Consider the following 53,121-nt stretch of genomic DNA (forward strand, 5'->3'; position numbering starts at 1 on the left):
CTCCCCCTTGTGTGGAGGGGTTGGGGAGGGGCCTTCAACCAGTATGAAAACCCCGCCCGCCTGCCGGCCACCCTCCCCTCCATAAGGAGAAAAACTCAGGCCTTCCCGCTGCGCTCTTCGAAGGCTTTTCGCGCCGCCTCGATATCGGCGTGGTGGGTCGCTGCCCATTCCCAGACCGCGCAGAAGGCGGCGCTGAGGCTTCGGCCGAGTTCCGTGAGGTTGTATTCGACTTTCGGCGGGATGACCGGATAGACCTTGCGCGACACAAAACCGTCGCGTTCCATCTGCCGCAGCGTCTGGGTCAGCATCTTCTGGCTGATGCCGCCGGTCAGCTTTCCGATCCGGGTGAAGCGCAGCGTGCCGTGTTCTTCCAGGACCTCGAGGATCAGCATGGTCCACTTGTCGGCCACCTGGCCGATGATGCCGCGTACCAGTTCTTCCAATACCGGGTCGATCTCGTCGGGGATTTCACGACCTGAGGGCGACCGCATCGACGGGCGAATTTCTTGATCCACAGTCACTCTCCTTTTGGTGCGTATACATCTTTTGGGTGCCTTCTTCCGAGAAGAGATTGATAGCCGTATTTTCCGGCCACGCAAAACGGAAAGGCGGCGACCATGAAAATGAACGGCAATACGATCCTCATCACCGGCGGCAATTCGGGCATCGGCCGGGCGCTCGCCGAGGCGTTCCATGCGCTCGGCAACCAGATGATCATCACCGGGCGGCGCCAGGCAACACTCGACGCGGTGACCGCCGCCAATCCCGGCATGAAAGGCATGGTGCTCGATCTTTCCGATGCCGACGCAATCAAGACATTTTCGGCCGAGCTCGCGGCCGCCTATCCATCGCTGAACGCCGTCATCAACAATGCCGGCATCATGGTGCCGGAACATATCGGCGCCGGCTCGGATTATCTTTCGACCGCCGAAGAGACGATCACCGCCAACCTGCTCGGCCCGATCCGGCTGATCGCGGCGCTGCTGCCGCAGTTGCGCACCCGGAAAGATGCTGCGATCCTGACCGTATCTTCGGGCCTCGCCTTCGTGCCGATGGCGCTGACGCCGACCTATTCCGCCACCAAAGCCGCCATTCATTCCTATTCGATGGCGATCCGCGAGCAGCTCAAAGAGGCGGGGCCGCAGGTGATCGAGATCGTGCCGCCCTATGTGCAGACATCCCTGATGGGCGAACGCCAGGCCAGCGACCCGAACGCGATGCCGCTTGCCGATTTCATCTCGGAGGTCATGGACATCCTGACGCGGCAGCCGGACGTCGAGGAAGTGGTCGTCGAACGCTGCAAGCCGCTGCGCTACGCGATCGAGAACGGCAATTTCGACGCGATGTTCAACGGCATCAATTCGATGAGCCACTGATTACCGACGCATCGACGCTCGGTCTGGCGAGGAAGGGATTTAAGCAGGCACGTATGTCAGCCTGATCACCTCCTCGCCAACGCGATCGGTGGAAACAAGGCGAAGCGGTGGCCGCGGGCCGGCGAAGAACGGCTTGCCGCGGCCGAGCACGACGGGGTGGAGGTAGAGCCGGTATTCGTCGATAAGGCCAAGGTCGGTCAGGCTGCCCGCGAGGTCCGGTCCGGACACCGAAATCTCCCCGGCGAGCCGAGCCTTCAGGTCACGGATCGCCGCCTCGACGTCACCTTCGACGAGCGTGGCGTTGGGGCCGACAGACTTCAGCGAGCGCGACACGACCCACTTCGGCAGGCGCCGCCAGGCCGCGGCGAACTCGTGGCGCTCGGCATCCCATTCGGGGCGGTCTTCGTCCCAATACCGCATGGTCTCGTACATGTGGCGACCATACACACTGCCGGTCAGATCACGTACGTGCTCTATCCAGTGACGAAAGAGCGCGGGGCCTGTCTCCATTTTCTCGTGGTCGACATAACCGTCGAGGGACAGGTTCATTCCAAAGATGAGCTTCGCCATGTCGCAAGATCTCCACCGCAGGATATTCAGGCCGCCTCGATCAGCAGTGCCGTCAGTTCGTCCGGCAAGTCGATCGGGATGTCGTGGCCGCAGGCAAGCTCCCGCACGGTCCAGCCAGGGGCGCCGCGGTATTTCTCCGACATCTGGCCGAACGGCCCGTCCCAGCCGGTCGCGACGATGAAGGTCTTTTTGGGCACGCGCTCGTAGGCGCCGGTGACTTTCAGCTTCTGCCGCAGCGTGCCGGAAGGTTGGGGCGTCGCCTTCGGTGCGGCCCACAGCTCGTCCTCTTCGCGCAGATAGCCGCCTGGTCCTTCCGGTACAGGGATCATCGGCGCGGAATAATCTCCCTCCGGATCGTAGTCCGTGAAGCTCATGCCGTCCTCGGGAATGAAGGCCTCAACATAAACGATCGAGCGGATGCGCTCGGGCATGCGCTCGACCACGCCGGTGGCGACGATGCCGCCATAGGAATGGCCGACCAGCACAAGATCCGTCAGGTCCTTGTAGATCGCCTCGTTGACGATGTCGTCGATATGGGTATCGAGGTCCACGGACGGGCCTGCCAGGTGCTTGCGTTCGCAAAGCCCGGTCAGCGTCGGCGCATAGGCGCGGTGGCCCCCGGCATGCAGGCGGTTCAGCACCCTCTCCCAGGACCATCCGCCGGTCCAGGCTCCGTGAACGATCAGGAATGTCAGTTTTCGATCCGCCATGGGTCTCCCCCTTCAACTAGTTGCGATTTGCAATTGGTCGAAGTTTACCAATCCAATTTCATTTTGCAACCGGTTTTTATCGAGGCATAAAAGGGGAAGGCCCTCACCCTTTGGCGACATGCGGGCGTCTCCTTCAACGCCTCGCATGCCCCTCAGGATGAGGGCCAACACCTGCCAAAACAGACTGTGCCGCTTACTTCTTCGCGGAAGTCAGCGCGAAGAAAGCGCCCTGCGGATCGAGCGCCTGGACGATCCAGGAGCCGCCGGGGACTTCCATCGGACCGTGGACGACCTTGCCGCCGCCTGCCGTCAACCGTGTGATCGCGGCGTCGATCGAGTCGACGATGAAATAGTAGCACCAGCAGGCCATCGGCACTTCCGCCGGCTTGGTCATCATGCCGCCGATCTGACGACCGTTGTGGGAGAAGATGTGGTAGACGCCCATCGGCCCCATGTCGAAGTCGTGGTCGAGCGTCCAGCCGAACATCTTGCCGTAGAAGTCCATGGCTTCCTTGCCGTTGCCGGCATAAAGTTCCCGCCAGCCGACATTGCCGACGGCGTCCGCGGCGAGTTCCTGCGGCGGATTCTCCATCGGCAGCGGCGTCATGATGCAGATGACTGCGCCGTGCGGATCGGCAACGACCGCGAAACGGCCGATGCCCGGAATATCCTCGGGCTCGCGCTGCACGCGGCCGCCATTGGCGACGAAATCCCTGGCCATCTGGTCGACGTCGTCGACCGAGACATAACCCGTCCAGTTCGGCGGGATCTTGCCCTCGAGTTCGGGCGGAAAGTTCATCATGCCGCCGATGCCCGGGCAATTGTCGCCCTCGCCCATCTCGAACAGGTAGTAGGCGGGCATGTCGGGCATCGACATTTCCTTGACTTTCCAGCCGACCACCGACGAATAGAATTTTCCGCCGGCATCGGTATCGGGCGTCATCAGCTCGACCCAGATGAATTTGCCATGGGTCTCCGATCTGGTCCCGGTAACGGTCTGCAACATGGTCGTCTCCTCTCCGAATGACTGCGCCGTTCGACGCGTTGGCCGTTCGACGCGTTGATTGAGCACCCGCAAGGCTCAGCGCTTGCGGGCGTAATGCGCTTCCATGAACTGCTGCCAGGTGCCGTCCGGCTGTTTGGCGCTGGAATTGAAGGTGCGGTGATCGTCGTCGGTGAAGATGATCTGCTCGCGGTAGTCGCCGGTCTTGCCGGGATTGGCGAAATCCGGGCCGCTCGTGTAGAGATTGAGCGTCGATCCGTCGTCCGACACCTCCCCCTCGTAGACCCAGAGATGGTTCATCATCGTGCCGAGCCAGGTGCCGACATATTTGCCCTTGCCCGGATCGTAGCCGAGGGTGAGAATGGTGGTGGCCGGGCCACCGCCCCCCGGCATCTCGCCGCTGCCTTCGGCAACGAACCAGATGCCGTTCAGCGACCGGCAGACCTCGACCCATTTTTCGTCATGGCCCATGCTGGTGGAGGTCACCTCCCAGAGGCCGACCATTCTTTCCAGAAAGCCGTGTTCGGCCTGGGGTTTGGGCATTTCCATCGCGCTCATCTTTTCCTCCTCCTCTTTTCGAAGCTCCAGAATGAACCCGTTCAATGGCAGCAGGATGAAGCCGTCCCTTGTGGTTTCTGTTCGTATTCGTCGTGACGCTTGACGAAGTTCATCGTCGAGTCCTCGTTGCGACCAAGCGGCGCCCGGTCGAGGATCATCAGCGTGCCGATCAGCTCTTCGCCGCCTCGGGCGTAGCTGGAATAGGTATGAAAGACCTCGCCCGCCTCGTTCCTGTAGAAGGCTGAAAGACCCGGCAGTTCATCATGCGCCTCGGACGGCGGCACTTCACGGAAGTTATAATACACCTTCTCCTTGGCAAGGTCTTCCTTGGAAAAGGAAACGTGATAGTCGAAATTGAAATCGCTGCCGAAGGACGAGACCCAGGGAAACTTCCAGCCCATGCGCTTCTTGTAGGCCTCGATCTTGTCGAGCGGCGCTCGCGCGACTGCGATGAAGGTGACGTCGTGGTTGTTGAGATGCGGCAGCGTGCCGTCGATATGGTCCGACAGGAACGAGCAGCCCGGGCAGCCGGCATCCCAATCCGGACCGAGCATGAAGTGATAGACGATCAACTGGCTGCGGCCATCGAAAAGATCGGCGAGCGAGTTTCTGCCGTTCGCGGTGTCGAACACATAATCCTTGTCGACCTTTACCCAGGGCATGGCCTGGCGTTCGGCGCGCACCTTGTCGCGCAGATGGGTCTCTTCCTTTTCCAGAGCCAGTAGCTTGCGCCGGGCTTCGAGCCACTCCTCGCGGCTGACGACAGGGTTTTTCGGGGACATGGTGACATCCATGACAGGCCTCCTCCAATGCTTGACAGAATAAGTTGATATCAACATACTCTTTCCATGCTGTCAAACATCCCGACTATCGAAGTGATTCCCTTTTCGACGACGCTGCTGGTACGCGACACGTGCCTCTGCCTGCATGTGCAGCGGGCGGCGCGGGCGCTGGCCCGACGTTTCGACAATGCGATGAAGCCGATCGGGCTCACCAACGGGCAGTTTTCGCTGATGATGTCGCTGAACCGGCCGCAGCCGGCGCCGATGGGCCAGGTCGCCAGCCTGCTCGCGATGGACCGCACGACGCTGACGGCGGCACTGAAAGTACTGGAACGGCGCGGCCTGGTGGAAACCACCGTCGACCCGAAGGACCGGCGCGGTCGGCTTCTGCGCCTGACGGACGACGGAATGACCATGCTTTCCGCCGCACTGCCTATCTGGATACGGGTGCATGCGGAGGTCGACGCCGAGCTTGGCGAGGGCGGCCCGGAAGAGCTGCGGGCGACGCTGAGCGTGATCAAGTAAGGCGGCGGCTTGACCGGAGGCGGGTGCCGGAGAGATAACCAGAAACCGCCGAACCCGAATTCCGAGAACCCATGTCCCTTTCGATCTCACGCCAGATGGCTTTAGACATTGCGGATCGGCTGACGTCGGTCGAGCCTGCCACGGTGACCCGCTATTTTGCCGGCGCCGCGATACGCATCGGCGGTGCACAAATCGGCTTCGTGATGAAGAACTCGCTGTATTTTCGCGTAGACGATGAAAGTCGGCCGCAGTTCGAAGCGCTGGAGTCACGCCCCTTTTCCTACAAGACATCCGCCCGGAATGTCCTTGTTGCGAGCTACTACGAGGTGCCGGCCGATGTGCTCGACGATGACGACCGGCTCAACGATTGGGCAACGGCCGCCTATCGCGCGGCACGGTCGTCGCCGGACAGCAAACAAAAGAAAGCGGCCGGAGCCGCTTCCTGAAAGAGGCCTGCCTCAGGCGACCGTGACCGGCACTTCGGTCGAGGTGCGCATCGCGTGGCTATAGGGGCAGACGATGTGGGCCTTGGCGGCGAGGTCTTCGGCAACCGACCGTTCGACGCCCGGGATGCTGACCAGAAGCGATACTTCGATGCCGAAACCGCCGCCGTCTTCGCGCGGGCCGATGCCGACAGTGGCCGTCACCTTGGCGTCATCCGGGATCTTTACCTTTTCCTTGCCGGCTACGAATTTCAGCGCACCGAGGAAGCAGGCGGAATAACCGGTGGCAAAAAGCTGCTCCGGGTTGGTGCCGCGGGCACCGTCGCCGCCGAGTTCCTTCGGAACCGTCAGCGTGACGTCGAGAACGCCGTCTTCCGAGGCGCCATGGCCGGCGCGGCCGCCGGTGGCGGAAGCCTTGGTGGTGTAGAGAATGGGCATGGGTCTAACTCCCTTGGTTCTAGTCCTGGGTGATAAATATTGTCCGCAATTCAATTGCGCACAATCTAATTACGCGCATTGCATTTTCCCGTCAAGCCTGCGAAAATGCGTTTGCGGAAAAAGATAGAGCACAGGCACGTGAAGACAGGACCGGCCATGCAGAAAAAAGCGGGCAATGCGGATAATTTCGAGATCGAGCTCGATGCGCAGCTGTGCTTTGCGATCTACGGCGCGGCGCATGCCTTCACGCGCACCTACAAGCCGCTGCTCGAGCCGCTCGGGCTCACCTATCCGCAATACCTGGTGATGATCACGCTGTGGGAGGAGGACGACCAGCCGGTAAAGGCGATCGGCGACCGGCTTGGACTGGATTCCGGCACGCTCTCCCCTCTCCTCAAGCGGCTCGAACAATCCGGCCTCGTCGCCCGCAAACGCGACCGCGACGACGAGCGGCAGGTGAGGATCTCGCTGACGAAAAGGGGAACGGAGCTGAAAACCCAGGCGGCCGGCGTCGCCGGTGCGATCGGCAAGGCTGTCGGCTGCAGTTTCGAAGAGGCGGTGGCGCTGCGCGACGAACTGATCGCGCTGAAGCAGAGGCTGACCAAGGCGGGAAGCGAAAAAGACCCATTGCCCTCTGCTTGACAGACCTCCATGACCGGCCGAGGCCGGTCGTCACCAGATTGCAATGAAGCCGTCGGGCTCACGGCTTGTGGGCTTCAGGTTCGTCGGTATGGCGGCCCGAATATTGCTCGTCCAGGTCCCGGATCACACCTTCGCCATCGACGGGATCCACCTTGCGGAGGATGACGTCGATCTTCGCCTCCAGCCGGTCGGACCCTTCCTTCGATTGCGGCGAGCCCAGGAACAGGAAGAAGGCCAGGCCCCCGACCTGCCAGAGCAGCTGCAAAAATTCCGACTGCCAGTTTTCAAAAGTGTCGCGCAGCATTTCCGTCAGATAGGGGGAAAATTCGACCGGCTGTCCGTGCTCGGCCTGTTCCTGTACGAAGGCAAACCAGCCGAACAGCCAATGCCCGACAAGACTGAAAACGAAAAATGCCAAGGTTATCCAGGCGTAGCTATACGCACGCCATAGTGAATGCTGCTGCATGGCTTCCTCCAGAACGCCCCGCGCAAAGTAACGGTGAAGTTCCAAGGTGGTTCCCGCGGATCAAGTTCGGCTTAGGTGATCCGCGGCGATCCGGTCGATCCAGCGGCGATGCTGTTCCTTGACCAGCGGGTTCGTTCCGGGTTCGCCGGCAACCGTAATCAGCGCCTTCCACAGGCACCAGCCACGCGCCCTTTCCCAGGTCTCGGCATCGAGCCCCACCCGGTTGCGGAAAGCGCGGGCCGCCGGTTCGTCGAACAGGGTCCAGGCGATGACGAGGTCGCAGGCCGGGTCGCCGGTGCCGGAACTGCCGAAATCGATAACGGCCGCAAGCCGTCCGTCGCGCGCCAGGAGATTGCCCTCGGCGACGTCGCCATGCACCCAGACCGGTGTATTCTTCCAGGTTGAGGCGAGCGCCCGCTCCCAGATTTCGGTGATCAGCGGCACATCGATTTCGCCGGAGAGGATGTCGATCGAGCGGCGCGTCTCCGCGTCATAGACTTCCAACGCGCCGCCGCGGAAAAAGTTATGGGTGCCGGCCAACGGGCCGTCGGATGCGTCGATCTTCCACAGCGCCAGGAGGAAATCCGCGACGTCCTCCGCAAAAACGGTCAGGTCGGCGATCGTCTGGAGGCTGGATCGGTCACCCGCGATCCAGGCATAGACCGACCAGGGCCAGGGATAATCCTCGCCCGGCTTTCCGAGCCCGAGGGGCACGGGAACGGGAAGCGGCAATCGGGGACCCAGCATCGGCAGGAAGCGATGCTCCTTCTCCACCTGCGCGACATAACGTTCGGCGCTCGGCAGACGCACCAGCATGGTGTCGCCGAGGTGGAAGGTACGATTGCACCATCCACCGATCGCGACCGGGCGCATGTCCAGGCCCGCCCATTCGGGGAACTGTTCGGCGATCAGTCCCCTGACGAGAGGGACATCGATTTCAACCATGTAAACCTCCCGGCACGGCGGATCAGGCCGGGTTGATAGCAGCCCTCTGTGACAGAAAAGCCTACTGCCACACCACGATGCGCGCTTTTTCCGGCACGCGGTCGTAGAGGTCGATGATATCCTGGTTCATCAGCCGCACGCAGCCGGACGACGCGGCGGTGCCGATCGAATTCCATTCCGGCGAGCCATGCAGGCGGTAGAGCGTATCCTTGCCGTTCTGGAAGATGTAGAGCGCGCGGGCACCGAGGGGATTCAAAAGGCCGGGCGGCATGCCGCCGTTCTTCGCCGAATATTTGGTGAGTTCCGGCTGGCGCGCGACCATCTCGTCCGGCGGCGTCCATTTCGGCCATCTCTGTCGCCACTGGATGACGCCCTCGCCCTGCCAGGCAAAACCCTCGCGGCCGATGCCGACGCCGTAGCGCATGGCGGTGCCGCCCGGCTCGACGAGGTAGAGGAAGCGCGAGGCCGTATCGACGACCACCGTGCCGGGGCGTTCGCCGGTCGGATCGACGACCTGCTGGCGATAATAGCGTGGGTTGATCTGTCGATAGGGGATCGCCGGGATGACGAAACCGCCATCGACCACGGTGCCGTACATGACATCCAGTTCCGACGAGGGGCCTTCAATGGGCTCCGGACGGAAGGCAACCGTCGTCGCCAGCGGGCGCGGCACGGACGAGGCGCAGCCGGCAAGCGTGGAGGCGGCGCCCGCGCCGAGGAGAGACAAAAAACTCCGGCGGGAAAAGGAAGGGTTCAGGATCATCTGAGGCAGGACCGCTCGATAGGTAAAACGCAGGGAACAGCAAAATCGCTCTTTAACGGCAGGGCGGTCGAAAGGTTCCGACTCGCTCCCTGAGCTGGAAGATAGGTCCACGGTCCTTAATCAACTATTCACGAGATTTACACGGCGGTTCAAACCCTTGAGATGACGAATAAAAAAGAGCGGCAATGCCGCTCTTTCCGTCCATTGGAGGAGGTGTTTCCGTGGTCAGATGACCACGATCGGCGTGCCCGAAGGAATGCGGTCGAAGAGGTCGATGACATCCTGGTTGAGCATGCGCACGCAGCCCGACGAGGTCTGCTTGCCGACGGACTGCCAGTCCGGCGTGCCGTGCACGCGGTAGAGCGTGTCCTGGCCATCCTTGAAGATATAGAGCGCGCGGGCGCCGAGCGGATTGTTGAGGCCCGGATTGGCACCGCCCTCGGCGGCCGAAAATTTGCGCAGGTCGGGCTGGCGGGCGACCATCTCGTCCGGCGGCGTCCAGCGCGGCCATTCCGCCTTGCGCTGGATCACGCCGCGGCCCTGCCACGAGAAACCGGCCTTGCCGAGGCCGACGCCGTAGCGGATCGCCTTGCCGCCCGGCTGCACGAGATAGAGGTAACGTTCCCTGGTATCGACGACGATCGTGCCCGGCGCTTCGTTGGTGCGGTAATCGACGTCCTGGCGCAGATACCGGGCATCGATGCGCGAATAGGGGATGGCCGGGAGCGTGTGGCCGTCGTCGCGGATGACGCCGTACATGGCCCGGTGGACCGGATTGGAAACCGGCAGTCCATAGGTCTGGTGGAAAGTCGACGGATAGAGCTGGCGCTTGTGCGGGATGGCGCCAGGCATCGGAGGCGGCTGGTTCGACGGCGGATCGGCATAGGGTGCGACGTTGAAGACCGGCGCCGTCTGCTGCACGAAGACGTCCGGGTTCATGCGGCTGGTATCGGTGACCAAGGGAATCTGGCAGCCACTGAGCGCCACGGACGCGGCGAGCATGACGGAAAGGCCAAGGGGTCGGCGGAAAGGTCGAAAGGAGAATGGCATGGGAACCCGCTTCCAGCAGATGAAGTCCAGCCGACAATGGCAGATGCGGCTGGCGCGAAGCTGGTGGAACCGTTCACGCGTGCCAGCCGGCACCGGCATGGGCCGCCAATGCCGGATAGCGTGCCATGCGGGCATCGAAGTCGCGGGCGATATCTGCCAGCGTCACCTGGCCGAAGCGGCTGAGAAGCAGCTTTTCGGCCTCCTCGAAAGCTTCGGAAAGGGCCGCATTGACCGCCTGCTCCACCAGGCATGCCGGCTGGTCGCAGGCAGGGCCGACCGCAAAGACCGCAGGTTCGCCAACCGCTTCGTAAATGTCGAGCAACGTCATTTCCGATAGCGGGCGACCCAGTCTCCAGCCGCCGCCATGGCCCTTTTCCGAGCTCACATAGCCCTTTTCCCGGAGCCCCGCCATGGTGCGGCGGACCACGACCGGATTGGTGTTGAGCATCGCGGCAATGGTTTCCGACGTGGCCGCGCCTTCATGGCGATCCATATGGATCAGCACATGCAGCATGCGGGACAGGCGGCTGTCATGTCTCATCGCGGCGCTCCCTACGCGTTTTCGGCCGTGCATTCCTAACACGCGCATTCATTCGCAACAACATAAGTTACGAATCTATTGACCGCGTGCCATCATGTAACTTATGTTGTTCCAAGACTCATGAGGAGGATTTCGCATGGATTACGAAGCAATCGTCATCGGTGGCAGCTATGCCGGCCTCTCCGCCGCCCTGCAGCTCGCCCGCGCCCGGCGGCGCGTCCTCGTCATCGACGACGGCCGCCGCAGAAACCGTTTTGCCGAGACTTCTCATGGGTTTCTCACCCGCGACGGGGAACGGCCCGAGATCATCGCCGGCGAGGCCCGCTCGCAGCTGATGGCCTATCCGACCGTCGAATGGCTGGATGCACGGGCCGACGATGCCCGGAAAAGCGACACCGGTTTCTCGGTGACATCAGGCGGCAGAGAGCTTGCGGCGAAACGGCTGGTGCTCGCCGTGGGCGTCAAGGATCACCTGCCCGAGATTCCCGGCCTGACCGACCGGTGGGGCAAAAGCGTCTTTCATTGCCCCTATTGCCACGGCTACGAATTGAACCGGGGACAGATAGGCGTGATCGGCGTCTCCGCCATGTCGATGCATCACGCGCTGATGCTGCCCGACTGGGGACCGACCACCCTGTTGCTCAACGATGCGTTCCGACCTGACGAGGAACAGGCCGGCCACCTGGCGGCGCGTGGTGTCACCGTCGAGGAAACCCCGATCTCGTCGATCGGCGGCCATGCCGAAGTCCTTCTGCAAGATGGCCGGGGCTTGAGTTTCGCCGGACTTTTCGTGCTGTCGCGAACGGAACTGGCAAGTCCCATTGCCGAACAGCTCGGCTGCGCCCTGGAGGACGGCCCGGTGGGCAAATTCATCCGCACCGACATGACCCAGCAGACCAGCATTCCCGGCGTTTTCGCCTGCGGCGATGCAGCCCGCGCGGCAGGCTCGGTGGCAATCTCCGTCGGTGACGGCGCCATGGCGGGCGCGGGGACGCACCGGTCGCTGATGTTCGGGTAATTCCTACTGCACCCTCTTCACAGGATGCGGCTTCACAGGATGCGGCGGGCCTGCTCCGGTGACGGAAGCCAGCAGGACTCTCGCCGTCCAAAGATGCGATAGCGATTTCTGGCGATCAGGCGGTAAAGCGGATCGCGAATGAACCGCGGCACCAGCCTGACGATCGACAGCGCCTTCCAGGGCCATCCGAGCCCTTCATAGATTACCAGAACCGCGTCGCTGTCGCGCAGGACGCTCTGCCCATCCACGACGATCATGGTTTCGGGGTTTTCGGGGTCGATCCCGCACCGCCGGTAAAGCGCTGTGCCGACCTCGCCCTGCATCGACGCCAGGCGGAACCTTGCGGCGCGATCGTGCCGAAGCACGAACTGGGCGTTGGCCGAACACAGGACGCACATCGCATCGAAGACGATGATCGGCCCGCCCCAATCCATTGCGTTGCTACCGCTCATACATGCGCTCCGGCGAAGGCTCGGCCTTAACCCGTGACCTGGTTGAAGAAGCGGATGCTTTCGGCGACCGCGCCCGGCACGACGCCGTTGTGGTTGCCGGGCAGGAGCTTGGCCTCGATCTCAACGCCGGCTGATTTCGCCCGGTCCATCAGCAGCCGGTGATCGGCGTCGAAGGGCCGCTCCTCGGTGCCGCGCAGCAGGAGCGTCGGGCATTTGAGGCTGTGGCCGAAGCAGACCGAAGAGCGCATGATGAATTCCTTCTGGTCGCTCTCGTCGAAGCGCACTTCCCGCTCGAACCGGCCGAAATAACGCCAGGAATTGACGCCCGCCGAGATCGGCGCGGAGGCGCGGAACTTTCGCGTCATCGAAGCGAGCAGTGCCAGCGTGCCGCCATTCGAATGGCCGGCAAGGAAGAAGCGGTTCTTGTCGATCCCCGGCAGCTGCTCCAGATAGGAGGCTGCCGCCAGCGCGTCCGAAGTCTCGTCGTAGAAGCCCGAATAATTGCCGGCCTGGCCGTTTTCGCCGCGGAACGAGGGCAGCATGACGACGTAGCCCGCTTCCCAATAGGCCTTCATCAGTTCCCAATGGCCGTCGCCCGTGGCGTTGCCGCCATGCAGGAAAAGGACTGCGGGCTTCAGTTTCGCGGAGGACTCGTAGGGCGAGATCCAGGCGATCAGCTCGATCGAGCCGTCCGGTCCGCCGCGATACATCACCTTCTTCGAACCGGCGGGCGTGCCGAGCGGGGGAGACTGTTCCGGGGACGGGCCCTTGCGGATGAGGTTGGTGTGGAAATGCCGGCGAGCATCGCCATAATCCTGCTTTTCGAGCGGAGGAACTTCGGGAACGAGAAACTCAGCGCGGGCCGCGGCCGGCAGCATGGCTGCAACCGAGAGGCCGGCGGCGCCAGCCAGCAGGGTACGGCGGGTTAGACCGCCGTCTTCCATGAGATTTCGGGAAGGAAGAATGCGGTGATCTGTCATATGTGATGAGCCTGAAGAGCGTTTCGCCGGGCCGATATCAGCATTTGCAGGAAACGCTGTCCATTCACTCATTCGCGAACTTCATAGGGAAGCCCGAGGCTTGGTTGCCTAAAGCCTCTTCGCGCGCATGGCATCCTTCTCCTTGCGCCACTGAACGAGCGCCTGAAGAAACGGTCCGGCAGTGACGCCGAGAACAGCGCCGCCGACCACCCATCCGAGAGCGGCGCCGCCCAAAAGTTCCTGGCCGACATAAGCGGCTGCGACGCAGCCGATGAGTGCGACAATGCCCTTGATGATAAAGCTCGATTTCGTCATGTCGTTATCCCCAGCACCCAGATCTGAAATATCGGGGTTCAGATAGGCGAATTTCGCTACATTCAACCCTCGCGTGCCTCCACCATTGCCGTCAGGGTTGCCAGCCGGTCGGCGTCGCGCGGCAGCTTGTCCTGGCGCAGGCGGGCGATCCGCGGGAAGCGCATGGCGACGCCCGACTTGTGGCGGGTCGAGCGGTTGATGCCCTCGAAGGCGACTTCCAGCACGAAGCCGAAATCCGGTTCCGCACGCACCGCCCGCACGGGTCCGAACCGATCGACCGTGTTGTCGCGCACGAACTTGTCGAGCACTTCGAGTTCCGCATCGGTAAAGCCGAAATAGGCTTTTCCGACCGGCACCAGTTCCTCGCCGTCGGGCGTTTCGGCCCAGACGCCGAAGGTGAAGTCGGAATAATAGCTCGACCGCTTGCCGTGGCCGCGCTGGGCATAAAGCATCACCGCGTCGATATTGTAGGGGTCCCGCTTCCACTTGAACCACGGGCCCTTGAGGCGGCCGGCCTGGTATGGGCTGTCCTTGCGCTTGATCATCACCCCTTCGATGACCGGATCGGGTGGCGCGACGCGGATGCGGTCGAGCTCGTCCCAGGTGGTGAAGGGCACGAGATCGGAGAGGTCGAACCGATCATGCGGCGCCCGCTGTATGATATCGCCGAGGCGTTTGCGGCGCTCGAGAAAACTCTTCGCGCGGATATCGAGGTCGCTTTCGAACAGCAGGTCGTAGGCGCGCACGAAGGCGGGGTAGTCGTCGAGCATCTTGGCCGTCACCGTCTTGCGGTTCAGCCGCTGCTGCAGGTCGGAGAAGGTGCGCGTGGGATTGTTGGAACGGGCGGTGCCGCCGACCAGAAGTTCGCCGTCGATGACGCCTTCGAAATTCATCGACCCTACGACATCGGGAAAGGCGCCGGTAATGTCGTCGCCGGAGCGGGAATAGAGTTTTCTGGTGCCGCCGTAGCTCGACATCTGCACGCGGATGCCATCCCATTTCCACTCGGCGGCGTAATCGTCGGGGTCCAGCTTTTCGAGATCGCCCGTCTCCACCGGATTGGCGAGCATGACCGAGTGGAAGATCGCCGGCGTGGCGAGGACCGGCTTTTCCGCCCTGCCCTCCAGCCAGGCGAAGAGCGGTTCATAGGGTGGCGTCAGCCCGTGCCAGAGCGTCTCGATCTCGGTGACGTCTTTTCCACTCATGTCCGACAGCGCCTGCTTGGCGAGACGGGCGGAGACGCCGATGCGCAGCGCACCGGTGACGAGCTTCAGGAAGGCGAAACGGCTCGACGTATCGAGCTTGTCGAGCAGGTCGCGAACGGCGGAGCGCACCTCGGTACGGCCGAGCGAATTCATTCTGGTGACGACCTCGCCGAGACGCGGCTGGTGCTCGTCATCGATTTCGTCCTTGCGGGTGCCGTCCCAGACCAGCGAGATGGTCTCGGCGAGATCGCCGACATAGTCGTAGGAATACTGGAAAAGGACGGGGTCCATGCGTTCCAGCACGAGATCGCGCAGCATGGCCGGCTTGACGCTTTTCAGATCGAGCCCGCCGGCGAGTGCGGCTAGGCCATAACCGCGGTCGGGATCGGGCGTATCGCGAAAATAGTCGGCGAGAAGGGTGAGCTTGCCGTTTCGCGAGGGGGTGAGGACGAGGCGGTCGAGCAGGGTGGCGAAGGGTTTCACTTTTGCCACCTCGTTAAGGGCTTGGCGTGTGGCTTACCCCCCTCTGCCTTGCCAGGCATCTCCCCCTCAAGGGGGGAGATCGAATCGCGGCAATGTTTAGCCACCAGCAAACGTCGAAGACCAGGCGACGCAGGCGCGTCTTGCCGATCTCCCCCCTTGAGGGGGAGATGGCCGGCAGGCCAGAGGGGGGTGACGCCGATTCGGCGAGCGGAAAAGATCATCCCCATCAATCCCCCTCATCCTCATAGCCCACCAGATGCAGCGGCCGGGCGGGAATGTTCTTCAGCTCGCACCAGCGCACCAGCGCCTCCTCGCGGCCGTGCGTCACCCAGACCTCGCTCGGGCCGATCTCCTCGATGGTCGACAGCAGTTCCGGCCAGTCGCAGTGATCGGAGATGACCAGCGGCAGTTCGACGCCGCCTTGTTTGGCGCGCTGGCGCACCATCATCCAGCCCGAAGCAAAGGCGATCAGGGGTTCGTTGAAGCGGCGTGCCCAGCGATCCTGGAAGGCAGAGGGCGGACCGACGATGACGGCGCCCTTGAAGGCGTCGGGGCTGCTTTTCTCGATCGTCGCGGGTCTTATATCGCCGAGATCGATGCCCTGGCCGACATAATAATCGCAGAGTTTTGCCAAGGCGCCATGGATGAAGATCGGCTCATGATACCCGCAATCGCGGATCAGCCGGATCACCCGCTGCGCCTTGCCGAGCGCATAGGCGCCGACCATGTGGCTGCGTTCGGGGAACTGTTTCAGCGAGGTCAGCAGCTTGTCGATCTCGTCTTTGGGGTCCGGGTGGTGGAAGACCGGCAGGCCGAAGGTCGCCTCGGTAATGAAGACGTCGCAGGCGACCGGCACGAAGGAGGCGCAGGTGGGGTCGATGCCGCGCTTGTAATCGCCCGAAACCACGATCCGCAGACCGTCTTTCTCGATGGCGATCTGGGCGGAACCGAGCACGTGGCCGGCGGGATGAAAACTCACCCGCACGCCTTCGACATCGATCTCTTCGCCGAAGGCGGCTGCCTGCTCCTCGCCGCAAAAATCCTCGCCGTAGCGCAGCCGCATGATGTCGAGCGTCTGGCGGGTCGCCAGAACCTTGGCATGGCCGGCGCGGGCGTGGTCGGAATGGCCGTGGGTGATCAACGCCCGCTCGACGGGACGGACCGGATCGACATGGAAGCGGCCGATGGGGCAGAACAGCCCGGCCGGGGTGGGATGAAGCAGCGCCTCTGGTTTCATGCCCTTGAAGATAGGGCAAAAACGCCGCTGCGCCAGATCACTCCGAGGCGGCAGCCGGCTTGTTTTCGGCCACGAGCGCTGATGGCAAACGGACCGGTTTCAGCATCAGGGCGGCGATGAGGCCGATCAGCGCCATGGCGCTGCCGGCCAGGAACACCGGCGTGAAGGCCTCGGTGTAGAGCGTGTGGACCGCGATCCGTGACGGCTCGGGCAATGCGAGCATCATCAGCGGCGTCAGCGAGCCGATGTCCTCGACGCCCGGAATGCTGGTGCCGACACCCCGGATACCGGCCGCGACGATCGCGCCATAGACCGAGATGGCGATCGAGGCGCCGGCCATGCGCATCAGCGTCACAGCACCGGTTGCCGCGCCGACATCCTCGCGAGGGGCTGAATTCTGTACGCCGATGATCGGCGCCTGCTGGCCGAAGCCGATCGCCAACCCCTGCATCAGCATGAAGCCGAGGATGACATAGATCGGCGTTCCGACCGGTAGCTGCGAGAAGATGAACAGGGCAACGATATTCAGCGACAGACCGATCAGCGTGAACGGCTTGTAGCGGCCGGTGATCGAGATCAGCCGGCCGGTCGAGATCGAGCCGATGACGATGCCGAGGGTCGTGGCGACAAAGCAGAAGCTCGCGGTCGTCGGCGACAGGCCGGTGGTCGTCTGCAGGAAGAGCGCAAAATAGTTCGCCATGCCGATCGCCACCGCACCGGTGCAGAAGGAGACGATCAGGAACAACGAAAAGGTCGAATCGCGGAAGAGTTTCAGCGGCACGATCGGCTCGGGCACCTTCCCCTCGACGATGACCCAGAGGATGGCGCAGAGGGTGCCGACCGCCACGACGGCTATCGACTGCCAGGCAACCAGCGAACCGAACAGTGTGACGCTGTCCGCCCAGACGACGATGCTCGCAACGGTTCCCGCCAGCAGGACGGCGCCGAGATAATCGATCTTCGGCTTGCGGATCGGGCGGCGATAGGGAAGCAGAAGCGAAATGCCGGTGACCGCGACGATGCCGACCGGGAGGTTGATCAGGAAGATGGACCGCCAGCCGAACAGTTCGCTCATCGTGCCGCCGAGCAGCGGTCCGAGGCTGCCGGAGGCCATGATCACCAGGCTCGAATAGCTTTGGTATTTCGCCCGCTCGCGCGGCTCGAACAGGTCGGCATTGATGGAGAAGATCGATACCATGATGCCGCCGCCGCCAAAGCCCTGGAGCACGCGCGAGGCGATCAGCGAATCCATCGACCAGGCAAGCCCGCAGGTGAGCGAACCGACGGTGAAGATGACGATCGCCGCCAGCATCACGTATTTGCGGCCGAACAGGTCGCCGAGCTTGCCGTAGATCGGCATCGACGTGCTGCTGGCGAGAAGATAGGCCGAGCCGACCCAGCCGAAACGCTCCAGTTCGCCGAACTCGCCGATAATCGTCGGCAGCGCGGTGGAGACGATCTGGTTGTCCAGCGTCGCCATGAACAGCGCCGTCAGCAAAAAGCAGAAGATCACCAACCGCTGGCGGTGGTTGGCGACGAGCGGCACATGGGCCGGGCGGGTCATATCCATGGGTCAATCCAAAGTGTCCTAAATTTATGTGCCTTCAGCATATAATTGTCAACGGCACTCTGATGCGCAGTGCAAAGAACGGTTGGAAAGCCTCATGGGCTTTGATATGTTTCATGCCATGACGACGAAGAGCCTTTTGAAAGAGAAACCCGCTGCCGCCTCGCCTTCCCCCGAGGACGTGGCCCGCGTGAGCGAAACGCTGGGACGGATGCGGATCCTGATCGGCCGGCGGATCATCGGCCGCACGGCAATCGCCAATATCGCGCCGGGCTTGGAAATCTCGCATCTCGACGTGCTCGACGTGATGCGCCGGATCGAAGGCGAGGTGACGGTCGGTGCTATCGCCGAGGCGATGCGCATCGACCCCTCGCGCGGCAGCCGGCTGGTGGCCGATCTCGTCGCCCGCGGCATCCTGCGCCGCGACGCTTCGCAGACGGACGGCCGCCGCTCGCTGGTTGTGCGCACCGATTTCGGCGACAGCTTGCTGGCCGAGATCCGCACCGTCAAACGCACGCTGCTGGCACGGGTCCTGGAGGACTGGCCGGAAGACGAACTCAACGCCTTTTCGGTGCTGTTCGAAAAGTTCGTGTCGAGTTTTGAGGAGATCTACGTGGCACCGGAAAAGCCGCCGGAGGGCGAGCTTTCCGAGGTGTCTCAGCCGATGCCATAGATTGCGCAGAAAGTTTTACTCCAGTATAATTTTAGCTAGAAACTGGAGGCAGGCGCATGAATGTTTCGATCGATGCCCGCTGGGAAAAATTCATCGAGGAAGCCGTCCAAGACGGCCGCTACGGCTCGGCGAGCGACGTGGTGCGCGAGGGGCTGCGACTAGTGCAGGAGCGCGAATCGAAGCTTTCGGCGCTGAGGGACACTATTCAAAGCTCAATTGCAGCGGGTGGAAGCCACACCGACGAAGAAGTTGAGGCCTTTCTCGACGCAGAGGCAGAAAAGCTTGCCAAGGAAGGCTTTTGATTGCCCCAACTTCGCTATCTCGGCAGCGCTCGCTTAGATCTTGCACAGATCCAAGCTTATATTACGCGAGAAAGCGGCAACCCAGCCACGGGACGTGGCTTTGCAAGGCAATTACGGCTGAAATGCGTGAGGCTTGCCGGCCTTCCAGGTAAAATGGGACGTGCTCGCGACGAGCTTGATACCGCCATCAGAAGCATGGCTTTTCGCGGCTATGTAATCTTTTTTCGCTACGTTGGCGACGAATTCCAGGTTGTCAGCATCCTCGAAGGTCATCGGGATGTGGCAAAACATTTCGGCACGGATGCCGAAACAGAGAGCGAGGATTAAATCCCCTCGCCTCCGGAAACACGCAGGCGATCTCGGCCCAGATCCTTGGCTTCGTACATGGCGCGGTCGGCGCGGGCGAGCAGGTCTTCCGGCGTATCGCCGTCCTGCGGGAAAAAGGCGACGCCCATGCTGCAGGTGGCGGTGACGCTCTTGCCGTCGATGACGATGGGTTTCGAGATCGCGGTCCGCAATTCCTGAAGCCGGCGCACCAGGCCGAGTTCGTCCTGACTGACATTGCTGAAGACGATCGCGAACTCGTCGCCGCCAAGGCGAACCAGAAGATCGGTGACGCGGACGCAGTTGACCATGCGCCACGACAGCGTTTTCAACACCTCGTCGCCGGCCGCGTGCCCCAGCGTATCGTTGATCTGCTTGAAATTGTCGAGGTCGAGATAGGCGACCGTGACCTTGCGTTTCTCGCGGCGGGCCTCATGCAGGGCACGGCTGAACTGCGCCCAGAACAGCGTGCGGTTCGGAAGGCTGGTCAGCGGATCGTGATGGGCCATGTGCTGGATGCGCTCTTCCGCGCGGGCGCGTTCGATGGCGATGCCGGCGATGTCGGTCGCCATCGCCGTCAGTTCGAGTTCGAGCTCGGTCGGTTCGCGCGGCGCATCCGAATACAGAGCGAACGTGCCCAGCACCAACCCGTCGGCGCTCATGATCGGCGTCGACCAACAGGAGCGGAAGCCGAACCTCAGGGCCAGTTCGCGATAATTGTCCCAGAGCGGATCGGCCAGCACATCCTTGACGAAGACGGGTTCGCGCCGCCAGGCGGCCGTGCCGCAGGAGCCGACCTTCGGGCCGATCTCGATGCCATCGATCAGCCTCACATAATCGGGCGGAAGGCGGGTCGCCGCGCCGTGGCGCAGCCGGTCCGCACCCTCTTCGAGAAGCAGGACCGAGGCGATGACGTCGTCCAGTTCCTCTTCGACCGTTTTGACGATCGCATCCAGAACCGCCGACAAAGGCTGGCCCCGGGCGACCATTTCGAGAAGGCGCGCATGGCCGTGCCGGCGGTCGTCCTGGCGTTTGCGCTCGGTAATGTCGCGTGAAATCCCGACCAGGCCGACGATCTGGCCGTGAACATCGCGCAGCGGCATTTTTGAGGTGGTGAGACAGAGCATACGGCCGTCGCCGAGCTTGACGCGTTCCTCTCGGCCGTCGATCGCCACGCCGGTCGACATGATCTCCTGTTCGACGAGAAACAGTTCGCGTGCGGTTTCATGATCAAGAATATCGAAATCGGTCTTGCCGATCAGGTCGTTGCCTTTGTGCAGCTTGCTGCTGCGCCCGGCTGCAGCATTGGCAAAGACGAAGCGGCCGCGACGGTCCTTTACGTAAATGAAGTCCGGAAGCTGATCGAGAAGGGTGCGGGTTTCAAGTTCGCGGGTGGCCAGCGCGATGTCGAGGTCTATCTCGCTGTCAGCGGAAACGCGCAGGAGGCGGCTGCAGAGTTCGTCCAGCGGATCGACAAAAGTCAAGGGCATGCTATGCGACATGGGGCCCGCCATCCGAGTGCCTCCTTTTCATTTTCCAAAGAAAATACGCGGGAACTCGCGCCAAGTGCCGTGTAGCATGGGGGAGAATTCCTTATCGTTGCTTAAAATCATTGTGAAACTGCCATGATTGAAGCTTCAAAAGAAGCCTTTTTTACTCAATCAATCGGAACCTTTGAGCATAGTAACAATATAAAGGACCGGCATGGAAAATGCTTTATTGACGCAGAGGAGACGCGCTGGATGATTTCGAGACGCACGGCATTGACGATGATCGCGGGTGCGGCGGCGGCAGGAGCCGTGCCTCGGCCCGTCCTCGCCGCCGCCCAGGGCTTTTCGACGATCGACCTGCGCGGCTCGATCGATGCCGGCGCCCACGGCGTCACCCCGGACGGCGGCGACAAGCAGAACCGCAAGCTCGCGGAGATCATCGCCAAGGCGGCGCGCCAGAACATGCCGGTCTTCCTGCCGCCCGGGAACTATCCGGTGTCCAATCTCGATCTGCCAGAGGGCACCCGCATGACCGGCGTGGCCGGGGCTTCCCGGCTCGTCTATTCCGGTGGCGGGCGGATGCTGACGGCCGACGGGGCGCGCCGAATCGAGCTTTCCAACATCGTCATCGACGGGGCGAACCGCGGGCTCGACGACCAGAGCCCAGCGCTCGTCACCATGCGCGGCATCCGTGAGATCATCATCGACAACTGCGAGATCACCGGTGCGCGCAAGACAGCCGTGCAACTCGAACGCTGCGGCGGGCGGATCGAGCGGAGCCGCATTTCAGGAGCCGCCGAATACGGCCTCTATGCGGTCGAGAGCACCGGGCTTTCGGTCACCGGCAATACGGTCTCCGACTGCGACAATGGCGGCATCCTCATCCACCGCTGGAGCAAGGGCTCCGACGGCACGATCGTTTCCGGCAACCGTATCTCCAGGATCGGCGCCACCAATGGCGGCACCGGCCAGTTCGGCAATGCGATCAACCTGTTCCGGGCCGACAATGTGATGGTCACCGGCAACCAGATCTCGCATTCGGCCTTCTCGGCGATCCGCGCCAACAGCGCCTCGAACGCGCATTTCGCCAACAATACATGCCTGGCCTCCGGCGAGACGGCGATCTATGCGGAATTCGCCTTCGAGGGCGCGCTGGTCTCGGGCAATATCGTCGACGGCGCAGCGAACGGCATTTCGGTCGTCAATTTCAACGAAGGCGGCCGGCTTGCGACCGTCGCCGGCAATATCGTCCGCAACCTTACCCCCACAGGCCCCTATGTGCTCGACGGAGCGATCTTTGGCGTCGGCATCAGCGTCGAGGCAGACACCGCGGTAACCGGTAATGTCATCGAGAATGTGCCGCTCTGGGGTATGGCGCTCGGTTTCGGGCCATACCTGCGCAACGTGCTCGCCAGCAACAACATCGTCCGGCAGGCGAAGGTCGGTTGTGCGGTGACGGTGGTCGAAGGCGCCGGCGGAGCGCTGATTTCCGGCAACCTGTTCGAGGCGGTAAAGGACGGCGCGGTGATCGGCCACCGGTGGAAGACGCCTTCCACGACCGAACTGGCTCGCGGAGACGGTCAGGCCCAGGGGTTCAAGCATCTGACGATCGCGAACAACCGGATTGTTTAGTCGAGATCGCTGGAAGCGTCGCCGAAGTCGATATTGCGGCCGCGATGGAAGATGCGGGCGATAACGACGACATCGCCTTTAACCTGAAACGCGATGGTCGCTTTGCGCCGGTATCCGACGAGGCGCAGGCCCGGCCTTTTGTCGGAGAAAACGCCGCGTTCGGGAAAGGTTTCAAAGGAGTAACAGTAGTCGATTAACCGATCGACGTATCGCTTGGCAACTTTCTCCCCCGCGGCCGGTACCAGATACTCCAAGAGCTCCGCGACGTCCTCTTCGGCATCATCCGAGAACAAGACCGTATACTTCATGCCTCTGGATCGACCAGTTTGTCGACGCGGGCATGCAGCCTTCTACGTGCTTCCTCAAGCGGCATGACCTTGGAGGGATCCGCTTCGATCTCATCCAGCGTCGGAACCACCTCCTCCACCAACCACTTCTCGATTGCCGCATCGCGGGCGAGCAGCGTGCGCAAGCCGTCGCGGATGACTTCGCTTTCGGTGGCATATTCGCCGGAAGCGACCTTGGCCTTGACCATCTGCGCCATTTCGAGCGGCAGGGTGATGCTGAGCGACTGGGTTGTGCGCATGATCGGCTCCTTTCCAAGAAATCGGACACGATTAAATCCTATCGAAAACTTTCATGGTCGTCCAACGCGGATTGGTCTTCCGTTTTGGGCGGCCTGCCCGTAGCTTGCGCTCGCATTTCCTGGAGGGACTTTAATGCTGAAAATATATGGTGTTTACCGTTCGCGCGCCACGCGGCCGCTGTGACTCATCGAGGAACTGGGTATTCCTTTCGAACTTATTCCGATCATCCAAGGCTACCGCCTGCCCGAACCGATGGCGCCGGGTGCGCCGGTCAACACGCTGTCGCCGGAATTCCTGAGCATCAACCCGATGGGCTCGATCCCGTCGATGGACGATGACGGTTTCGTGCTGCACGAGTCGCTGGCGATCACGCTCTATCTCGCCCGCAAATACGGCGGCGAACTCGGCCCGAAGGATATTGCCGAGGAGGGCCAGATGGTCCAGTGGTCGCTGTTCGGCGCGACCAGCGTCGAGACGCCGGCTCTGAAGATCTCCGCCACGATCGCCGGCGGAAGGGCGGAAACGGAAGAAGGCAAGGCCGACATCGAGGTTGCGGCCCGCACCCTGAAGCGGCCCTTCGACGTGCTCGAAAAGCACCTGTCCCAGACCAGCCACATGGTCGGCGGCCGTTTCACCGTGGCGGATATCAATGTCGGAGAAGTCGTGCGTTATGCGCAAGGATATGCGCCGCTGTTCGACAGCCGCCCGGCCTTGAAGGCCTGGATCGAGGCCGCACAGGCCCGCCCCGGCTTCAAGGCAATGTGGGACAAGCGGACCGCCGAACCGGCGTAACGCTTTACTTCCGGCTTTCCGTGAGCGGCGGCAGCTCCGTCTTCAGCCAATCCCGGAAAGCCCTGACCTTCGCCGGCGCCCGAGCGCCGGCGCGGGTGACGAGATAGTGTCCCATGCCGGTGCGTGCCCGGATCGAAAACGGCTCGACCAGCCGCCCCTGTTCCAGCGCGTAGGTCGCCAGCGTATGCCATGCGAGCATCACGCCCTGGCCCGCAATCGTCGCATCCAGGCAGAGCGAGGCGTCGTTGAACACATGGCGCGTCGCCATGCCGGCGCCGGACAATCCCGCTTCGTTCAGCCAGATCTCCCAGGAGAACATCGAGGGGCCATCGATGATCGCCGGCAGTTTCAGGATATCCTTCGGCTCCTTCAGCTTTTCTGCAAGCGCGGGCGAGCAGACCGGAAAGACCGTCTGCTCGATCAGCAGTTCGGCATCGACGCCTGGCCAGCTGCCCGGCCCGACGCGGATGCCGAGATCGATGTCGTCGACACCAAGATCGGCGAGCCTGGTCGTCGCGTCGATGCGCAGGCGGATTTCCGGGTGCAGGCTCGAGAACCGATCGAGCCGGTGGACGAGGAACCGGGCTGCAAACACGGGTGCGACGGAGATGGTCAACAGCGCATCGTCCTGCCGCCTGCCGATCGCCACCGCTTGCGAAAGCGCATGGAAACCTTCGCTCAATCGGGCCAGCATCGGCCGCGCCGAATCGACCGGCATCATGCCCTTCGGCAAGCGTTGAAAGACCGGCTGGCCGAGCTGGGCTTCGGCCTTGATGACCTGCTGGCTGACGGCACCCACCGAGACGCCGAGCTCGTCGGCAGCCGCCTGCAGCGAGCCCAGGCGCCCGACTGCCTCCAGCGCCCGCAAGCCGTTGAGATGCACGAGGTTGAGATTGCTCATATAGCTTTTCTATAGCCATGCACTCAAGAACTCAATTGAAAAACCGCGCGGCAAGGCCGATGTTACGTCTGCAAATGGTCACATATTTGCGAGGTAACGGTCATGGCACCGCTGAAGATTTTCTTGAACTTGAAAGCCTGGTTGGAAACGACCGAGACATTGACGGACCTGCAGTCGAACGACCCGTTCCGTCATCCCGACATCCGCGCGATGGACCTTCGGCAACTCGCCGACCTGCCCTTCCCGCGCCCGCTTCAAGCCGATACGAACTGCAATAAGGCGCCTCTGGCGAAATGCGCCTGACGCTCCCATGATCCGCTTCCCGGCCAAGGGGCAAATCATGAGGCTGAGGTGAACCCGTATTCGAGCGGAAAAGCTTAATGCCGTCTTGCGGCGTCAGACCGCGGTCGCGGCAGCCTGTTCGGCCAGGGCGCGCTGTACGGCCGGGCGCTGTTTCATCCGCTCGTAGTGCGCGTTGACCTTCGGAAAATCCGCACGATCAAGCTTCATGTTCGCGAGCCAATCGGTCATCAGGTAGAGATAGGCATCGGCCACCGAATAGGCTTCCCCGAGCACATAGGGGCCTTCGAGCAACGAGGCCTCGATCACCTGAAAACAATCGTGAAAGACTTTTGGTGCCTTGGCCGCCATGTCGTCGAAGGAGGACTGGTTGTCCGCCCAGCGGTAACCGCGGCGCCAATGGGCGTAGGCGACATGCACCGTCGAGGCGATATAGGCGTTGAACGCCTGCATCTTGCCGAACAGGAACGGGTCATCGAGCGGTGCGAGCTTCGCCTCGGGTGCGGCCTGGGCGATGAAGGCGAGGATCGCGACGGACTCGGTGATGATCCCCCGGTCCGTTGCGAGTGCCGGGACGCGGCCCTTCGGATTGATCTTCAGATAGGCTTCCGACTGCTGTTCCTTGTCGGCGAACTTCACCCACTTGATCTCGTAGGGAAGACCGGATTCGGCAAGCGCGATGTGGCTGGCCAGCGAACAGGCGTTGGGCGAAAAGAACAGCGTATACATGAAAATCCTCCTTTGGACCGCGTGTGTTCTAGCACGGTTTTTTCAGGCTAGAAGTCCCAAACCAGCGATCAACTGACGCCCGGCACGTCCTCGAGCCGATGCCAGACCGGAATCCCGCGCTCGTTGGCGATCCGGACATCGTTGTCGGCACCCTTGGACGCACCCGGCAGGCGGAGGACGCCCTCGCAGAGCTGCAGCAGACGACCTGCGACCGGGTGAAAGATCTCTTCGTACAGGTCGTCGCCCACATGCTTTCCGCCGGCCGCATGCCAGACCGGCAGCGCCACCCATTCGCCGATCATCGGCACATGGCCAGCCTTGAACAGCGCATGCGACGGCGCTTCGAGCCGCTTCAGGTTCTCGGCCATCTTCTCGGGGTCGTCTCCGGTGCCGGAGCGGTAGGGGCCGGCGATCAAAATCAACATCTTCGTTTCTCCAACTTGTCCGCATTCATCGCGGAACTGCACGAACATGCCGGAAAACGCTTTACAATGTTTGCATTTCAGGCATATTTGCGCTTATTCATGCAATTCGTGCAGAGTCAAGAGCCATGCTGACAACCCAACGCAAGAGCCTCATCCTCGACATGCTGCGCCGGGAGGGGCAGGTCATCGCCAAACGGGCGGCGGAAGAGTTTTCGCTTTCGGAGGATACGATCCGGCGGGACCTTCGGGAGATGGCAGCGGAAGGCCTGCTGCGGCGGGTGCATGGGGGGGCGATGCCGATCTCTCCCGACCTGCCGGATTTTTCTGCTCGGCGGGCGGTATCGTCGGATGTGAAGCAGCGGCTAGGCAGGGCTGCGGCTGATATGGTGAAGCCGGGCCAGACGATCTTTCTGGACGGCGGCACGTCGACTGCCGAGATCGCCCGCGCCCTGCCCCGCGACTTTGCCTTCACGGTCGTCACTCACAGCCCGACGATCGCGGCGGAACTCGAACACCATCCGACAGTGGAGGTGATCCTGATCGGCGGGCGGCTCTACAAACATTCGATGGTCGCGACGGGTGCGGCGGCAATGGCGCAGATCGCGCTGATGCGGCCGGACATATTCTTCCTCGGCGTCACCGCCGTGCATCCGGCCCGCGGACTTTCGACCGGCGATTTCGAGGAGGCGGCGATCAAGCGCCACATCGCCGCCTGTTCCACAGAGACTATCACGCTCGTGACAGTGGAAAAGCTGGATGCGGCCTCGCCACACGTCATCATGCCGGTTTCGGCATTGTCGGGGATGATCGTGCAGGAGGACATCGACGAGGAGCGGCTGGCGTCCTACAGGGCTCTGGGGATCGCCTTGCTGGAAGCCTGAGGCCTGTCGTCGAGAGGCGGCCCAGGCCGTTTTCTCACCAATGCGCGGCAGACCACGCGAAAACAATCGACAAAAACACGGCGGATTGCGGCGTTCCGCAATTGGCGGGCGAGCCGTCCGTGATGCCTTATCACATCGGATGTCACAACAGGCTGGGGGGCCTCCTGCCGCTTCGGAAACAGGCGTGCGTATATCATTTCGCTTCCGCCTTCCTTTGCCGGGAGGAGAGCAATCGCGAGAGGAAGACAGTGACGATCATAGGGCGGGCTCCTCTAAACACCGGGAACCGACACGCGGGGTCACGTCGTGGGCGATCCGGTCCGCTCCGGTAGAGGATGAGCGCCGCTCAACTATAAATCAAATGCATTGTTTCTATAATGATTATGTCTCGGACGAGGAGCCCTCGAGCCTCTTGGTCAAGGCGCTTGCCAGTCGATCGACCGCCGGGTCGAAGCGTCTCGGCATAGCGCTGCGGACCAGGGTGACGGTTGCGGGGATGACGAAATCCATCACGGACAGGATCTGCCGGCCTTCGCGATGCGGGCTGTGCTCGAACAAACGGCGCGGGACGAGCGCAAGACCTCCCGCCTTGGACAGAAGCGACAGCTGAAGATCCTCTCCGAAAATCTCGGCAGCGATTCGCATGGAAAGCTGCTGGCGATCGAAAGATCGTTCCAACGCTGCACGACATCCACATCCCGACGGATTGAGAAACCAGTCTTCTTCGGCCAAATCCCGCAAGCGCCACGGACTGCCGTCCCGTTTTGTCGGGAGCCGCGACGCGGAAACCACGACGACCTGTTCCGCTCCGAGCGCAACACGCTGCAGCCCGGCTGGGACCGTGTGGGCGTCGGTCAACAATCCGACGGCGCAATCGATGGCGCCACTCCGCACTTCCTCGATAAGGCCGATGCTCCAATTCGAACTGATCTGGAGCCGGAGGCGGGGGAAATCCTGCCGAAGCGTTTCCAGCGGCGTGCTGAGAACTATTTCTCCCAAGCCGTGAGCCACCCCGATCTTCAGTTCGCCGGCCGGATCGGCGGCGCTCGTCGTGCAGGCTTCCAGTTCCGTCACGGCAGCAAGCACGCGCCGGCAATGTTCGAGCACATGGCTGCCAAGCGCCGTCAGTATGGCGGGCTTCACCGTGCGATTGAAAAGAAGGCCTTCTCCCACGGCGATTTCGAAGCTTTGGATACGCCGCGTCATGGCAGGCTGGGTGAGATTGAGGCGTGCTGCCGCGCGACTCACCGAGCCCGTTTCCGCCACTGCCACGAAGGCCTCTATATCCTGAAGATTCATGCCCCTGATTTATAAACATCGGCGGATTATGCACAAGCAGGAAAGCCCGAGCGCGGCAGAGAAGAAACATCCTTCCGCTCGATGCGAGAGGGCGCTGTAAGTCCTACCCTGCCAGTGTCGATCTCACGCAAACAGCGCGTCGGTCACCCTCACGTCACCCACCTGGATGCCGTTCCAGTTCTTCATCGGCTTGTTCGCCATCGCCATCAGCTTTGTGTGCACCTCGCCGCCCTTTTCGAAATAACGGGCGATGAGGGCGAAGATCATGGCTTCGGCGGCGCGGGTGGTGCCGTCCTCGCATTTCACCGCCATGACGATGCCCTGGTCCGGCAGGGCGGCGACGAAGACGCCTTCGGCGCCGGTCTTGGCAAAAATCTTGCCGGGGGCGACTTCCATCAGCTTGGTGCAGGCGCGGTTGGTGCCGGCGACGTAAAAGGGCTCGGCCATGCAGGCATCCATCAGCCGGCGCGAGGCCTTGGCGCGTTCCGCCGACAGGGTGTTGCCGGTCGCCATTTTTGCAAAACCGTGGGCAAGGCCCTTCAGCGGCACCGCATAAGTCGGGATCGAGCAGCCGTCGGTGCCGCAGTTCTGGTGGCCGATGATGGCGCCGGTCAGGGTTTCCATCGTGCCGCGGATTTCGGCCTGCAGCGGATGGTCGTAATCGACATAGCCTTTGAGATTCATTCCCGTGTGGACGCAGGTGCAGACGAAGCCGGAATGTTTGCCGGAGCAGTTGTTGTGAAGTGCCGTCGGGGCCTCGATGGTGCGGGCCTGATGGATCAGCACCGCCTGTTCCGAGGACCAATGGGCGCCGCATTCGAGCGCGCTGTCGTCGCGGCCGGCTTTGCCCAGCATCGAAGCGGCCATCGCCACATGCGCGTCCTCGCCGGAGTGGGAGGCGCAGGCAAAGGCGAGTTCACGGTTGCCGAAGCCATAGGCGTCCGCCGCACCGCTTTCGATGAGCGGCAGCGCCTGCATGGCCTTGCTGGCGGAACGGGGGAAAACATGCGCGTCCGCCTCGCCGAACGAGAACAGCACCTTGCCGTCGCCATCCACCACGGCGCCGAGGCCGCGGTGACGGCTTTCGACCAGGTTGCCTCTAGTAACTTCGACGGTAACGGGGTTTTGCATGGTCTGTCCTGAAAATGCCGGTTTCAATGTGCCTATCGTCTGGCGATATCACAGGCTCTTAAACGAGTCCGGCGGGATTTTCATGGGGGACCGTATGAAATCGGTTAAGCGGTTATTTCTGGTCATCTTCATCGTTTACCTGGTTCCGACCTTCGCGTCGGCCGGGTTATGGGCGATCAAGGACCGGCCGTCGCGCTGGAGCGAGGCCCGCTGGTCGTCGGCGGGCATCCTGCCGAAGCCCGAGACAAGCAACGAAGCGGCAATATACGTCTTCTCGGCGATGACGGGAGGCATGAAGGGCGCGGTTGCAAGCCACGCCTGGATCGTCTTCAAGGAAAAAGGCGCGAAAACCTACACGCGCTTCGACAAGGTGGGCTGGGGCAATCCGATCCGCCGCAACGGCTATTCGCCTGACGCCTACTGGTATTCCAACACGCCGCAGTTGGTGACCTCGGTGACCGGCTCCAGGGCGGAACTGCTGATCCCCAAGATCGAGGGCGCGATCGTTGCCTACCCCTATGCCGAGCCGGGCGGCTACACGATCTGGCCGGGCCCGAACTCCAACACTTTCGTCGCCCATGTGCTGCGCAGCGTGCCGGAGCTCGATGCCGTGCTGCCGCCGCACGCAGTCGGGCGCGACTATCTGCCGGACGGCGAATTCATTCATGTGGACGACGACTGGCGCGACGTGCATGTGACCGTGCGCGGCCTCATCGGCCTGGCTGCCGGTGTGCGCAGCGGGTTCGAGGTGCATTTCCTGGGCCTGGTCGCAGGAGTCGATATCGCCAACCCCGGCATCAAGGTGCCAGCGCTTGGACGGATCGGGATTTAAGATGGCAGCTATGCATGAAATGCAAAACGCCCGCGGATGCGGGCGCTCGACATAACTTCATGTCAGATGGCGATCAGAAGCCGACGGCCTGACGCGCAACCCGGCGGATATCGCCCTGGGCGATGCCGAGATCGTTGAGTTCGCGCGGTGTCATACGGCCCAGTTCGGCAACCGTCTGACGATACTTGCGCCAATTGTTGAGAGTGCGTGCGACGTTCATGATGGTTCCCCTTTCCTGGGATTTTCGAAGCCCAGCTGCCAGTCCTTGGCGCTCTCGTTTGCTTCGATGACGCTTATATAAGCTCATCAAACGTGCACTGAAAGCGCCCACTTAGCAGGCCACCTATGCGAGGGGCGCATGGGTATTCTCATATTAGAAATAATGAAAAATGAAGAACCGCCGGCCGTCATTAAAGGGCTTCGAATGAAGGGCCATAAAATGGAAAAGGGCCGCTCGAGGCGACCCTTCCATGAGTTTGGTCCGGTTGAACGAACCCGGGGCGCTTCGCAGCGGCCCGAAGGAAGATGAGGTTCAGGCCGAGGGTTGCCCCGTCAAAACCGCCACCTTTCCATTGCCCGTTACACAGACCGAAATCTCACTAGACATTGGACCACCTTCCTTTCACTACGTTGATGATGATTAGAAGTTAGGGGCCAAAGCCTGAGTCTGCAAGCCACGTTATATAAACGATCGCGAATTTAATTGAGTTGCGGAAGCGACCATCCGCCCCTAGAATTCGCCAGCTTCGATCGAGGCAGATTCCCTCCCTCAGCTCAACGTCACAACGATCTTGCCGATATGTCTGCTGGTTTCCATCAGCTTGTGGGCCTCGACGACGTCTGCGAACGGCAGGACGGAGTGGATGACCGGGGCGACCGTTCCGTCCTCCAGGAGCGGCCAGACCTGGGCCAGGAGATCGTCGCGGATGGCGCGTTTTTCGTCCGCGGTGCGCGGGCGCATGGTCGAGCCGGTGACGGTCAGGCGCTTGACCATGATCGGTGACAGGTTGACCTTTTCGGCGATGTTGCCGCCGAGGAAAGCGATGATCGACAGGCAGCCGTCCTTGGCGAGAACCGAGAGGTTCTTTTCGAGATACGCAGCGCCGATCATGTCGAGCACGACATCGACGCCCCGGCCGCCGGTTTCCGCCTTGATGACCTCGGCAAAGTCCTCGGTCTTGTAGTCGATGCCTCTCACGGCGCCGAGCTTTTCGCAGGCCTCGCATTTTTCCCTGGAGCCGCCCGTCGCATAAACCGTCGCGCCGAACGCCTTGGCGAGCTGGATGGCAGTCGTGCCGATGCCGCTGGTGCCGCCGTGAATCAGCACGCTCTCGCCTTCGGTCAGGCCCGCCATCTGGAACAGATTGGCCCATACGGTGAAGAAGGTTTCCGGCAGCGCCGCGGCTTTCACTGCGTCAAAACCCTTCGGCCATGGCAGAGCCTGCCCCGCCGGCACGACGCAATATTCCGCATAACCGCCGCCGTTTGCGAGCCCGCAGACTTTGTCGCCGGGCTTGAATTCGCTGACGCCCTCGCCGATTGCCACCACTTCGCCTGATATTTCCAGGCCGAGGATCGGGCTTGCATCCTTCGGCGGCGGATAGGCGCCCTTGCGCTGCTGCACGTCCGGGCGGTTGATACCGGCCGCCTCCACCTTGACCAGGATTTCGCCCGGCCGCACCGCCGGCAGCGGCCCCCTGGCAATGGTCATCACCTCCGGCTCTCCGAAGGACGGCAGATCGACGAAACGCATTTCGGTGGGAAGCGGCATGGCGGGACTCCTCTCAGTGCGGCCACCGACGGGATCGGTGATAGGCCTCCTGACTTAGGATAGTCGCCTTGCGATAGGAAGGCGGCGTTCCGCCGCCTAGGTCATTTTGTCTCGCCGAAACTTGCGAAAACGAGACCGCCATCGCTTTCCTTGGCCTCCGCCTTGACGGCGGCGATCTCCGAACCGATGCGGCCGACATCGTCGAGCAGCAGGCCCTGGGGCAGTTCGAGCACGCCGATCGAGCAGCGCAGCAGCGGGAAATCCCGCTCAGTGCCGGAGCGGTCGTGGCCGCGGATCTTGCCGGCGGCGCGTTCTTCCGGGGAATAGAGCTCGACGACATCGTCATGGAAATCGGAGAGCAGGCGTTCGAGGATTTCATTGAGCTCGTCGCGGGTCCAGCCGCGCACGCCGATGAAGAAGTCGTCGCCGCCGACATGGCCGAGGAAATCGCCGTCGGAGAAGAAATAACGCTTCACCAGGGCGGCGAACAGCGAGATCGCATGGTCGCCCATCTGGAAGCCGTAATGATCGTTGAACGGCTTGAAGTTGTCGAAGTCGCAATAACAGAAGAAGCGGGTCTCGTCGTCATCGCGACCGGTTTCCTGCATGAAGTCGCGGATGGCGCGATTGCCCGGCAGGCCGGTCAGCGGGTTCTGGTCCTGGGCGATCTTGAGCTGCTTTTCGTTGATGACCTTGATCAGCGAGGCGGCCGAGACGACACCCGCATAGCGCATGTTTTCGGTGAGGATGACGCAGGCGCTGTTTTCCATATTGGCAAACAGGGTCATCAGCTCCTCGGCTTCCGCGTCCAACCCAACGATCGGGGCGCGGTCGACGAAATGCGAGATCGAGCGCTCATAGACCTTGTTCTTCAGGAGGTCGCGGCCGAAAGGCTGATAGATATATTCCTTGAGGTGGTATTCGTTGATGACGCCGCGGGGCTCGCCGTTTGCATTCAGCACCGGGAAAAAGGCTTGGCGCGGATTGCGGCGGAACAGGTCGAAGACGCTGTCGATGCTCTGGTTCTCATAGACGGTCGGCAGGTGTTCGATCTGCTTGCGGATGAGGATTTCGTCGAGCGACTGGCTGGAGCGACGGGTACGGCCGATATCCGCGAGATAGGGGAAGGACGGCTGCAGTTCGGACACGAATGTGGTCGGCCGGGCAATGAACCAGCCCTGGACGAGATCGACGCCGTATTCGCGGCAGACGAGGAATTCCGCCTCCGTCTCGATGCCCTCGGCGATGACGCGGATGCCGAGCACGTGGGCGATGCTGACGATGTTCTTGACGAGGTGGCGCTTGCGCGGGTTCTTGTCGATGCCGGCGACGAAATGGCGGTCGATCTTCAGATAATCGACCGGATAGTCGCAGAGCAGTTTCATTTCGCCATGGCCGACGCCGAAATCGTCGATCGCCAGCTTGAAGCCTTCCTTCCGCATCTGGGTGACCAGATCTGCAAATTCCGGCACGCTGGTATTGTCGAAACGCTCGGAGAATTCGAAGCAGACGGAAGACGGAGCGATATTCGCCTTGCGCAGGTGCTGCACGACCTTTTCGAGGAAATGTTTGCCGTGGCGGATCAGCCGGACGTCGAGATTGAGAAACAGCGTCTGGGACGAGAAATCCGGCAGGCTGGCGAATTTCGCCAATGCCCGGGTTGCCATCATCTGTTCGAGTGCCAGAAGCTGGTTGGTCTCCTGGGCCTCATCGAGCAGTTCGAGCGGTGACGAGAAACCGATCCGTTCCTGGCCGCGCAGCAGCGATTCATAACCGAAGACGGACCCGGTGCCGACCTCGACGATCGGCTGGAAGGCATTTTCGAGTACCAATTTGGCCAGAGTGACAAGCTGATCGCTCGCATACCGACGGAAAACGCCCGATTCCAAGATGGCCGCAGACGACATTACTCATTACTCCACTGCGCAATGGCCTAAAACATGCCTCAACACGAACGTCAGGTTCCCAGCAATTGGTCAAAAATACCTTTCCCGAACATGAAGGTTGGATGAAAGTTTTGTGACGATGAAAAGCATTTTTATACAAGATTTTAGAGACTTAGCGTCAACTTTTGCGTGCCTCCTGGCTTGGCCGCAAGCGCGACCGCAATCAGGGCCCAGCCCTGCATCGTGAGGTCGATCGCGAGGAACAGGCCGAGGATCCAGAGGCTGTTCACCGGCCAGCCGAGAGCGATCACCAGGCCCCGCAAGCGCCGTTACGACGCCGCCGATAATGACCCAGCGAGAACCGCGCATCGGCCGCATCAACGGGTCAACGGCTCAAGGGGCCGATCATGCGGCATCGTGGAGCGGGCGGGCGCGCTCGATCCGCTCGATCTCCCTGGGGTCATGCATGGCTGTCCAGAGATCGTTACGCCGCTGGATATTCAGCCAGAAATCCGGGCTGTTGCCGAATACCCGCGCCAGAATGAGTGCGGTCGGGGCGGTCACGCTCCGGCGGCCGTTGCAGAGTTCATTGACGTGCTTGCGCTGCACACCCATAGCCTCTGCCAGCGCCGCCTGTGTAAGGCTCATCGGCACCATGAATTCTTCGACGAGGATTTCGCCGACCGTTACCGGTTTACGCTTGGTCGTCAGCATGTTGCACCTCACCTATAGCTATGGTCGTCGAGATAAATGTCGCGGGCCTCGCCCTTGGCTCCGTCCCAACGAAATACCAGCCGCCACTGCCTGTTGATCCGTATCGAGCAGAAGCCGTCGAGATTGCCCCGCAGCTTCTCGAAATGGTTGCTCGGCGGCACCCGCAAGTCCTGATCCGTCATTGAATCATCAATCATCTGAAGCTTGCGAAATAATCGACTTTCTATGTCGGAGGGAATTTTCTTCGCGTGTGCGTCAACGACAGAAAAGTCACGAAGCCAATCGTCCCGAAAGCTGATGATCATTCGCTACTCCCCGTGAGCCTATGTACCACTCTTCGGTACAAAACGTCAACGGCGCGCTTTTGCGACAGGAAGGTTCGCAATCGCTTCTTGATTGCCAAGACGATCGAAAATAACTCACTCTGGAGACTATGCCGCCCGCGAGGAAAATGCCTGCCATGACCAAACCCAATATCCTCATCGTCATGGTCGACCAGTTGAACGGGACGCTGTTTCCCGACGGGCCGGCATCGTTCCTGCATGCGCCGAACCTCAAGGCGCTTGCCGCGCGCGGCGCGCGGTTTGTCAACAACTACACGTCGTCGCCGCTCTGCGCGCCGGCGCGTGCCTCGTTCATGGCCGGGCAGTTGCCGAGCCGGACGCAGGTCTATGACAATGCCGCCGAATATGTTTCGTCGATCCCGACCTTCGCGCATCACCTGCGCCGGGCCGGTTATTACACGGCGCTTTCGGGAAAGATGCATTTCGTCGGGCCGGACCAGCTGCACGGGTTCGAGGACCGGCTGACGACCGATATCTATCCGGCCGATTTCGGCTGGACGCCGGATTATCGCAAGCCGGGCGAGCGGATCGACTGGTGGTATCACAATCTCGGTTCGGTGACCGGCGCGGGCGTCGCCGAAATCACCAACCAGATGGAATATGACGACGAGGTCGCCTTTCTCGCCAACCAGAAGCTCTATCATCTCGCCCGCGAGCGGGACGATGCCGATCGGCGCCCTTGGGCGCTTACCGTCTCCTTCACCCATCCGCACGACCCCTATGTGGCGCGGAAGAAGTTCTGGGATCTTTACGAGGATTGCGAGCACCTGCTGCCGGAAGTCGGGCCGATCCCGCTCGAAGACCAGGACCCGCATTCGAAGCGGATCATCTTTTCCTGCGACTACAAGAACTTCGACGTAACGGAAGAGAATGTCCGCCGCTCGCGAAGAGCCTATTTCGCCAACATCTCCTATATCGACGAGAAGGTCGGGGAACTGGTCGACACGCTGACGCGGACGCGGATGCTGGACGACACGCTGATCCTGTTCTGCTCCGACCATGGCGATATGCTGGGCGAGCGCGGGCTGTGGTTCAAGATGAACTTCTTCGAGGGTTCGGCCCGCGTGCCGCTGATGATCGCCGGTCCCGGCGTGCCCGCTGCCCTGCATCTGGCGCCGGTTTCCAACCTCGACGTGACGCCGACGCTCTGCGACCTCGCCGGCATTTCGATGGACGAGATCAAGCCCTGGACGGACGGCGAAAGCCTGAAGCCGATGATGGAGGGTGTTCCGCGCACGAGCCCGGTGCTGATGGAATATGCCGCCGAAGGCTCCTATGCGCCGCTCGTCGCCATCCGCGAGGGCAAATGGAAATATGTCCATTGCCTGCTCGATCCGGACCAGCTGTTCGACCTGGAAGGCGATCCCCGGGAGCTCAACAACCTCGCCGACGATCCGGACTTTGCCGAGGTCGTCGCTCTGTTCCGGCGCCAGCGCGAGGAGCGGTGGGACATGGGCGCCTTCGACGCGGCTGTGCGTGAAAGCCAGGCGCGGCGATGGGTGGTCTACGAGGCGCTGCGCAACGGCGCCTATTATCCTTGGGACCACCAGCCCTTGCAGAAAGCATCGGAGCGCTACATGCGCAACCACATGAACCTCGACAATCTCGAAGAGTCCAAACGCTACCCGCGCGGAGAATGAGATGAAAGCCCAACCGATCGCCAGCCATTTCATCGATGGCGAATATGTCGAGGATACCGACGGCACCGTCATCGAAAGCCTCTATCCGGCGACCGGAGAGGTGATCGCACGCCTGCATGCGGCCACGCCCGCGATCGTCGAGAAGGCAATTGCGGCGGCCAAGCGCGCCCAGCCGGAATGGGCGGCCATGAGCCCGACCGCCCGCGGCCGCATCCTCAAGCGCGCCGCCGACATCATGCGGGAGCGCAACCGCGAGCTTTCCGAACTGGAGACGCTCGATACGGGCAAGCCGATCCAGGAAACCATCGTCGCCGACCCGACTTCGGGCGCCGACAGCTTCGAATTCTTCGGGGGTATCGCAGCGGCAGGACTCAACGGCAGTTATATCCCGCTGGGGCAGGACTTTGCCTATACGAAACGGGTGCCCTTGGGCGTCTGCGTCGGCATCGGCGCCTGGAACTATCCGCAGCAGATCGCCTGCTGGAAAGGTGCGCCGGCGCTGATCTGCGGCAATGCGATGGTGTTCAAGCCCTCGGAAAACACCCCGCTCGGGGCGCTGAAGATCGCCGAAATTCTCATTGAGGCCGGGTTGCCGAAGGGGCTCTACAACGTCATTCAGGGCGACCGGACGACCGGGCCGCTGCTGGTCAACCATCCCGATGTCGCCAAGGTGTCGCTGACCGGCTCGGTGCCGACCGGTCGCAAGGTGGCGGCAGCGGCGGCCGGAAGCCTCAAGCATGTAACGATGGAACTCGGCGGCAAATCGCCGCTGATCGTCTTCGACGATGCCGATATCGACTCGGCGATCGGCGGAGCGATGCTCGGCAATTTCTATTCGACCGGCCAGGTCTGCTCCAACGGCACCCGCGTCTTCGTGCAACGGGGCATCAAGGAGACATTCCTCTCCCGCCTCAAGGCACGCACGGAAAACATGGTGATCGGCGATCCGATGGACGAGGCGACCCAGATCGGGCCGATGGTCTCCTTCGACCAGCGCCAGAAGGTGATGAGCTATATCGAAAAGGGCAAGGCCGAGGGTGCCACGCTGGTCACCGGCGGCGGCATTCCGAACCACGTCACCGGCGAAGGTTATTACGTGCAGCCGACCGTATTCGCCGACGTCACCGACGAGATGACGATCGCCCGCGAGGAGATTTTCGGGCCTGTGATGTGCGTGCTCGATTTCGACGACGAGGCCGAGGTGATCGCCCGCGCCAACGGCACGGAATTCGGCCTTTCGGGTGGGGTGTTCACGTCCGATCTCACGCGTGGGCATCGGGTGGCGGATCAGTTGGAAGCCGGGACGCTGTGGATCAATACCTACAATCTCTGCCCGGTGGAAATCCCCTTCGGCGGCTCCAAGCAATCCGGCTTCGGACGCGAAAATTCGCTGGCGGCGCTGGAGCATTATTCCGAGCTAAAGACTGTCTATGTGGGCATGGGCAAGGTCGAGGCGCCGTATTGACGATGGCGTCAGTCCAGCACGAGATCGTCGAGATCGACATTCAGGACGGCAGCGATGCGCTTCAGCACATCGACCGAGCCTGTCTTCTTGCCGGTCTCGATCTCGGACAGGTAGGGCTGAGAGATCCCGACTGCTTCCGCGAGCTCCGAGACCGTCATCTTGCGGTAGTTGCGGAAAGTACGGATGCGGCTTTCGGTTTCAAGCAGTTCGTACACCAACTCGGCCGGCCAGGTTTCCTCACCGGCGGCGATGCGCGCCAGGATTTCATTGGCTTTGATGGTGTCCATCATATCCTCGAAGTCGTCTTCGGGAACCAGGACATAAGACTTGCCGTCAATGACGGTCTTGTCAAAAACACCCATTGTTCACTCCTTGTAGATGCCGCCTCTAGGCCCGACATCAATAACAACGACGAGGTTCGTCTCCTCATCGATGATGATCCTGTCATTGCCGACGCGGATGCGAACGAGCGCGCTGCCCTCCAGCCTTTTGAGATCGACCTTTTCACCACGGGCGAATGCATCGACCTTCGCCCTGATGGCAGCCTGACGTCTGGGCTGCATCCGGCTCAGGCTTTTCTGCGCGACCTTAGAATAGAGTACAGCCTTCATTAGATCAATATAGCTTACAGCTATACGCACATCAATCGAGAGTTGCAAATGATGCAGGCAGATTTCGTCATCATCGGTTCCGGTTCCGCAGGCTCCGCCATGGCCTATCGCCTGTCGGAGGACGGCAAAAATTCGGTGATCGTCATCGAGGCCGGCGGATCCGATTTCGGGCCGTTCATCCAGATGCCCGGGGCGCTGGCCTGGCCGATGAGCATGAAGCGCTACAACTGGGGTTATCTTTCCGAGCCCGAACCGAACCTCAACAACCGCCGCATCACCGCGCCGCGTGGGAAGGTGATCGGCGGGTCGTCGTCAATCAACGGGCTCGTCTATGTCCGCGGCCACGCGGAAGACTATAACCGCTGGGAGGAGCTCGGCGCGCAGGGCTGGGCCTATGCGGACGTGCTGCCCTATTTCAAGCGCATGGAGCATTCGCATGGCGGCGAGGAAGGCTGGAGGGGCACGGACGGGCCACTGCATGTGAAGCGTGGGCCGGTGACCAATCCGCTCTTCCACGCCTTCATCCAGGCGGGCTCCCAGGCCGGTTTCGAGATGACGCAGGATTATAACGGCTCGAAACAGGAAGGTTTCGGGCTGATGGAGCAGACGATCCATAACGGCCGGCGCTGGTCGGCCGCCAACGCCTATCTGCGGCCGGCGCTGAGGCGCAAGAATGTCGAACTGATCTATGGGCTGGCGCAGAAGATCGTCATCCAGAACGGCCGCGCCGTCGGCGTTGAAATCGAAAGGCGCGGCGTCAGCGAGACGATCAAGGCCAACCGCGAGGTGATCGTCTCGGCCTCCTCCTTCAACTCGCCGAAACTGCTGATGCTGTCCGGCATCGGGCCGGCGGACCATCTGAAGGAGATGGGCATCGAAGTCACGGCCGACCGGCCGGGCGTCGGCGCCAACCTGCAGGACCATATGGAATTCTATTTCCAGCAGGTCTCGACCAAGCCGGTCTCGCTCTATTCCTGGCTGCCCTGGTTCTGGCAGGGCGTGGTCGGCGCGCAGTGGCTGCTGTCGAAGGGTGGCCTCGGCGCCTCCAACCAGTTCGAGGCCTGCGCCTTCCTGCGCTCGAGCGCGGGTCTCACGCAGCCTGATATTCAATACCATTTCTTGCCGGTGGCGATCTCCTACGACGGCCGCGCGGCGGCGAAAAGCCACGGTTTCCAGGTGCATGTCGGCTACAACCTGTCGAAATCGCGCGGAAGCGTGACGCTGCGATCGCCTGATCCGAAGGCGGACCCGGTGATCCGCTTCAACTACATGAGCCATCCTGAAGACTGGGAGAAGTTCCGCCATTGTGTGCGACTGACCCGCGAGATCTTTTCCCAGAAGGCGTTCGACCAGTATCGCGGGCCGGAAATCCAGCCGGGCGAACAGGTCGAGACGGATGACCAGATCGACGCATTCCTGCGCGAGCATCTGGAAAGCGCCTATCACCCCTGCGGCACCTGCCGGATGGGCCGTGCCGACGATCCTCTTGCCGTGGTCGACCCGGAATGCCGGGTGATCGGGGTCCAGGGCTTAAGGGTCGCGGACTCGTCGATCTTCCCGCATGTGACCTACGGCAACCTCAACGGCCCCTCGATCATGACCGGAGAGAAGGCCGCCGATCATATCCTCGGCAAGACACCCCTGCCCCGCAGCAATCAGGAACCCTGGGTCAATCCGCGGGCGATGGTGAGCGATCGGTGATCAGTGGCGCAGAACGTAAGGTACGCGAATTCCCGGCAGATTCGCAGGAAAGTCCTTCGTGTTCCTTGTGACGAGCAGCATTGAATGAATATCCGTGCTCGCCCAGATGATCGCATCGGGAAGCTTCATCTTGTGCTTCTGGCGAAGGGACACCGCCCTTTCGGCAACTGCATCGTCAAGCGCGATGATATTCAGGGCATTCAGGAATTCTCGTGTTGCCGCAGCCAGATGTGGAGGCACCCCGACGAGCACTTCCATCCATGTCACAATGCTAATGCTTGGATTTTCGTACCGTTCAAATTCCTCACGCCCTTCGGATACGGAATTCAAATAATCGACGATAATATTCGTATCGAGAACGGCGCTATCGCTCACCATTCATCGCGAACTTTTTGCTGAAAGTCCAAGCCATCGACGATGCGATTACCCCACAGGCCGAAAGCTTCGGCTCTCTTTTGCTTGTCACTTTTCTGCAGAAAATCGTGCACGGCACGCTCGATCAGGACAGATCGAGATATGTTCTCCTTCTGCGCCAAACGGTCCAATGCCTCGACTTCAGCATCTGGCAACTCGACTACGGTCTGCAAGTAAACCTCCACGGTCACAGTCAATCGATAATACTCAAAATGACGCGACGAAACCAGTCTACAAAAACCCGATCCATCTGCCGGCAATCACCGCGCTGATCCACAGCACGATCGAGAGGACGGCGGAAAACCGAAGTGCCGTCGTCGGCGCGTTGCCGGCCAGCACCGTCCGCCATCCGGAATTGAAATGAACAACGGCAACGTTCAGGAGCCCCAGGGCTACCAAGCCGAGTTTGGCGAGGAAGGCCGGGTTGCGGACATATTCCAGCGGCCGCACCGAGAACAGGCAGAGGCCGGTGACGACGGCAATGAGGACACCGGCGCCGGCGAGGCGTGACAGGTAGGGCGCGATCACGGCAAGCGGGATGACCGGGGCCAGGCCCAGCAGCCGGAGATCCAGCGCCAGGATGGCGCCGAACAGCATGCCGATGCCGAGGATATGCGCGGCGTTGACCAGCAGATAGAGCGTCGACGAGGTGATCAGCGCCCGCGCCAGCGGCGTTTCGGCAAGCGAAGCGAGGAATTCCATGCCCGCCTCAGTTGGTCTTGATGCGTTCCGGATAGATGTCGAAGGTCTTGCCGGAGACGACGATCCGGACCGCCTTCATGCGTTTTTCACTGCGGTCTTCGGAGCGGTTGCCGGTGGCGGCGATCTGGTCGCCGACCTTGGCCTGCCCTTCGACGAAGCCGGAGCGCTGGGTCTGATTGGGATTGCCGAGTTCGACGCGCCAGACGCCGTCTTCGGCTCTGATCTCGAGTGTCGGATGGGGCGGCGAGAACGAGATCGACTGGATCGTACCCTTGAGGTCTATCTGGTCGGCTTCCGCCCAGGACCAGCCGTGATGGGCAACGGCAGTGCCGGCGAGCGATGCGGCAAACATGGTGCCGGCGAGAATGCGGGCGATCGAAAGGCGGGGCATGACGGCTCTCCTCTGTTCCGGATCATATGCCGGAGATGTAGGATGCCTGACCGAATAACCAGAGGTTTCACCGTTTCTTGAACGTCGGCCCGCTATCGACGGTCAGTTGGTCGCCATCAGCGCCACGGCCCTGTCGACGATCAGGCGGTTGAGGGCGCGGTAGTCGCCGTCGAAATGGTGGCCGCCTTCGCGGGCGAGAACCTGGGTGCCGCGAATCTCCCGGACTGCCGGGCAGGCGCTGTCATCTTCTTTCAGGCCGTAGATGCACTGGATCTTGGACGGCTCGACCTCGCGAAGATCGTCAACCGGATCGCCGTATTTGCCAAGACCTGCAAACCCGAACCAGCCGGTCACGTTGATCTCGAAATCCGCCTGGTGCGACAGGGCCAGAAGCGAGACGAGCGAGATCGCCTGCTTGTCGGCATCCGGCAGCAGCCGGTAGGTGGCCGGCAGGATATCCGCGCCGAAGGAATATCCGATCAGCAGGACGTTATCGACGTTCCAGCGTTTGCGGTAGGAACTGACGATACGGGAAAGGTCGGCTGCGGTCTGTTCCGGAGTTCGCTCGCTCCAGAAATAGCGCAATGCATCGACGCCGACGACCGGGATGCCCTCTTCCTTAAGATAGGCGCCAAGTTGCTGGTCGATATCGCGCCAGCCGCCGTCGCCGGAATAGATGATCGCCATGGTATTGTGCTTCGGCGTCGCATGGATCGGCACTATCGGCAGATTGAGCGGCGAAGCGGACTGGGCGAGCCGCCGGACGGTGGCCGATGTATTCTCCAGCAGGGCTACATCCGCGGCCCCAGCCGTTTCCCGGTACTCGATCGCGGGATGGGTGATTTTCAGATTTTCCGTGTGGATGCGGCCCGCCGCGTCGGCCTCGGGGGTGAAGACGATCCGGACGGGATTGGGAAGATCGCCTTCGGTCAGGCCGTAGACCGTGCCGCCGGGGACCGGGGTCTTTGGCGCCGGGGTGCAGAGGATGGTCGACAGCGGGATGGCGGTCCGAGGGTCGATGGCAAGCGTCTCGGCGATCGTCGAATCCGGTGTCTGGGCGGCAATGGCCAGCGCCAACGTACCGCCGTCACCAATGCCTGCCACGACCGGCGGATGATAGGTGGCGATATCGGCCGAGCGGTGCAGTTGGCGCGTCACGTCTTCGATGTCGGAAACCAGATAAAGGCAGTCGTCCCGCTCTTCCTCGAGCGCCCCGTAATAATCGCGAATATCCACGCCGACCACCAGGGCGCCGTCCCTGACCAGCGCCTCGGACGTGCGCTCCTCGCGGTCCGACCACCCCTCGCCGCCCGAAAGCAGCACGACCACTCCGGTCGCCTTGGTTTCGGGAAAGGAAATCCGGTCGGTCGGCAAGCTTTTGGCCTTCAGGTCCGGGTCGGAGACGATATTGACGATGGCAGCGACGAAGGTGATGCCTGCAACAATGATCGGCAGAACCTTCATCTGCGAAGGATGCCCTTCAGCCCGCCGCCGATCAGCATGGTAACGTCGACCAGTGAAACGACCGGCAGGCCACGGCCGGAGACGGCGATGTAACGCGGCTGCCATTCCGGATCGAACTTGTCCTTGAACAACCTCACGCCGCGGAAATTGTAGAAACGCTCGCCATTCTGGAAGATGCGTTCGCCCACGTGGTTCCAGAGCGGCGCCTTGCTGTGGGTCGAAAGGCCGGCAAGCGGCGCCATGCCGAGGTTAAGGGTGCGAAAGCCTGCAGCCTTCAAATGCTCCATGATCCGCACGAACAGCAAGACCATCATGCCCTGATGAGCATTCGGCAGGTGGCGCATCAGGTCGATGCAGGCGTCCCCGGCGGAGCCGGTCGAAAGGACGTTGGCGAAGGCAACAATCTTGCCCTCGATGCGGATGACGCCAACCGGGCCGGTCGCCACGTATTGAGGCTGGAAGGTTCCGAGCGAAAAGCCTTTTTCCGTGGCATTCTGGGCCGTCAGCCACGCGCGCGAGACGGACCGGAGTTCATCGAGAACTGCAGGCACGTCATCTGCCTCGATCATCGAAAACTCAAGACCATCGCGAACCGCGCGGTTGACGGCGCGCCGAAGCCTGATCCGAGTGCCACCCTTGAGGTCGAAGTTCGTCAGGTCAACCACCGCCTGTTCGCCGAGCTTGTAAGGCTTCAACCCGGATTCGACGGTGAGCGGCAAGAAGTCCGGGGAGACCTGATAGAAAACGGCGCGGCAACCCGACTTGCGGGCATGTTCCATGAATTTCAGCGTCAGGCCGGACCAGGCGCTGCCGGGGCCGATGGGATCGAACAGCGCCACCCAGGAACGGCCCTGCTGGGCGTACATGATGAACGCGTTGCCGCAATCGGAAAAAAGCAGCTTCTTGTCGCCGAGGCGGACGAGACCGGCGCTCGCATTCGGCTGGGTGGCGAGGATTTCGACGGCGCGGTTCATTTCGTCGCTCGCCGGCGGCTTGCGGCAGCGCCGCGGGCGCCGCAGCCGGTTGGTGGCAAGCGTGCCGATCAGGAGCGTCAGCGCCAGGCCGGTCGGCGCTTGAATATTGGTGTTCGACAGAAGCAGGCTCCAGCCGAGCCTCACCAGATTTTCCTCGAGGAAAACACTCACGCCAAGCGCCATCACGAACAGAACGAAACCGAAAGACAGGAGAATGCCCGTATCGGGAGTCAGGCGATCAATCAGCACCCTCCCCATGGAGATGGCCGATTGTGCCGACTGTTTTGCGGGCGAGCCGGCGACCGGCTCCGAGGGTTCTTCGAGGTGGGCAATGTCTGCCATAGGTTATCCGTCGCGGAAATAAGCGTTAGGCCTGCATTTCGTCAGAGCTTGCGCCCAAAAGGTTCTTACCTGTTCTGCGTCAATCAACAATTGACACATATCAATTTTGAAAAACTTTCCGTGATTAAGGTAAAAACGCCACGCAACAACCGCGCGTGCACTGCGATTTCTGCGGCACCACATATGCCGCAGCGTGTACGGGCGACCGCCGTCATCTTGAGGCTGCAGAAAAGCTATTTGCGGAAAACCTTCCAGCGTGTCGGACGGAAGCGTGTTTCGCTGCCGAGTTCGATCGGCGCATGCAGCGGCACCTCCACCTCGACATGATACGGGGCGTGGCCGTCATTGGCGATGTCGATCTCGGCGATGCGGGTGCCGGCGAGGCGGCGGCAGGCGGTGACCTTGCCGAACAGCGCATCTGGCGCGTCGACAAGCGTCACGTCTTCCGGCCGGAAGAACAGCTCCCCTACCCCGTCGCCCGCCTCAGCAATGCCGATCGGCTGGCCCTGGAAGAGCATGGTGCCGTCCCTTACCTCGACCGGGAGCTGCGAGGACTCGCCGATAAAGGAGAAGACGAAGGGGGAGCCTGGCCGGTCGTAGACGTCGTCGGCCGAGCCAACCTGCTCGATTTTGCCCTGGCTCATGACCACGACGCGGTCGGCGAGTTCCAGCGCCTCTTCCTGGTCATGGGTGACGAAGACGGTGGTGTGGCCGGTGCGGTCGTGGAATTCCCGCAGCCACCGGCGCAATTCCTTGCGTACCTTGGCGTCTAGGGCGCCAAAAGGTTCGTCGAGCAGCAGGATGCGCGGCTCGATCGCCATGGCGCGGGCAAGTGCGACGCGCTGGCGCTGTCCGCCGGAAAGCTGGTTCGGATAACGCTTCTCGAGCCCGCCGAGCTGGACCATCTCCAGGAGCTCGGAGACGCGGCGGCGGATTTCCGTCTTCGGCGGGCGGCTGGCGGTCGGCCGGACCTTGAGGCCGAAGCCGATATTCTCGGCGACGGTCATGTGCCGGAACAGCGCATAATGCTGGAAGACGAAGCCGACATTGCGCTCCTGCACCGAATGGTGCGACGCGTCCTGATCGCCGAAGAAGATCTTGCCCGATGTCGGGAAATCGAGGCCGGCGATGAGACGCAGGAGCGTCGTCTTGCCGGAGCCGGACGGGCCGAGCAGCGCGATCAGTTCGCCGGACGCGATCTTCAGCGACACGTCGTTCAGCGCCGGGAAACGCTCGAATTCCTTGCGGATATTGTTGATGGTGACTTCCATCTGGTCTTTGACCTTTCAATGCCTGCCGCCGGCAGCGCCGGCTCCGAACCGAAGTTCGAGAAGAGTTTTCAATGCAAGGGTGACGAGCGCCAGCAAGGCCAGCAGCGAGGCCACCGCGAAGGCCGCGACGAAGTTATACTCATTATAGAGTATCTCCACATGCAGCGGCATGGTGTTGGTGAGGCCGCGGATATGGCCCGAGACGACCGAGACGGCGCCGAACTCGCCCATGGCGCGGGCATTGCAGAGGAGCACGCCGTAGAGCAGGCCCCACTTGATGTTCGGCAGCGTCACATACCAGAAGGTCTGCCAGCCGGATGCGCCGAGCGACAGCGCCGCCTCCTCGTCGCCGGTGCCCTGGTCCTCCATCAGCGGGATCAGCTCGCGCGCGACGAAGGGAAAGGTGACGAAGACCGTGGCGAGCACGATGCCCGGCACGGCAAACAGGATGGTGATGCCTTGGCTCTTGAGGATCGGGCCAAGCAGGCTGTTGGAGCCGAAGAGCAGCACGTAGACCAGGCCGGAAATGACCGGCGAGATCGAGAACGGCAGGTCGATCAGGGTGATCAGGAAGGACTTGCCCTTGAACTCGAACTTGGCGATCGCCCAGGAGGCGCAGAGCCCGAAGACGAGGTTGAGCGGAACGGAAATCGCCGCCACCAGAAGCGTCAGGCGGATCGCTGCCGCCGCGTCGGGCTCGATCAACGCCTCGCAATATTCCGACCAGCCCTTGCGAAACGCTTCCACAAAGACGGAAACCAGCGGCAGGAGCAGGAAGAAGGCGAGGAAAACCAGCGCCAGCCCGATCAGCAGTATCTTTGCGAGCGGCCGCTCGTCAGCGGGATTGCGGAAGGCCGGCGGTTTGCCGAGCGCGGAGCGGGAGACTTCAGACATTGCCGTATCTCCTTCGGTTCCAGGCCTGGATGAGGTTGATGATGAAGAGCATCACGAAGGAGATGATCAGCATGATAGTGGCGATCGCCGTCGCACCCGCATAGTTGAACTCCTCCAGCCGGATGACGATGAGGAGCGGCGCGATCTCCGAGACGTAAGGGATGTTGCCGGCAATGAAGATGACCGAGCCGTATTCGCCGACGCCTCTGGCGAAGGCGAGCGCAAAACCGGTCAGGATCGCCGGCGTCAGCCCCGGCAGGATCACCCTCGAAATGGTCTGGAAGCGATTGGCGCCGAGCGTGGCTGCGGCTTCCTCCACCTCGCGATCCAGTTCTTCCATGACCGGCTGCACGGTGCGCACCACGAAGGGAAGGCCGATGAAGACCAGCGCGACGACGATGCCGAGCGGCGTGAATGCGATGCGGAACGGCATGAACAGCGAACCGACCCAGCCGTTCGGCGCATAGAGCGCTGCAAGCGCGATACCGGCGACCGCCGTCGGCAACGCGAACGGCAGGTCGACGATCGCATCGATCAGCCGGCGACCGGGGAAATTGTAACGGGTCAGCACCCAGGCGACGACGGTGCCGAAGACGACATTGACCAGCGCGGCCACAAAGGCCGTGCCGAAGGATATATAAAGTGCGTCCTGCGTGCGCCGGTCGGTCAGAACGGCGAAAAACCCGCTCCAGCCAAGCCCGGCGGTACGCCAAAGCAGGCCGGCAACGGGGATCAGGATAATTATCGACAGGTAGGCGAGCGAAAAGCCGAGCGTCAACCCGAAACCCGGGATGATGCTCGGCCGTTTCAGTCGCCACTTTGCCGGTGAGGCAGTGGCGTTATGGATCATTTAATATTCCGACTTACTTACCGGGCTTGTAGATCTGGTCGAAAATGCCGCCGTCACCGAAATGTTCGGGCTGCGCCTTCTTCCAACCGCCGAAGATCGGATCGTCGATTGTGACGAGCTTGATGTTCGGCAGGGCCTTCAACAAATCCGGCTTTACCACATCGGGCTTCGAAGGACGATAGAAGTGCTTCGCCGCGATGTTCTGGCCTTCATCGGAGTAGAGATACTGCAGATAGGCCTCCGCCTGCTTGCGGGTACCCTTGGAATCGACGGTGGCGTCGACGACCGCGACCGGCGGCTCGGCGAGGATCGAAATCGGCGGAACGACGATCTCGAAGGCATCCTTGCCGAATTCCGCGCCGGCGAGATAGGCCTCGTTTTCCCAGGCGAGCAGCACGTCACCGATCTGGCGCTGGGCGAAGGTGACCGTCGAGCCGCGGGCGCCGGTATCGAGGACCGGAGCGCGCTTATAGAGCTCGCCGACATAGGCCTTGATCTTGGCCTGATCGCCCTTGTACTCCTCGTTCGCCCAGGCCCAGGCGGCAAGGTAGTTCCAGCGGGCACCGCCCGAGGTCTTGGGGTTCGGCGTGACGATCGCAACGTCGCCCTTCACTAGGTCGCCCCAGTTCTTGATCCCCTTCGGGTTGCCCTTGCGGACGAGGAAGACGATCGTCGACGTGTAGGGCGATGCATGGTTCGGCAGCCGATCACGCCAGCCGGCCTTGATCTTGCCGGACTTCTCGATCGCGTTGATGTCGCTTTCGAGCGCCAGCGTCACGACATCGGCCTCCAGACCGTCGATGACGGAGCGGGCCTGCGCGCCGGAACCGCCATGCGACTGGCGGATCGTCACGTCGTCGCCGCCCTGCGCCTTCCAGTATTTCGCGAAGGCGACGTTGAAGTCCTTGTAGAGCTCGCGGGTCGGATCGTAGGAGACGTTGAGAAGCTGGCTTTGGGCAAAAGCCGGCGCGACGATCCCGACCGAGATGCCGGTCGTCAGGGACAGACCAAGTGCGACGGCGCCCAAACGAGCACCCAGTCGCCGGCCCAATCCCGGGGCAAAATTGAACATGAGGTTCCCTCCTGTGGTTCTGCCGAAACACTATCGGTTGGGTCGTCTTAGTCAATCGAGGCGGGCAAGAAGGCAAAACTGTTTCCCTTTGACGGCCCGCGACGACAAAGAAACCATTAACCCTCACGACATGGACAGAACGCCCGCGTTGGCAAACGGGCGGTTTGCAAAATCACAATCCCGCCATAATCGGGATTTTGAGGCGCGGGAGGAGGGTTTTACGGGCGACTTGCGCGATACTAGAGGTGTCGGCTGACGTCCATCTTCTGATGGAGGATGCGGATAATATCGATCGCGCTTTCGGAAAACCGATAGAAAACACAATGCGCACCGACGGAATATTTGAAATACCCTTGCCGAATATCAACCGGTCGACCGAGTTTCCGCCCTGCCGCCAATCCTTCCAGAGTTGAGATCAGTTCATCGTGGTAGCGCTCGGCCTGTTCCCAAGACCACGTTTCGACCGTGTAACCCCAAATATCCTCAATATCCTCTTCCGCGAGCGGTGAAAGCTTATAGTCCCGGCCTTTAGCGGCCATGACGCTCTCGTATCCGATTCAGAAATGCCTGATTATCAAAGGGTTGTGGCGAGCCAGACTCTTCACCGGCAATCAGAGCGTCCTGTAAAGCCTTGACCCGGGCCTCATGTTCTTCAAGCAGGCGCAGGCCTGCCCTGACGACATCGCTTGCCGAACCATAGCGGCCGCTTTCGACCTGCATGTCGATGAAGCTGGCGAAATGATCGCCGAGTGAGATGGATGTATTTCGAGCCATGCTGCCTCCTGCCTCGCCATCATACCAAATTTTGGTACATCACCAAGCCGAAACCAGAAACCTCAAGCCGTCAGCAGTTCCCTGACCGGCGGCTTGGCGTCGCCGGCGCCTTCGACGGCATCGGCGATCGTGGTGTTGAACAGCACGTCGCGGGTCGCGTCGGCGACGCGGGCGAAGACGTGGCGGATTTCGCAGAGGTGTTCGCCGTCGCAATCCTCGCATTTGCGGTAGGCGGTCTGCGAGAGGCAGGGCAGCGGCGCGATCGGGCCGTCGACCAGGCGCAGAACTTCGCCGAAGGTGATGGCGTCGGCGGGTTTCAGGAGAAGATAACCGCCCTGCTTGCCGCGGCGGGAAACGACGATACCGGAGCGTTTGAGGTCGAGCAGGATCTGTTCCAGGAATTTCTTCGGAATGCTCTGCTGGAGGGCAATCTCGGAAATCAGCATCGGCGCTTCGGGATCGGCCTGTGCCAGGGCGGCCAGGGCCCGAAGGGCATATTTCGCTTTCTGGGATATCATCACGCAACCATCGACAATAGCGCCGCCGCAAGGAAATAGTCCTCACGGCGCCGCTCACTTCAGCTTCGTTCGGGGCATCCACGGGGGCGCCGGAAGGGCGCTCAGGGGCTGCATATCCGCCAGGGGAAACAGAGCCCCGGAGACATGTTCCCGCAATATCTCAAATCACGAGAAAATACAAACCAATGCAGGGGTTTCGGGGATAAAATCGGTCACTTTTGGTTAAGGCGGCAGGTTTTCTGTGTGAGCGTCGCTTTGGAGAGATATTTGCTCCGCATCACCATGGGAAGAAACGGGTTTTCCTGTCCTTGCGCGCGCGGAATCCGGATAATCCAGCAATTGCTCACGGAAGAAGACCCATGACACTGCACGATGCCGCCGGCAAGGACCGTTCGGGACTGGCCGCTACCCTCGACGCAAAGCTCGAAAGCCTGGATCTTGCCGGGCGCCTGGCGCTTGCCGCCGAACTCGGCCACGCCGTGTTCACCACATCGCTCGGCATCGAGGACCAGGTAATCACCGCGGCGATCGGCACGCACCGCCTGCTGGTCGAAGTCTCGACGCTCGAAACCGGGCGGCTGTTCAAGGAAACCGTCGACCTAATCGGCGAGACCGAGGAGCGCTACGGCATCGAGATCCGTCGCTTCCGGCCGGAACAGGACGACGTGGACGCATACGCGGCGAAATACGGGCTCAACGGCTTCTACGACAGCGTCGAAGCCCGCCATGCCTGCTGTCATGTGCGCAAGCTGAAGCCTCTCGCCAAGGCCTTAGCTGGCGCCGACGTCTGGGTTACCGGCCTTCGCCGCGGCCAGTCGGGCAACCGCGCCACGACCCCATTTGCCGAATACGACGCCGAGCGCAACCTGATCAAGATCAACCCGCTGGCCGACTGGGACATCGAGACGATCAATGCCCATGTGGCTTCCGAAGCCATCCCGGTCAACCCGCTGCACAAGCGCGGTTATCCGTCGATCGGCTGCGAACCCTGTACCCGCGCCATCAAGCCCGGCGAGCCCGAGCGCGCCGGCCGCTGGTGGTGGGAAAACGACGAAAAGCGCGAATGCGGCCTGCATGTGCCGGAAAACGCCGCTCAATCGATCGCAGAACCTTCGCCCCAAGCGAACTGAAGCCCTTCTTGTTTGTTTCTAGAGACTACCCGGAGACCGAAATGCCATTGTCAGTACAGGAAACGGAAGTGAAGAACCCGCCCGTTTCCAGACCGCCGCTCGATCCGCATCTGAAGGCCCTCGAAAACGAAGCGATCCACATCTTTCGCGAAGTGGCGGCGGAATTCGAAAAACCCGTCATGCTCTATTCGATCGGCAAGGACTCGTCCGTCCTGCTGCATCTCGCGCGCAAGGCCTTTTATCCCGGCCGCGTCCCCTTCCCGCTGCTGCACGTGGATACGACGTGGAAGTTCAAGGAGATGATCGAGTTCCGCGACCAGATCGCCGAGAAATACGATCTCGACCTGGTGGTCCACACCAATCCGCGCGGCGCCGAGGAAGGCATCTCGCCGTTCAGCCACGGCTCGGCGCTCTATACCGACATCATGAAGACCGAGGCCCTGCGCCAGGCGCTGGATGCCGGCGGCTACGACGCGGCCTTCGGCGGCGCCCGGCGCGACGAGGAGGCCTCCCGCGCCAAGGAACGCATCTATTCGTTCCGCACCCCGGACCACAAATGGGATCCGCGCAACCAGCGCCCGGAACTGTGGAACGTTTATAACGGCATGGTCCGGAAAGGGGAAAGCGTGCGCGCCTTCCCGCTCTCCAACTGGACCGAGGTCGACATCTGGCGCTACATCCAGGCGGAGGACATTCCGCTCGTGCCGCTCTATTACGCCGCCGAACGCCCCTATGTGGAGCGCGACGGGATGATGATCCTTGCCGAGGATCCGCGGCTTGAACTGCTGCCCGGCGAAACCGTGCAGCAGGGCATGATCCGTTTCCGCACGCTCGGCTGCTTTCCGCTGACCGGCGCCATCCGCTCGACCGCCTCCAACCTCGAAGAGGTGATCGCCGAGCTCGAAATCGCCACCGTTTCCGAACGCCAGGGCCGCGCGATCGACCGCGACCAGTCCGGCTCGATGGAAAAGAAGAAGCGCGAAGGATATTTTTGAGATGACCGCTCCCGCCCAAAACGCCTCGGCGACTATCCTGCCCTTCGCAGAACCCCTGAAGGCGGTGCGCGACACGCGCCCGCTGCGCCTCATCACCTGCGGCTCCGTCGACGACGGCAAGTCGACGCTGATCGGCCGGCTGCTCTGGGACACCAAGGCGGTCAAGGAAGACCAGGCCGCGACGCTTGCCCGCGACTCGGGTGGCCAGAACGACCTTGGCCTGCCGGACTTCGCCCTGCTGCTCGACGGCCTGCAGGCCGAGCGCGAACAGGGCATCACCATCGACGTCGCCTACCGTTATTTCTCGACCGACCGGCGTTCGTTCATCGTCGCCGATACGCCCGGCCATGAGCAATATACCCGTAACATGGCGACCGGCGCCTCGACCGCCGATCTCGCCATCCTGCTTGCCGACGCCCGCGCCGGGCTTCTCGAACAGACCCGCCGGCACGCGACGATCGCCGCCCTGATGGGCATCCGCCAGTTCGTGCTCGCGGTCAACAAGATCGACCTCGTCAACTACGACAAGGCAATCTTCGACAGGATCTCGCACGATTTCCGCGAATTCGCCCTGTCGCTCGGCGTACGCCAGATCACCGCCATCCCGATGTCGGCGCTCAAGGGCGAAAACGTCGTTTATCCGGCCGACGCCTCGATGCCCTGGTATGACGGCCCGACCCTGGTCGAGACACTGGAGCTGGCGACCGCGCGTTCCACCCAGGCCGGCGGCTTCCGCCTGCCGGTGCAGCGCGTCGTGCGTCCCGGCGAGAGTTTTCGCGGCTATCAGGGGACTGTCGCGGGCGGCTCGGTTAAGCCGGGCGACTCGGTCGT

The 53,121-nt window shown here is 61.9% G+C and carries 65 protein-coding genes and 1 pseudogene (1 of these 66 only partly in view); 19 read left to right on the forward strand and 47 right to left on the reverse strand.

The annotated features are described in order from the left end of the window. Positions 1 to 95: 95 nt before the first annotated feature. Complete coding sequence (locus tag C5L10_RS30125) at positions 96 to 491, reverse strand: helix-turn-helix domain-containing protein (RefSeq protein WP_105432693.1); 396 nt, start codon at positions 489 to 491, stop codon at positions 96 to 98. 126 nt (positions 492 to 617) lie between these two features. On the opposite strand from C5L10_RS30125, the gene C5L10_RS30130 reads away from it, so the two are divergent. Beyond that, entirely contained in the window at positions 618 to 1,376 is a 759-nt protein-coding gene (locus tag C5L10_RS30130) for an SDR family oxidoreductase (RefSeq protein ID WP_105432694.1), read from the forward strand. 39 nt (positions 1,377 to 1,415) lie between these two features. Here C5L10_RS30130 and C5L10_RS30135 read toward each other — a convergent pair whose 3' ends face one another. From C5L10_RS30135 to C5L10_RS30155, 5 genes are all read right to left on the reverse strand, one after another. Then, the gene (locus C5L10_RS30135; protein WP_105432695.1) at positions 1,416 to 1,946 is read right to left on the reverse strand and encodes a dihydrofolate reductase family protein; all 531 of its coding nucleotides are present in this window, start codon (positions 1,944 to 1,946) and stop codon (positions 1,416 to 1,418) included. Between the two features lie 26 nt (positions 1,947 to 1,972). Further along, positions 1,973 to 2,656: an alpha/beta fold hydrolase gene (locus C5L10_RS30140; protein WP_105432696.1), complete on the reverse strand. Its 684-nt coding sequence runs from the start codon at positions 2,654 to 2,656 to the stop codon at positions 1,973 to 1,975. 193 nt (positions 2,657 to 2,849) lie between these two features. Next, entirely contained in the window at positions 2,850 to 3,662 is an 813-nt protein-coding gene (locus C5L10_RS30145) for a VOC family protein (protein WP_105432697.1), read from the reverse strand. 75 nt (positions 3,663 to 3,737) lie between these two features. Continuing rightward, complete coding sequence (locus C5L10_RS30150) at positions 3,738 to 4,217, reverse strand: DUF1579 domain-containing protein (protein WP_371412007.1); 480 nt, start codon at positions 4,215 to 4,217, stop codon at positions 3,738 to 3,740. A gap of 41 nt (positions 4,218 to 4,258) precedes the next feature. Continuing rightward, positions 4,259 to 5,011, reverse strand: a complete 753-nt coding sequence (locus tag C5L10_RS30155; protein WP_205837112.1) for a thioredoxin family protein — start codon at positions 5,009 to 5,011, stop codon at positions 4,259 to 4,261. Positions 5,012 to 5,065: 54 nt separating this feature from the next. On the opposite strand from C5L10_RS30155, the gene C5L10_RS30160 reads away from it, so the two are divergent. Both C5L10_RS30160 and C5L10_RS30165 read left to right on the forward strand, forming a co-directional pair. Beyond that, positions 5,066 to 5,524, forward strand: coding sequence for a MarR family winged helix-turn-helix transcriptional regulator (locus tag C5L10_RS30160; protein WP_105432698.1), 459 nt, complete (start codon positions 5,066 to 5,068; stop codon positions 5,522 to 5,524). A 71-nt stretch (positions 5,525 to 5,595) separates the two neighbouring features. Beyond that, positions 5,596 to 5,970 carry a TfoX/Sxy family protein gene (locus C5L10_RS30165; RefSeq protein WP_105432699.1) on the forward strand — a complete coding sequence of 125 codons (375 nt, stop codon included), beginning with the start codon at positions 5,596 to 5,598 and terminating at the stop codon, positions 5,968 to 5,970. Between the two features lie 12 nt (positions 5,971 to 5,982). On the opposite strand, the gene C5L10_RS30170 is transcribed toward C5L10_RS30165, so the two are convergent. Further along, positions 5,983 to 6,405, reverse strand: a complete 423-nt coding sequence (locus C5L10_RS30170; RefSeq protein ID WP_046631314.1) for an organic hydroperoxide resistance protein — start codon at positions 6,403 to 6,405, stop codon at positions 5,983 to 5,985. Between the two features lie 156 nt (positions 6,406 to 6,561). On the opposite strand from C5L10_RS30170, the gene C5L10_RS30175 reads away from it, so the two are divergent. After that, positions 6,562 to 7,047, forward strand: a complete 486-nt coding sequence (locus C5L10_RS30175) for a MarR family winged helix-turn-helix transcriptional regulator (protein ID WP_105432700.1) — start codon at positions 6,562 to 6,564, stop codon at positions 7,045 to 7,047. 58 nt (positions 7,048 to 7,105) lie between these two features. On the opposite strand, the gene C5L10_RS30180 is transcribed toward C5L10_RS30175, so the two are convergent. The 5 genes from C5L10_RS30180 to C5L10_RS30200 form a co-directional block, all read right to left on the reverse strand. Beyond that, positions 7,106 to 7,513, reverse strand: coding sequence for a DUF6766 family protein (locus C5L10_RS30180; protein WP_105432701.1), 408 nt, complete (start codon positions 7,511 to 7,513; stop codon positions 7,106 to 7,108). Positions 7,514 to 7,573: 60 nt separating this feature from the next. Continuing rightward, positions 7,574 to 8,458, reverse strand: coding sequence for an aminoglycoside phosphotransferase family protein (locus C5L10_RS30185; RefSeq protein ID WP_105432702.1), 885 nt, complete (start codon positions 8,456 to 8,458; stop codon positions 7,574 to 7,576). Between the two features lie 61 nt (positions 8,459 to 8,519). Further along, positions 8,520 to 9,221 (reverse strand): L,D-transpeptidase, encoded by a 702-nt coding sequence (locus tag C5L10_RS30190; RefSeq protein ID WP_046664451.1) that lies wholly within the window; start codon positions 9,219 to 9,221, stop codon positions 8,520 to 8,522. Positions 9,222 to 9,446: 225 nt separating this feature from the next. Next, complete coding sequence (locus C5L10_RS30195) at positions 9,447 to 10,223, reverse strand: L,D-transpeptidase (protein WP_245448306.1); 777 nt, start codon at positions 10,221 to 10,223, stop codon at positions 9,447 to 9,449. 121 nt (positions 10,224 to 10,344) lie between these two features. Next, positions 10,345 to 10,812, reverse strand: coding sequence for an Rrf2 family transcriptional regulator (locus tag C5L10_RS30200; protein WP_105432703.1), 468 nt, complete (start codon positions 10,810 to 10,812; stop codon positions 10,345 to 10,347). A 136-nt stretch (positions 10,813 to 10,948) separates the two neighbouring features. Here C5L10_RS30200 and C5L10_RS30205 point away from each other — a divergent pair, with 136 nt between their 5' ends. Next, entirely contained in the window at positions 10,949 to 11,830 is an 882-nt protein-coding gene (locus tag C5L10_RS30205; RefSeq protein WP_105432704.1) for an NAD(P)/FAD-dependent oxidoreductase, read from the forward strand. A 32-nt stretch (positions 11,831 to 11,862) separates the two neighbouring features. On the opposite strand, the gene C5L10_RS30210 is transcribed toward C5L10_RS30205, so the two are convergent. The 6 genes from C5L10_RS30210 to C5L10_RS30240 form a co-directional block, all read right to left on the reverse strand. Then, positions 11,863 to 12,282, reverse strand: coding sequence for a thiol-disulfide oxidoreductase DCC family protein (locus tag C5L10_RS30210; RefSeq protein ID WP_105432705.1), 420 nt, complete (start codon positions 12,280 to 12,282; stop codon positions 11,863 to 11,865). A 26-nt stretch (positions 12,283 to 12,308) separates the two neighbouring features. Next, positions 12,309 to 13,262, reverse strand: a complete 954-nt coding sequence (locus C5L10_RS30215; RefSeq protein WP_245448302.1) for a S9 family peptidase — start codon at positions 13,260 to 13,262, stop codon at positions 12,309 to 12,311. 108 nt (positions 13,263 to 13,370) lie between these two features. Further along, positions 13,371 to 13,577, reverse strand: coding sequence for a hypothetical protein (locus C5L10_RS30220; protein WP_105432707.1), 207 nt, complete (start codon positions 13,575 to 13,577; stop codon positions 13,371 to 13,373). Between the two features lie 62 nt (positions 13,578 to 13,639). After that, the gene (locus tag C5L10_RS30225) at positions 13,640 to 15,265 is read right to left on the reverse strand and encodes a cisplatin damage response ATP-dependent DNA ligase (RefSeq protein WP_105432708.1); all 1,626 of its coding nucleotides are present in this window, start codon (positions 15,263 to 15,265) and stop codon (positions 13,640 to 13,642) included. Between the two features lie 226 nt (positions 15,266 to 15,491). Continuing rightward, the gene (locus C5L10_RS30235) at positions 15,492 to 16,502 is read right to left on the reverse strand and encodes a ligase-associated DNA damage response exonuclease (protein WP_105432709.1); all 1,011 of its coding nucleotides are present in this window, start codon (positions 16,500 to 16,502) and stop codon (positions 15,492 to 15,494) included. A gap of 37 nt (positions 16,503 to 16,539) precedes the next feature. After that, a complete protein-coding gene (locus C5L10_RS30240) occupies positions 16,540 to 18,072 on the reverse strand; it encodes an MDR family MFS transporter (protein WP_172717266.1) in 1,533 nt (510 codons plus the stop codon). Between the two features lie 118 nt (positions 18,073 to 18,190). Between C5L10_RS30240 and C5L10_RS30245 the strand changes: the two genes are divergently transcribed. The 3 genes from C5L10_RS30245 to C5L10_RS30255 are packed head-to-tail and all read left to right on the forward strand — an operon-like array spanning position 18,191 to position 19,371. Then, positions 18,191 to 18,742 (forward strand): MarR family winged helix-turn-helix transcriptional regulator, encoded by a 552-nt coding sequence (locus tag C5L10_RS30245; protein WP_105432753.1) that lies wholly within the window; start codon positions 18,191 to 18,193, stop codon positions 18,740 to 18,742. 56 nt (positions 18,743 to 18,798) lie between these two features. Continuing rightward, entirely contained in the window at positions 18,799 to 19,044 is a 246-nt protein-coding gene (locus C5L10_RS30250; protein WP_105432710.1) for a type II toxin-antitoxin system ParD family antitoxin, read from the forward strand. Continuing rightward, entirely contained in the window at positions 19,045 to 19,371 is a 327-nt protein-coding gene (locus C5L10_RS30255; protein WP_105432711.1) for a type II toxin-antitoxin system RelE/ParE family toxin, read from the forward strand. It begins immediately after the preceding gene. Here the strand turns inward: C5L10_RS30255 and C5L10_RS30260 are convergent. Then, entirely contained in the window at positions 19,368 to 20,882 is a 1,515-nt protein-coding gene (locus C5L10_RS30260; protein ID WP_105432712.1) for a diguanylate cyclase domain-containing protein, read from the reverse strand. The genes C5L10_RS30255 and C5L10_RS30260 overlap by 4 nt on opposite strands. A 228-nt stretch (positions 20,883 to 21,110) precedes the next feature. On the opposite strand from C5L10_RS30260, the gene C5L10_RS30265 reads away from it, so the two are divergent. Continuing rightward, positions 21,111 to 22,490, forward strand: coding sequence for a TIGR03808 family TAT-translocated repetitive protein (locus C5L10_RS30265; protein ID WP_105432713.1), 1,380 nt, complete (start codon positions 21,111 to 21,113; stop codon positions 22,488 to 22,490). Here the strand turns inward: C5L10_RS30265 and C5L10_RS30270 are convergent. Continuing rightward, complete coding sequence (locus C5L10_RS30270) at positions 22,487 to 22,798, reverse strand: type II toxin-antitoxin system RelE/ParE family toxin (RefSeq protein WP_105432714.1); 312 nt, start codon at positions 22,796 to 22,798, stop codon at positions 22,487 to 22,489. The genes C5L10_RS30265 and C5L10_RS30270 overlap by 4 nt on opposite strands. Continuing rightward, positions 22,795 to 23,076: a type II toxin-antitoxin system ParD family antitoxin gene (locus C5L10_RS30275; RefSeq protein ID WP_105401909.1), complete on the reverse strand. Its 282-nt coding sequence runs from the start codon at positions 23,074 to 23,076 to the stop codon at positions 22,795 to 22,797. The genes C5L10_RS30270 and C5L10_RS30275 overlap by 4 nt, the downstream gene beginning before the upstream one ends. 187 nt (positions 23,077 to 23,263) lie before the next feature. Between C5L10_RS30275 and C5L10_RS30280 the strand changes: the two genes are divergently transcribed. Beyond that, entirely contained in the window at positions 23,264 to 23,869 is a 606-nt protein-coding gene (locus C5L10_RS30280; protein ID WP_245448308.1) for a glutathione S-transferase family protein, read from the forward strand. 4 nt (positions 23,870 to 23,873) lie between these two features. Here C5L10_RS30280 and C5L10_RS30285 read toward each other — a convergent pair whose 3' ends face one another. Next, complete coding sequence (locus C5L10_RS30285) at positions 23,874 to 24,770, reverse strand: LysR substrate-binding domain-containing protein (protein WP_105432715.1); 897 nt, start codon at positions 24,768 to 24,770, stop codon at positions 23,874 to 23,876. A 102-nt stretch (positions 24,771 to 24,872) separates the two neighbouring features. Here C5L10_RS30285 and C5L10_RS30290 point away from each other — a divergent pair, with 102 nt between their 5' ends. Then, entirely contained in the window at positions 24,873 to 25,073 is a 201-nt protein-coding gene (locus tag C5L10_RS30290) for a hypothetical protein (protein WP_105401912.1), read from the forward strand. Positions 25,074 to 25,166: 93 nt separating this feature from the next. On the opposite strand, the gene C5L10_RS30295 is transcribed toward C5L10_RS30290, so the two are convergent. After that, positions 25,167 to 25,799, reverse strand: coding sequence for a glutathione S-transferase family protein (locus C5L10_RS30295; RefSeq protein ID WP_105432716.1), 633 nt, complete (start codon positions 25,797 to 25,799; stop codon positions 25,167 to 25,169). Positions 25,800 to 25,867: 68 nt separating this feature from the next. Beyond that, a complete protein-coding gene (locus tag C5L10_RS30300) occupies positions 25,868 to 26,224 on the reverse strand; it encodes a hypothetical protein (protein WP_046641593.1) in 357 nt (118 codons plus the stop codon). Positions 26,225 to 26,349: 125 nt separating this feature from the next. On the opposite strand from C5L10_RS30300, the gene C5L10_RS30305 reads away from it, so the two are divergent. Then, the gene (locus C5L10_RS30305; RefSeq protein ID WP_105432717.1) at positions 26,350 to 27,105 is read left to right on the forward strand and encodes a DeoR/GlpR family DNA-binding transcription regulator; all 756 of its coding nucleotides are present in this window, start codon (positions 26,350 to 26,352) and stop codon (positions 27,103 to 27,105) included. 381 nt (positions 27,106 to 27,486) lie between these two features. Here C5L10_RS30305 and C5L10_RS30310 read toward each other — a convergent pair whose 3' ends face one another. Then, positions 27,487 to 28,404, reverse strand: coding sequence for a LysR family transcriptional regulator (locus tag C5L10_RS30310; protein WP_105432718.1), 918 nt, complete (start codon positions 28,402 to 28,404; stop codon positions 27,487 to 27,489). Positions 28,405 to 28,527: 123 nt separating this feature from the next. Further along, positions 28,528 to 29,535, reverse strand: a complete 1,008-nt coding sequence (locus C5L10_RS30315; protein WP_105432719.1) for an asparaginase — start codon at positions 29,533 to 29,535, stop codon at positions 28,528 to 28,530. Positions 29,536 to 29,629: 94 nt separating this feature from the next. Between C5L10_RS30315 and C5L10_RS30320 the strand changes: the two genes are divergently transcribed. Beyond that, positions 29,630 to 30,367, forward strand: coding sequence for a DUF3750 domain-containing protein (locus C5L10_RS30320; RefSeq protein WP_105432720.1), 738 nt, complete (start codon positions 29,630 to 29,632; stop codon positions 30,365 to 30,367). A gap of 73 nt (positions 30,368 to 30,440) precedes the next feature. Here the strand turns inward: C5L10_RS30320 and C5L10_RS30325 are convergent, their stop codons facing one another. The 6 genes and pseudogenes from C5L10_RS30325 to C5L10_RS30350 all read right to left on the reverse strand — a co-directional run bounded on the left by C5L10_RS30325 (position 30,441) and on the right by C5L10_RS30350 (position 35,043). Continuing rightward, on the reverse strand, positions 30,441 to 30,587 hold the full coding sequence (locus C5L10_RS30325) for a DUF1127 domain-containing protein (RefSeq protein ID WP_007751079.1): 147 nt from the start codon (positions 30,585 to 30,587) through the stop codon (positions 30,441 to 30,443). A 549-nt stretch (positions 30,588 to 31,136) separates the two neighbouring features. Then, on the reverse strand, positions 31,137 to 32,138 hold the full coding sequence (locus C5L10_RS30330) for an NAD(P)H-quinone oxidoreductase (RefSeq protein WP_105432721.1): 1,002 nt from the start codon (positions 32,136 to 32,138) through the stop codon (positions 31,137 to 31,139). 101 nt (positions 32,139 to 32,239) lie between these two features. After that, complete coding sequence (locus C5L10_RS30335; RefSeq protein WP_105432722.1) at positions 32,240 to 34,045, reverse strand: bifunctional diguanylate cyclase/phosphodiesterase; 1,806 nt, start codon at positions 34,043 to 34,045, stop codon at positions 32,240 to 32,242. A 143-nt stretch (positions 34,046 to 34,188) separates the two neighbouring features. Then, a pseudogene (locus C5L10_RS30340) lies at positions 34,189 to 34,399 on the reverse strand (hypothetical protein); the annotation flags it as partial. Between the two features lie 30 nt (positions 34,400 to 34,429). Then, complete coding sequence (locus C5L10_RS30345) at positions 34,430 to 34,738, reverse strand: HigA family addiction module antitoxin (RefSeq protein ID WP_046664473.1); 309 nt, start codon at positions 34,736 to 34,738, stop codon at positions 34,430 to 34,432. Positions 34,739 to 34,746: 8 nt separating this feature from the next. Next, complete coding sequence (locus tag C5L10_RS30350; RefSeq protein WP_105432723.1) at positions 34,747 to 35,043, reverse strand: type II toxin-antitoxin system RelE/ParE family toxin; 297 nt, start codon at positions 35,041 to 35,043, stop codon at positions 34,747 to 34,749. 155 nt (positions 35,044 to 35,198) lie between these two features. Here C5L10_RS30350 and betC point away from each other — a divergent pair, with 155 nt between their 5' ends. Together betC and betB are read left to right on the forward strand one after the other, a co-directional pair. After that, a complete protein-coding gene (gene betC, locus C5L10_RS30355; RefSeq protein WP_105432724.1) occupies positions 35,199 to 36,722 on the forward strand; it encodes a choline-sulfatase in 1,524 nt (507 codons plus the stop codon). Position 36,723: 1 nt separating this feature from the next. Further along, the gene (betB, locus tag C5L10_RS30360; protein WP_105432725.1) at positions 36,724 to 38,187 is read left to right on the forward strand and encodes a betaine-aldehyde dehydrogenase; all 1,464 of its coding nucleotides are present in this window, start codon (positions 36,724 to 36,726) and stop codon (positions 38,185 to 38,187) included. Between the two features lie 8 nt (positions 38,188 to 38,195). Here the strand turns inward: betB and C5L10_RS30365 are convergent, their stop codons facing one another. Together C5L10_RS30365 and C5L10_RS30370 are read right to left on the reverse strand one after the other, a co-directional pair. Beyond that, positions 38,196 to 38,549 (reverse strand): helix-turn-helix domain-containing protein, encoded by a 354-nt coding sequence (locus tag C5L10_RS30365; RefSeq protein WP_046664477.1) that lies wholly within the window; start codon positions 38,547 to 38,549, stop codon positions 38,196 to 38,198. A gap of 3 nt (positions 38,550 to 38,552) precedes the next feature. After that, positions 38,553 to 38,750 (reverse strand): type II toxin-antitoxin system RelE/ParE family toxin, encoded by a 198-nt coding sequence (locus C5L10_RS30370; protein WP_245448304.1) that lies wholly within the window; start codon positions 38,748 to 38,750, stop codon positions 38,553 to 38,555. Positions 38,751 to 38,849: 99 nt separating this feature from the next. Here C5L10_RS30370 and betA point away from each other — a divergent pair, with 99 nt between their 5' ends. Further along, positions 38,850 to 40,499 (forward strand): choline dehydrogenase, encoded by a 1,650-nt coding sequence (betA, locus tag C5L10_RS30375; RefSeq protein ID WP_105432755.1) that lies wholly within the window; start codon positions 38,850 to 38,852, stop codon positions 40,497 to 40,499. Here the strand turns inward: betA and C5L10_RS30380 are convergent, their stop codons facing one another. The 13 genes from C5L10_RS30380 to C5L10_RS30440 all read right to left on the reverse strand — a co-directional run bounded on the left by C5L10_RS30380 (position 40,500) and on the right by C5L10_RS30440 (position 50,165). Then, a complete protein-coding gene (locus C5L10_RS30380) occupies positions 40,500 to 40,877 on the reverse strand; it encodes a type II toxin-antitoxin system VapC family toxin (RefSeq protein WP_105432726.1) in 378 nt (125 codons plus the stop codon). Beyond that, the gene (locus C5L10_RS30385) at positions 40,871 to 41,086 is read right to left on the reverse strand and encodes a CopG family transcriptional regulator (protein ID WP_046607262.1); all 216 of its coding nucleotides are present in this window, start codon (positions 41,084 to 41,086) and stop codon (positions 40,871 to 40,873) included. Before C5L10_RS30385 ends, C5L10_RS30380 begins: the two co-directional genes overlap by 7 nt. 58 nt (positions 41,087 to 41,144) lie before the next feature. Then, on the reverse strand, positions 41,145 to 41,615 hold the full coding sequence (locus C5L10_RS30390) for a DUF6644 family protein (protein WP_105432727.1): 471 nt from the start codon (positions 41,613 to 41,615) through the stop codon (positions 41,145 to 41,147). A gap of 7 nt (positions 41,616 to 41,622) precedes the next feature. Beyond that, positions 41,623 to 42,006: a DUF6152 family protein gene (locus tag C5L10_RS30395; protein ID WP_105432728.1), complete on the reverse strand. Its 384-nt coding sequence runs from the start codon at positions 42,004 to 42,006 to the stop codon at positions 41,623 to 41,625. Between the two features lie 102 nt (positions 42,007 to 42,108). Continuing rightward, positions 42,109 to 43,470 carry a virulence factor family protein gene (locus C5L10_RS30400; protein ID WP_172717268.1) on the reverse strand — a complete coding sequence of 454 codons (1,362 nt, stop codon included), beginning with the start codon at positions 43,468 to 43,470 and terminating at the stop codon, positions 42,109 to 42,111. Next, positions 43,467 to 44,786 carry a phosphatidylglycerol lysyltransferase domain-containing protein gene (locus C5L10_RS30405; protein WP_105432730.1) on the reverse strand — a complete coding sequence of 440 codons (1,320 nt, stop codon included), beginning with the start codon at positions 44,784 to 44,786 and terminating at the stop codon, positions 43,467 to 43,469. Before C5L10_RS30405 ends, C5L10_RS30400 begins: the two co-directional genes overlap by 4 nt. Positions 44,787 to 45,019: 233 nt before the next feature. Then, positions 45,020 to 46,057 (reverse strand): sulfate/molybdate ABC transporter ATP-binding protein, encoded by a 1,038-nt coding sequence (locus C5L10_RS30410; protein WP_046664482.1) that lies wholly within the window; start codon positions 46,055 to 46,057, stop codon positions 45,020 to 45,022. 15 nt (positions 46,058 to 46,072) lie between these two features. Next, entirely contained in the window at positions 46,073 to 46,951 is an 879-nt protein-coding gene (gene cysW / locus C5L10_RS30415) for a sulfate ABC transporter permease subunit CysW (RefSeq protein WP_105432731.1), read from the reverse strand. Further along, positions 46,944 to 47,801, reverse strand: a complete 858-nt coding sequence (gene cysT / locus C5L10_RS30420; RefSeq protein ID WP_105432732.1) for a sulfate ABC transporter permease subunit CysT — start codon at positions 47,799 to 47,801, stop codon at positions 46,944 to 46,946. Before cysT ends, cysW begins: the two co-directional genes overlap by 8 nt. 13 nt (positions 47,802 to 47,814) lie before the next feature. Then, on the reverse strand, positions 47,815 to 48,873 hold the full coding sequence (locus C5L10_RS30425) for a sulfate ABC transporter substrate-binding protein (RefSeq protein WP_046631246.1): 1,059 nt from the start codon (positions 48,871 to 48,873) through the stop codon (positions 47,815 to 47,817). A 239-nt stretch (positions 48,874 to 49,112) separates the two neighbouring features. Continuing rightward, entirely contained in the window at positions 49,113 to 49,412 is a 300-nt protein-coding gene (locus C5L10_RS30430; RefSeq protein WP_105432733.1) for a type II toxin-antitoxin system RelE/ParE family toxin, read from the reverse strand. Then, positions 49,402 to 49,647, reverse strand: a complete 246-nt coding sequence (locus tag C5L10_RS30435; protein WP_105432734.1) for a type II toxin-antitoxin system ParD family antitoxin — start codon at positions 49,645 to 49,647, stop codon at positions 49,402 to 49,404. The genes C5L10_RS30430 and C5L10_RS30435 overlap by 11 nt, the downstream gene beginning before the upstream one ends. Before the next feature lie 62 nt (positions 49,648 to 49,709). Then, the gene (locus C5L10_RS30440; RefSeq protein WP_046631242.1) at positions 49,710 to 50,165 is read right to left on the reverse strand and encodes an Rrf2 family transcriptional regulator; all 456 of its coding nucleotides are present in this window, start codon (positions 50,163 to 50,165) and stop codon (positions 49,710 to 49,712) included. 359 nt (positions 50,166 to 50,524) lie between these two features. Between C5L10_RS30440 and C5L10_RS30445 the strand changes: the two genes are divergently transcribed. The 3 genes in view from C5L10_RS30445 to cysN are tightly spaced (at most 41 nt apart) and all read left to right on the forward strand, a layout consistent with a single transcriptional unit that may run on beyond the window. Continuing rightward, a complete protein-coding gene (locus C5L10_RS30445) occupies positions 50,525 to 51,295 on the forward strand; it encodes a phosphoadenylyl-sulfate reductase (protein ID WP_105432735.1) in 771 nt (256 codons plus the stop codon). A 41-nt stretch (positions 51,296 to 51,336) separates the two neighbouring features. Then, positions 51,337 to 52,290, forward strand: coding sequence for a sulfate adenylyltransferase subunit CysD (gene cysD, locus C5L10_RS30450; RefSeq protein ID WP_105432736.1), 954 nt, complete (start codon positions 51,337 to 51,339; stop codon positions 52,288 to 52,290). Between the two features lies 1 nt (position 52,291). Further along, on the forward strand, positions 52,292 to 53,121 hold the 5' portion of the coding sequence (gene cysN / locus C5L10_RS30455; protein WP_105432737.1) for a sulfate adenylyltransferase subunit CysN. Its footprint extends 670 nt past the window's final position; only the first 830 of its 1,500 coding nucleotides appear in the window; it begins with the start codon at positions 52,292 to 52,294; the stop codon falls past the right edge of the window.

It is taken from the genome of Neorhizobium sp. T6_25, assembly GCF_002968555.1.
Classification (GTDB): Bacteria; Pseudomonadota; Alphaproteobacteria; order Rhizobiales; family Rhizobiaceae; genus Neorhizobium.

Bases quoted from the DNA above. Each gene is read 5' to 3' on its own strand.
- C5L10_RS30125 (WP_105432693.1), bottom strand. From the start codon at position 491: ATGCGGTCGCCCTCAGGTCGTGAAATCCCCGACGAGATCGACCCGGTA.
- C5L10_RS30130 (WP_105432694.1), top strand. From the start codon at position 618: ATGAAAATGAACGGCAATACGATCCTCATCACCGGCGGCAATTCGGGC.
- C5L10_RS30135 (WP_105432695.1), bottom strand. From the start codon at position 1,946: ATGGCGAAGCTCATCTTTGGAATGAACCTGTCCCTCGACGGTTATGTC.
- C5L10_RS30140 (WP_105432696.1), bottom strand. From the start codon at position 2,656: ATGGCGGATCGAAAACTGACATTCCTGATCGTTCACGGAGCCTGGACC.
- C5L10_RS30145 (WP_105432697.1), bottom strand. From the start codon at position 3,662: ATGTTGCAGACCGTTACCGGGACCAGATCGGAGACCCATGGCAAATTC.
- C5L10_RS30150 (WP_371412007.1), bottom strand. From the start codon at position 4,217: ATGAGCGCGATGGAAATGCCCAAACCCCAGGCCGAACACGGCTTTCTG.
- C5L10_RS30155 (WP_205837112.1), bottom strand. From the start codon at position 5,011: ATGGATGTCACCATGTCCCCGAAAAACCCTGTCGTCAGCCGCGAGGAG.
- C5L10_RS30160 (WP_105432698.1), top strand. From the start codon at position 5,066: ATGCTGTCAAACATCCCGACTATCGAAGTGATTCCCTTTTCGACGACG.
- C5L10_RS30165 (WP_105432699.1), top strand. From the start codon at position 5,596: ATGTCCCTTTCGATCTCACGCCAGATGGCTTTAGACATTGCGGATCGG.
- C5L10_RS30170 (WP_046631314.1), bottom strand. From the start codon at position 6,405: ATGCCCATTCTCTACACCACCAAGGCTTCCGCCACCGGCGGCCGCGCC.
- C5L10_RS30175 (WP_105432700.1), top strand. From the start codon at position 6,562: ATGCAGAAAAAAGCGGGCAATGCGGATAATTTCGAGATCGAGCTCGAT.
- C5L10_RS30180 (WP_105432701.1), bottom strand. From the start codon at position 7,513: ATGCAGCAGCATTCACTATGGCGTGCGTATAGCTACGCCTGGATAACC.
- C5L10_RS30185 (WP_105432702.1), bottom strand. From the start codon at position 8,458: ATGGTTGAAATCGATGTCCCTCTCGTCAGGGGACTGATCGCCGAACAG.
- C5L10_RS30190 (WP_046664451.1), bottom strand. From the start codon at position 9,221: ATGATCCTGAACCCTTCCTTTTCCCGCCGGAGTTTTTTGTCTCTCCTC.
- C5L10_RS30195 (WP_245448306.1), bottom strand. From the start codon at position 10,223: ATGCTCGCCGCGTCCGTGGCGCTCAGTGGCTGCCAGATTCCCTTGGTC.
- C5L10_RS30200 (WP_105432703.1), bottom strand. From the start codon at position 10,812: ATGAGACATGACAGCCGCCTGTCCCGCATGCTGCATGTGCTGATCCAT.
- C5L10_RS30205 (WP_105432704.1), top strand. From the start codon at position 10,949: ATGGATTACGAAGCAATCGTCATCGGTGGCAGCTATGCCGGCCTCTCC.
- C5L10_RS30210 (WP_105432705.1), bottom strand. From the start codon at position 12,282: ATGAGCGGTAGCAACGCAATGGATTGGGGCGGGCCGATCATCGTCTTC.
- C5L10_RS30215 (WP_245448302.1), bottom strand. From the start codon at position 13,262: ATGACAGATCACCGCATTCTTCCTTCCCGAAATCTCATGGAAGACGGC.
- C5L10_RS30220 (WP_105432707.1), bottom strand. From the start codon at position 13,577: ATGACGAAATCGAGCTTTATCATCAAGGGCATTGTCGCACTCATCGGC.
- C5L10_RS30235 (WP_105432709.1), bottom strand. From the start codon at position 16,502: ATGAAACCAGAGGCGCTGCTTCATCCCACCCCGGCCGGGCTGTTCTGC.
- C5L10_RS30240 (WP_172717266.1), bottom strand. From the start codon at position 18,072: ATGGATATGACCCGCCCGGCCCATGTGCCGCTCGTCGCCAACCACCGC.
- C5L10_RS30245 (WP_105432753.1), top strand. From the start codon at position 18,191: ATGACGACGAAGAGCCTTTTGAAAGAGAAACCCGCTGCCGCCTCGCCT.
- C5L10_RS30250 (WP_105432710.1), top strand. From the start codon at position 18,799: ATGAATGTTTCGATCGATGCCCGCTGGGAAAAATTCATCGAGGAAGCC.
- C5L10_RS30260 (WP_105432712.1), bottom strand. From the start codon at position 20,882: ATGGCGGGCCCCATGTCGCATAGCATGCCCTTGACTTTTGTCGATCCG.
- C5L10_RS30265 (WP_105432713.1), top strand. From the start codon at position 21,111: ATGATTTCGAGACGCACGGCATTGACGATGATCGCGGGTGCGGCGGCG.
- C5L10_RS30270 (WP_105432714.1), bottom strand. From the start codon at position 22,798: ATGAAGTATACGGTCTTGTTCTCGGATGATGCCGAAGAGGACGTCGCG.
- C5L10_RS30275 (WP_105401909.1), bottom strand. From the start codon at position 23,076: ATGCGCACAACCCAGTCGCTCAGCATCACCCTGCCGCTCGAAATGGCG.
- C5L10_RS30285 (WP_105432715.1), bottom strand. From the start codon at position 24,770: ATGAGCAATCTCAACCTCGTGCATCTCAACGGCTTGCGGGCGCTGGAG.
- C5L10_RS30290 (WP_105401912.1), top strand. From the start codon at position 24,873: ATGGCACCGCTGAAGATTTTCTTGAACTTGAAAGCCTGGTTGGAAACG.
- C5L10_RS30295 (WP_105432716.1), bottom strand. From the start codon at position 25,799: ATGTATACGCTGTTCTTTTCGCCCAACGCCTGTTCGCTGGCCAGCCAC.
- C5L10_RS30300 (WP_046641593.1), bottom strand. From the start codon at position 26,224: ATGTTGATTTTGATCGCCGGCCCCTACCGCTCCGGCACCGGAGACGAC.
- C5L10_RS30305 (WP_105432717.1), top strand. From the start codon at position 26,350: ATGCTGACAACCCAACGCAAGAGCCTCATCCTCGACATGCTGCGCCGG.
- C5L10_RS30310 (WP_105432718.1), bottom strand. From the start codon at position 28,404: ATGAATCTTCAGGATATAGAGGCCTTCGTGGCAGTGGCGGAAACGGGC.
- C5L10_RS30315 (WP_105432719.1), bottom strand. From the start codon at position 29,535: ATGCAAAACCCCGTTACCGTCGAAGTTACTAGAGGCAACCTGGTCGAA.
- C5L10_RS30320 (WP_105432720.1), top strand. From the start codon at position 29,630: ATGAAATCGGTTAAGCGGTTATTTCTGGTCATCTTCATCGTTTACCTG.
- C5L10_RS30325 (WP_007751079.1), bottom strand. From the start codon at position 30,587: ATGAACGTCGCACGCACTCTCAACAATTGGCGCAAGTATCGTCAGACG.
- C5L10_RS30330 (WP_105432721.1), bottom strand. From the start codon at position 32,138: ATGCCGCTTCCCACCGAAATGCGTTTCGTCGATCTGCCGTCCTTCGGA.
- C5L10_RS30335 (WP_105432722.1), bottom strand. From the start codon at position 34,045: ATGTCGTCTGCGGCCATCTTGGAATCGGGCGTTTTCCGTCGGTATGCG.
- C5L10_RS30345 (WP_046664473.1), bottom strand. From the start codon at position 34,738: ATGCTGACGACCAAGCGTAAACCGGTAACGGTCGGCGAAATCCTCGTC.
- C5L10_RS30350 (WP_105432723.1), bottom strand. From the start codon at position 35,043: ATGATCATCAGCTTTCGGGACGATTGGCTTCGTGACTTTTCTGTCGTT.
- betC (WP_105432724.1), top strand. From the start codon at position 35,199: ATGACCAAACCCAATATCCTCATCGTCATGGTCGACCAGTTGAACGGG.
- betB (WP_105432725.1), top strand. From the start codon at position 36,724: ATGAAAGCCCAACCGATCGCCAGCCATTTCATCGATGGCGAATATGTC.
- C5L10_RS30365 (WP_046664477.1), bottom strand. From the start codon at position 38,549: ATGGGTGTTTTTGACAAGACCGTCATTGACGGCAAGTCTTATGTCCTG.
- C5L10_RS30370 (WP_245448304.1), bottom strand. From the start codon at position 38,750: ATGCAGCCCAGACGTCAGGCTGCCATCAGGGCGAAGGTCGATGCATTC.
- betA (WP_105432755.1), top strand. From the start codon at position 38,850: ATGCAGGCAGATTTCGTCATCATCGGTTCCGGTTCCGCAGGCTCCGCC.
- C5L10_RS30380 (WP_105432726.1), bottom strand. From the start codon at position 40,877: ATGGTGAGCGATAGCGCCGTTCTCGATACGAATATTATCGTCGATTAT.
- C5L10_RS30390 (WP_105432727.1), bottom strand. From the start codon at position 41,615: ATGGAATTCCTCGCTTCGCTTGCCGAAACGCCGCTGGCGCGGGCGCTG.
- C5L10_RS30395 (WP_105432728.1), bottom strand. From the start codon at position 42,006: ATGCCCCGCCTTTCGATCGCCCGCATTCTCGCCGGCACCATGTTTGCC.
- C5L10_RS30400 (WP_172717268.1), bottom strand. From the start codon at position 43,470: ATGAAGGTTCTGCCGATCATTGTTGCAGGCATCACCTTCGTCGCTGCC.
- C5L10_RS30405 (WP_105432730.1), bottom strand. From the start codon at position 44,786: ATGGCAGACATTGCCCACCTCGAAGAACCCTCGGAGCCGGTCGCCGGC.
- C5L10_RS30410 (WP_046664482.1), bottom strand. From the start codon at position 46,057: ATGGAAGTCACCATCAACAATATCCGCAAGGAATTCGAGCGTTTCCCG.
- cysW (WP_105432731.1), bottom strand. From the start codon at position 46,951: ATGTCTGAAGTCTCCCGCTCCGCGCTCGGCAAACCGCCGGCCTTCCGC.
- cysT (WP_105432732.1), bottom strand. From the start codon at position 47,801: ATGATCCATAACGCCACTGCCTCACCGGCAAAGTGGCGACTGAAACGG.
- C5L10_RS30425 (WP_046631246.1), bottom strand. From the start codon at position 48,873: ATGTTCAATTTTGCCCCGGGATTGGGCCGGCGACTGGGTGCTCGTTTG.
- C5L10_RS30430 (WP_105432733.1), bottom strand. From the start codon at position 49,412: ATGGCCGCTAAAGGCCGGGACTATAAGCTTTCACCGCTCGCGGAAGAG.
- C5L10_RS30435 (WP_105432734.1), bottom strand. From the start codon at position 49,647: ATGGCTCGAAATACATCCATCTCACTCGGCGATCATTTCGCCAGCTTC.
- C5L10_RS30440 (WP_046631242.1), bottom strand. From the start codon at position 50,165: ATGATATCCCAGAAAGCGAAATATGCCCTTCGGGCCCTGGCCGCCCTG.
- C5L10_RS30445 (WP_105432735.1), top strand. From the start codon at position 50,525: ATGACACTGCACGATGCCGCCGGCAAGGACCGTTCGGGACTGGCCGCT.
- cysD (WP_105432736.1), top strand. From the start codon at position 51,337: ATGCCATTGTCAGTACAGGAAACGGAAGTGAAGAACCCGCCCGTTTCC.